We start from the raw sequence: 57671 nt of genomic DNA on the forward strand, positions 1-57671 counted from the left end.
CATCCCGACTGGAAATAGCCTCCCTTTGGATTCAAAAGGGCTATCCTGTTCGTACGGTGCTGCGTATCTGTAACGTTCCTCGTTCTACTTACTATTATCGTCTGTGTCATCCAGAACGTCAGCCATCTACAGGCAGTGGTCGCCCTATTCCAGGTTACTCCTTGGATCAGAATGGTGCTGTTGTTTTAGACGCACGCATTAAAGGGATTCTACGCCGTCTTATTAAAGGTCCTAACGCAGCTTTTGGTTACCGCAAGCTCACAATCTTATTACGCCGAAAATACCGCCTTGTCATTAATAAGAAGAAAGTATATCGGCTATGCAAAGAGCTGGGTGTACTGGCCCCACAACGTGAAATAACAAACGCTGTACCCAAAAAGGTAGCCAATAACCGCGTCGTTACTGGACCGAATCAAGTGTGGCAAATGGATATTAAATATGGATACGTAGCTGGTAAACGTCGGCATTTCTATTTAGCGAGCATCCTTGATGTATTCGATCGAAATATTGTTGCTCACCATCGGGGTAAGGCTTGTAGCACACAGGATATTCTGCAAATCGTACAGAAAGCCATTCTAAAACGAAATATTCACGGGCAAGAAACCAAGCTAGTTATACGTACAGATAACGGCCCACAGTTCGTGAGCAAGGCTTTCTACGCCTATTGTGAACTAGCTGGTATTGAGCATGAGCGCATTCCAGTTCACACGCCTAACAAAAACTCATTTATCGAGTCCTACCATAGTATCATCGAGAAAGAATGTTACCTACGTAACTGTTTTGAAACTTACGAAGAAGCCTTTAAGGAAGTGGATCGTTTTATTCGTTATTACAATAACGATCGCGTTCATGGCAGTCTTAAAGACTGGCCACCAAAGGACTATCTTCGGTTGGTGCATGAAGGGAAGATAATCCCTCAAAAAATCGCCCTATAGTGAGACAGACCAATTAAAACCTTGGTAAATGTCCAATTTTAGGGGGTTGAACCGCAAATTACCGAAAGAGCACCCCAAGTTGCCGCATTGCTTCAGGTAGCACGGTGGAGGTCGCTGGCAGAGTGCGAACGGTAAAGAATTACCGAAAAAGGGAAACAAATTACCGAAAAAGCACCCCAAGTTGCCGAATCGCGCTAGGTAGCACGGTGGAGGTCACTGGTAGAGTGAGATCGGTAAAGAATTACCGAAAAAGGGAAAACCATTGCCGAAAAAGCACCCCAAGTTGCCGCATTGCATCAACACAAATAGAAAAACAGTTGTTAGGAATTAGCCTAACAACTGTTCTTCTTTGATTATTTCGAGTATCTTCTTCGCTGATATTTTAGCCCAAATATCGTGGATCCGACTAATAATAGGATGAATGCGGAGGTGATAGCTACACTTTGCCAAGTATATTCACCGCTAGCAGTTGATGAAGCATTGTTGCCAGGTCGTTGCATTCCACCAGGGTTACGTCCATCGCCAAGGTTAGGTGGTTGCATCTGCCCAAGGTCCTGCCCATCGCCAAAGTTAGGTGGCTGCATTTGCCCACGGTCCTGCCCATCAACAAAGTTAGGTGGTTGCATCTGCCCAAGATCCTGGCCATCGCCAAGGTTAGGCGGTTGCATCTGCCCAAGGTCTTGCCCATCGCCAAAGTTAGGTGGTTGCATCTGTCCAGGGTCCTGACCATTACCAAAGTTAGGTGGCTGGAACTGACCTTGTCCTTGTTTATCTCCGTTTGCATTCTGACCGCCAAGCTCCCCTCGTGGACCACCCGTCGTTGTTGCTTCGACGACTAGCTCACCAGAGAGTTGCTTCTTGATCGATTCAGCCCTTTGAATGGCGAATTCAACTAAACTTTTATCACCTGAAACAGATTCATCGAATTGTTCCTTGGTGTAGAACTTGGTTGGATCTTTGTCGATATAGGAGGAGATTAAGTCTGAAATTTGCTTTGTCTTCGCTGACATCTGATCTTCTGAGAAAAAGTTATTTGCAATTTCGTCTAGGTAGCTATTAAACTTCTCTCGATACTCAGGAACGGAGAGAAGCGAATTGAGCAGCGGTCTGTCTTCCAAGCTGATACCCGAGACAGGTGTAGTGATACTGAAGTTAATGTTCGTTTCACTCAGGAAATTAGCTGCCATATCTCCACCAGGATTTCCACCCATCATACCCCGATTGCGGTTGTTCCCAGCTTGCTTGTTGTTAGGCTGAACTTGCTGGTTATTAGGTTCAGCTTGCTTATTGTTTTGTTCAACTTGCTTGTTGTTTTGTTCAGCTGGCAACTTATCGCCTATCCCATCAGCAGCATCCATCATTCCGCCAAAACCACCCATTCCGCCCATCCCACTAAAGCCGCCGAACGACATATTGTAATCCCACGGCAGGATGGAGAACACACCGTTCTCCTCGTACAAATAATAGTTATGCTTCAAATTACCTTGATAACTATCTAAGTTGACAAGTGCTGTGTTTGCGGCAAAATAGCGCAGTATTTCATCGACATCAAGAACTTTCTCAATATCACCACCATTGTTAATCGCATCAAGCATAGCGATTATCGCAGACTGATCCGATACGCCTTTGTTTGTTTTCAGATTCATACCAGAATAATCTTTAATATCATCGCTAATCCATTTCAAATCACTGCCTGTACCATCTGGTTTATATAAATCGCCTGTACCACTTACGTAATGCTGTGCTAAGAACGGTTCTTCAATGGCTTCAACGCCGAGGTACAGTCCCCATTCTTCACCATTAATTGTCACATACATATAAGAATTGGCTGGAGTAGGCACACCCATCGATTCCATTAGAGCATAGGACAAATATTCGCGCATCTGAGAAGGGTCCGTGTAATTATTGTTTAAATTCAGCTTCTTAAGGCCATATAAATTTAGATCGTCCTGATAATAATCAAAGTCAATCTTGAAGCTATAGCGGTCTGAATCGCTCATTTGTGCAACGGAGGTAAGCGTCATATTGCCTTTGACTCGCAGCCCAACTCCTTGTACCTTTTTACCATTAATCGTGACATCTGCTGGTACCATGGCTTCATCAAGCGGGTTTGCAAAAATAGACTTAAGGTCTTTATCATCCAGTGTAATATCAACTGATGTTACCCTACTTTGATCAAAAATTTGCTCTTCGTACGTATGATCCAGCTTAACAGGTTCAACTCCGATTCGTGGGAGCATGAACATAATCGTAATAAATAAGAAGATCAGTAAAGCAAATACAACTAAAACATATTTATTTTTCACAAGGAAATCACTCCTTTCCCCGAATTTCATTCACTTGCAGCATTAGGCCGTGAAATTTCCGTCATAGCTCAACATAATCGCAGAGTTCACACCATTCATGCCAGTGATCTTATTTATAAACTCAGTTGAATTCTCTTTAAGACGCAGTTCATAGGTAATCTCCATTCCTCCTGCATAAGGCGAGTTTGATTTGGATTTGACGGTATGTTTTCTTGATACAGTCGATACGATCTGCTCTAAAGTTCCTTCAACTGCAGCATCTGTATATTTTACAACGAGAAGATAAGGATTCTCCACAGTCAGACGATTGACGAAGAATAGCAGAACGATTCCAATAAGAATGGAGCCAATAATCACAAGAGGAATGAGTCCAGCACCGCATAGAATTCCAGATGCAACAGACCAGAAAATATAAACGAGATCCATTGGATCTTTAATAGGTGTTCGGAAGCGAACAATCGACAGCGCACCGACCATACCAAGTGAGAGTACAATGTTCGTTGATATCCCGATAATAATGAGCGCAGTTGCCATCGTCATCACAATAAGTGAAATATTGAAGCTGTGTGAATACATCACACCTGCGAATGTTTTTTTATAAATGACATAAATGAATAATCCTACTGCAAAAGCTACGACAATCCCGATCAATGAATCAATGATTGAGAAGCTGGTTGTTTTCTCGAGAAAGCTGGATTTAAGAATATCTTGAAAAGTAATCGTACCCATGTTGTTCTCCTCCATGTTCTATAGTTAGCCATACATGCGGCTTAGTTGGTATTTGGAAAAAGCGGTTTTGCTAGTATTGCTGGCAGATAGTAAATTCTTGATCAGATCAGGCAAATATTCATCGAATTTTACCTCTAGTATGACAATGTTAGGGTCCAGCGTTTCAACCATCATCAGATCAGGATTCAAAAAATCGGTATTCCGAAAGCTTGTCTTAACTGAACTGTCGAAGGTTACACGAACATTACCCTGCTCATAAATAAACACTTCCCGTACATAATCAACGACGGTTGTCGGTTTGAGCTGGAATAAATTCATATGGATATAGAGCTCTCGAATAAGTGATCTTGGGTCATGCTCCATCCAATCGATAGTTCCAGACCGAATGCGTTCATATTCTTCTGCTGTTATACGGCATTTGGTTTTGTAGCATAGATTGTTACGTTTGCTTTTTTTCTCAAGCTGAATGAATTCTGTGTTATAGTCGTACAACCTGACTCTGAATTTATCCCGATGGAATAAGCCTTCTTTTTTTTGGATTAGAACCTTATTATCAACGTTGTCAAAATAACAGCTGCGGATAAGATATCGACCGTCTTGCTTAGCGTGAGGGTCGGGCATCATTACATGCCTAAGATTATTGCGAAGCAAATGGCAATCCGCATGAGTGATTGCATGCTTTAGCTCTCTGCGGCCTTTGAACCCATTCATACTCATTGTGCTAACCTCCTATTCGTATGTTATTGATTGCTGCAAGATATAGAATAAGCGGATAGTCTTAAAGAAACCTTAAAAAAAGACTGCCCCTAGAAATCGGATATAGATTTCTAGAGACAGCTTCTGATGTATCGCTTTATTTAGGTAGTTTAATTCGAATAATGGTACCCTTGGGCTCATTCGGCAAAGCCCTAATTGTTCCATGATGACTTGTTACAATCCATTGCGCAATGGACAGCCCAAGACCTGAACCTCCTGATTCTCTTGATCTTGCTTTATCCTCACGATAGAAACGGTCAAATACATGCTCTCTATTGTCTTGATGAATACCAACACCTGTATCTCTTACCTCAATCAGAACTCTGTTATCTTGCGTGAAAGTTTTAATACCAATAAAATCATTCTCACCTGTGTATTTAATTGCATTATCTAGCAGAATGACGAGCAGCTGATGCATTCGATTATGATCGGCTTCGATCGTCTGATTACAATCAAGCTGAAGCCAGATCCTCTTGTCTTGCAGTTCAGCAATTTCGATATAGGGTACAGATACAGATTGAATGAATGCGTCGATGTTTAGCGGTTGTTTAGTTAGTTCAGTTTCCGTAGAATCGGCTCTTGCCAAAGTCAGCAAATCGGTAGTCAGTTTACTAAGCCTGCGTGTTTCAGATAGAGACAGTGCAATTTGTTCAAAAGAATCGATGATTTTCTTATCAGGTGTAGTTAGCAATAGCTCCATCTTATTCTGAATGATGGTCAAAGGTGTTCTTAGCTCATGCGATGCGTTCTCTACAAATTCTGCTTGCTTGTTCCAAGATCGCATAATCGGCTTCATCGTTTGTCTGGATAACAGGTAGCTAGCTGAAATTGACAGCAAGATGAATACAATCGTGCATAGAATGATGATATTTTGAAAATTTGCCAGTATGCTTTGCTCGCCATCTGTATTTATCAGGAGCTGTACATAGGCAACTTGATTGTCAGGCACATGTTCTTCTATCGTGATTGTTCTAAAATGATTCGAATTATTTAAAATGATAGACGAAATAACGCCTAAATTACGAGGATTAAACTGCAGCTCTGTAAAATAATTGTCGTAGAACAGCTTGCCGATTTCTTCAATATTTACAATCTGGCCTTCATCATTCCATTTGATCGGGATAATTCGTGGGCTAGGTCTGTTGATCGGTCTGTTATTTGGAGGCGGAGCCATAAAATCTTTACCAGGGAGTATGTCTGGCATTGTTACATATATCTCTTGATTGCGGGTTAACTCTTCATCAACCTTGGCAAGTAGCGTAGATTTCATCTGTGAAAATACGATAACACCGAATAAGGTGAAGATAATGCTGAATGCAATAAAGTTGTATAGCATGAAGCTTATCTGCTGTTTACGAATGACAGGTTGCTTACTCATGTTGCTCACCGCTTTCGGATAGCATGTAACCGATGCCGCGAATCGTTCGAATGAATTTGTCATATCCATGCTTTTTCATATTTTTGCGAAGATTGCTGATATAAACCTCAACGACCGTAGTCGAGGTACTGGACTCAAATCCCCATATCCGATCAAAAATTTGTTCTTTGGTGAGTAAGATGTTCTTATTGTTGATCAAATATTCAAGCAAGTCATATTGCTTGCCATTTAGTTTAATGACTTCGTCGTGAATCGTGACGCAATTGTTCCTCAGATTCATCTTGAGGTCTTTGAATTGAAGGATGCTTTCTTTGAATTCCCCAACCGATCGTCTGATTATCGCTTCTAATCGGAGAACAAGCTCTTCTCGATGGAATGGCTTTACTAAGTAATCATCTGCTCCTAGCTTAAAACCGCGAATTTTATCATCTATTCCATCTTTGGCTGTTAAAATGAGAAGGGGAGTCGTGACTCGTTGCTCTCTCAGTTTACTAAGAACCTCATACCCATTCATGGAAGGCAGCATCAGATCAAGTATGATGACGTCATAAATGTTGTGTTCTGCAAGATATAAGCCTTCAGCACCATCATAAGCTTGCTCAGTATCGAACATATGCTGAACGGTTTCACAAATCGTATCCGATAAATGTTTATCGTCCTCAATGACGAGAATTCGCATACCTATCACCTCAGTTCACATAATAGCAGTCTGGTCAGGTGAGGGCAAATGTTGTAGCTGTGCGATGTGAAAAGAGCTGTCCAGTGAAAATATCCACTTGGACAGCTCTTGTTTTATTTGTAGGCTGGCAACCAGTCGCCATGCGCTTCGATTAGATCATCGCACATTGATACGATATCATCCATCGATAGTTCGGCTGATGTATGAGGATCAAGCATCGCCGCATGATAGATATGTTCTTTCTTTTTCGTTATGGCGGCTTCTATTGTGAGCAGTTGTGTATTGATATTCGTCCGATTCAAGGCTGCAAGCTGAGGTGGCAGGTCACCTACATAAGTTGGTGTAACTCCGCTTCTATCCACCACGCATGCGACTTCCACACAAGCTTCCTTAGGCAGGTTCGTAATAAGCCCTGTGTTCATGACGTTGCCGCCAATTTTGTAAGGAATATCGGTTTCAATGGCTTCCAGGATGTAAGATGCATACTCATGAGAACGACTATGGGTAAGCGCAGTGTCGTTCACGAGCTCATCTCTCATTTTGTTCCAATTTGCGATTTGATTCACACAGCGGCGCGGATATTCGTCAAGCGGGATGTTGAACCGCTCGATCAGCTCTGGGTAATTTCTTTTAATAAAATAGGGGTGGTACTCTGCATTATGTTCAGATGATTCGGTTATGTAGTAGCCGAATTTCAGCATCATTTCGAATCGCACCATATCATAATGCAGCTCCTGCTGCTTCGCTGCAGCTTTGCGCTTGATCTCAGGATATAAGTCCACGCCATTCTTGGTAACCTCAAGCAACCATGCCATATGGTTGATGCCTGCGATTTTCCATTGTACGCCTGCTGCATCCATTCCTAGACTGCTGAAGAGATGAGGGACGCATACTTGGACGCTATGGCAGAGCCCAACCGTATTTACTTGTCCATAGGTGTTCATCACATTCGTAAGTACAGCCATCGGATTTGTATAGTTTATAAATAAAGCATTTGGACAAACCTCGCGAATATCCGCTGCAAAATCCAACATTACCGGGATCGTTCGCAGATTTCTAAAAATACCGCCAATCCCTACTGTATCTGCAATTGTTTGACGTAAGCCGTATTTCTTCGGAATCTCAAAATCCGTAATGGTACATGGATCATACCCTCCAACTTGAATCGCGTTGATGACATATTTGGCGCCTCGTAAAGCTTCTTTACGATCCATATAGCTGGTTATCGTACAATTGCTGTTTAGTGTCTTTTTGATATTGTTCAGCATTTGCAACGAATCTTGCAGTCGAACAGGATCAATATCGAATAAAGCAAGCTCGAATCCATCAAGCGCTGGTGTAGACATGATGTCTCCAAGTACATTTTTGGCAAAAACCGTGCTGCCAGCCCCTAGAAATGTAACTTTAGCCACAATATAACCTCCATTAAGTTCAAGTAATCTTTCTTTCTACTATACCGCTTTGCTATGATTTAGAGATATGGAGGGAAACGATACATATATGGAGAAATGTAGTTTGTAACTTAGTATTGGAGGTTGTTCCTATGTCACAAGCTTATTATGAGGTCGCAATTAATCCGATTCCGAGCAAAGGCGAATATATGATTCTATTTAGCGGTGAATCGCAGACAGAACCCAATCATCTTGTTGGTCCTTCCGTTCATGACTATCATTTAATTCATGTCGTGATTAGCGGTAAAGGCAGGTTTCGGATTCGTGGTAAGCAATATGAGCTTAGCGGGGGGGATAGCTTTATTATTTTTCCTGGCGAGCTATTTGAGTATGAGTCGGATTCTACTGAACCTTGGTTTTATCGCTGGTTTGCGACGAAGGGGCAGCAGATGGATGCGGCTTTAAGCATTATGGGCATTTCCGCCAGCTATCCGATTATTTGTACTTCTGATTGTGAACATATTTCTTCTCTTGTACGCGATATTACACAAGCATTAAGATCAGGAAACAGCAGTTGTGACATGCTTGCGAATGGTTATTTAAGACTGCTATTAGGTGCGTATATGCAGTATACCGAAGTGAATGTTCAAGTTGAGAAGGAGCCGCTAAGCGATATTGAATACCAGATTGAGCAAGGAATTCGTTTCTTAACCTTGCAATACACGCAGCCTATTTCTATTGAAAGGTTAGCACGTTCCGTAGGGTATCATCGTACGTATTATTCCAAAATGTTTAAGAAGCACACAGGCTTATCCCCGATGAATTTTTTGCTCAAAATTCGAATGGAACGCGCAAAATTGTTAATGGGCAGTCGTTTAACGATTGAGCAGATTTCTTCCTCTGTTGGTTTTGCAGACTCGCTTTATTTTTCGAAGCAATACAGAAAATGGTATGGCATGAGTCCGAGTGAATATCGCAGTAAGATGAAGAACAATCCTGATTAGAATGGATGAAATTACAAGCTGGAAATCGGATGATTTGTGAAAAACATTACATACTTGAAAGATGCTGCAGTGCATAGTTACACAGGGGAGCAAGAATCGAATCCGCTTTGAACGGTGGAACGGTTTCTCAAATCCTACTTGTAACATGGAGGGAGCTGCAACGTGTCTATCATTATTTCAAACGAAGAAATAGCTAAGGATATTTATCTCATGACCATAGAAGGTGAATATCAAGGAAAGATGGGCCAATTTTACATGCTCCGTTCATGGAATCGTTATCCTGTTCTTTCACGTCCGATTAGTATTCACAATATCGATAATGGATCGATTCAATTTCTGTACAAGGTGTTCGGTGAAGGTACTCGCATGTTTGCGGAACTGAAAAGCGGCGATTCCATTGGACTTGAGGGACCATTTGGCAATGGATTTCCTGAACCAGAAGGCAAGGTTGCCATGGTTGGCGGGGGAATCGGTATTGCGCCGTTCTACTTCGCGGCTAAACATATTCCTGAGGCAGATGTTTACTTAGGATTTGGTCAGGAAGCGTATTTAGTGGATGAATTTAAACAAGTTGCTCGTCAGGTTGTTACGAATGTAGGGCGAAGCATCATTGAAGATATAGAGCCTGATCAGTACGACATGGTTTATGTGTGCGGACCTCACGGAATGATGCATGCGGTCGCAGATAAAGCGAAGCATTCTTCCGCGAAGGTGTACGTATCGCTTGAGAAACGAATGGCATGCGGAATTGGGGCATGTCTTGTGTGCAGTGTAATCTGCCATGAAGGTAATAAGCGTGCATGTGTTGACGGTCCTGTATTTCTAGCGGAGGAGGTTAACTTTGATGCAGAGAATGGCTTGTAAGATTGCTGGGGTTCATTTTAACAATCCGGTTGTCATGGCTTCGGGAACATTCGGATTTGGCAAAGAATACGCTCAATTTTATGATATTAACAAGCTCGGCGGTATTTCTGGCAAAGGATTAACGCTTCAGCCTAAAGCGGGCAACCGCGGGATTCGGATCTGGGAGACACCATCAGGGATGATGAATAGTGTTGGCTTGGAGAATCCAGGCATTGAGATGTTTTTGGAAGAAGAAATGAACTTCTGGGAAACGATTGAACCTGCCAAGATTGTGAATCTGGGTGGAGGATCAATTGAAGATTATGTGCAAGGTGCTAGGCTCATTACGGAAGATACCTACAAGCGGAGAGAACAAGGCTTGCATGGTGTTGATTTGATTGAGCTTAATATATCTTGTCCGAATGTTAAGCAAGGCGGCATTGCTTATGGAATCAAAACTGAAATAGCTCGGGAGGTTATACGCGAGGTTCGCAAAGCTACGACTCTTCCGCTTGCGATCAAGCTGTCACCTAATGCAGAGAATATTGTAGAGATGGCTGTTATGTGTGAAGAAGAAGGTGCAGATGCAGTATCTCTCGTCAATACCTTCTCCGCCATGAAAATAGACATTAAGCGTAGGCGAAGCGTGTTTGATAATGGTTATGCAGGTCTATCTGGTCCAGCAATTAAGCCAATTGCGCTGCGCATGGTACATCAAGTTGCAAAGCATGCGCAAATCCCGATTATGGGGATGGGTGGCATTGCAAGTAGCGAAGATGCGATTGAGTTCATTATGGCAGGTGCTTCCGTTATCCAGATCGGTACTTATAACTTTATGAATCTTCGTGCGGGGGAAGAAATTATTGCGGGAATCGAAGCTTTTATGGAACAGGAGAATATTCAGAGTCTGGACGAAATTAGAGGCATTGTCTAACAGTAGCCGTATGCTTGTTGAATAGGCAAGGATGTTCTACAATAGAGGGAAACTAATGTGAGATGAATAGGTGATCGAATGACAATCCAAATTATTGATACGACAGTTTCACACTCTAAGGAAGACGGCTACATCGGACATGTTGTGTTCCAATATGCTGACCATACAGCCAAGTATGAAATTACGCTTCAAAGCAAAAACAAGAAAGAATGGAATTACAGCTTGAACTTTGCGCTTGAGTCCGGTAAGGAAGAGGACATCCTGTTCGTTGATGAACAGCTTGAAGAGGACGACGAATTGTTTGACTATCTGGTAGATGCAGTTGTCAGCAAATTATAAAATGTGGATGAAGTGGTCGAGCCATAGGGCTCGGTCGCTTTTTATTCGATTTATGTTTGGAATCGCTTACAGAGTATATTTACCTTATTATCCAAATAGTGTATTGTTATAAATAATCTGAATTTTCTAATTATAAAAAGGTGGCGAGTCTATGAAAAGAATATGGAGCATGGCAATTGTCATTTGTTTGGTACTAGTCGTTGCTGCATGCGGGAACACAGATAAGCAAGCTAGCGGAGGATCGGCCAAGAAATACAAATTTGGTACTGATGCGACTTGGGCACCGCAGGAGTATATGGAGAACGGTAAAATTGTAGGCTTTGACGTTGATTTCCTCGAAGCTGTTATGAAAGAAGCAAAGCTGGATTATGAATTAAGCAATGTGGAGTGGAATTCATTCCTAGCAGAAGTTCAAGAAGGCAAGAAGCTTGATGGGGGGATTTCTTCCGTTACGATCAATGATGAGCGAATTAAATCCTATGATTTCTCCATTCCTTATTTCGAATCGACTAACATGATTATCACTAAGCAAGATGGCATCAAGACCGCCCTGGATTTAAAAGATAAGAAGATTGGTGTACAGAATGCAACGACTGGGCAGACCGTAATAGAAGATCTTTTTGGAAAAGAATTAAAGGGTTTGAATAAGTATGAGAACATCACCATGGCGTTCATGGAGCTGGATAATGGAGGAATAGACGCTGTTGTCGCAGATAACATGATCGTTAATGAATATTTGAAGAACAACCCTAACAAGCAATATAAGGCGCTTTATGATAAGACGAACTTTGCATCCGAATTCTATGGCATCTTGTTACCGAAGGGTAGTGAGCTGAAGGCGAAGCTTGACCCAGCAGTTAAGGCCGTACTTGAGAATGGAAAATACGCTGAGATTTATAAAAAATGGTACGGCAGTGAACCAGATGTGAAGGTTCTGCTAGATAAGAAATAAGGGGTCTCTATTATGGATATCAGATGGGACATCATTGAGACTTACGCCCCTTTCTTCTTACAAGGAACGCTGCTGACAATTGGGATTTGTCTTGCTTCTATTTTCTTTGGAACGATATTGGGTCTTGGTATTGGCCTTGGCAGAATGTCGAAGCATAAGATTATTCGTACTCCATTTACAGTGTATGTTGATATTATTCGAGGGACTCCTTTACTTGTTCTAATCATGATTGTTCATTTTGGTATCTCAACACCTGTTTTTGGAATTTCGAATGGAATTTTTTCAGCTATTCTTTCTTTATCCCTTAACTCAGCAGCGTATTGTGCAGAGATTTTTAGAGCAGGTGTACAATCCATTGATCGAGGTCAGATGGAAGCTGCCCGCTCACTTGGTCTAAGTCATTATAAAGCGATGAGATTTGTTATATTACCGCAAGCGATTAAGCGGATGATTCCTCCTTTTGTCAATGAATTTATCGTCCTTATTAAAGATTCATCCCTTGCTTCAATAGTGGCGGCGAAGGAGCTTATGTATTGGGCAAAGGCTGCACAAGGACAGTACTTGCGCGTATGGGAATCTTATTTGACTATCGCCATCATTTATCTGATTTTGACACTTACTTTAAGCAAGGTACTGAATCGGCTCGAAAGGAAGTATCGAACAGAATGATCCGAATGACGAATCTGAAGAAGTCTTATGGGGAGACGGAAGTGATCAAAGGCGTCAGCCTGCATGTGCATCATAAAGAAGTTGTTGTGATCATCGGTCCGTCTGGTTCGGGGAAATCCACTTTACTGCGATGCATGAATCTGCTGGAATCTTATAACGAGGGTGAAATAGAGATTGAAGGCGTCCGTTTAACGGATAAACAAACCGATATTAATCTGGTTCGCAGGGAAGTGGGCATGGTATTCCAAAGGTTCAATCTCTTCCCGCATTTATCTGTTCTTCGGAATATTACACTTGCCCCTATGCAAGTACGGAAGCTAGATGAGACAGCAGCTAAGACGAAAGCGTATGAGCTACTAGAGAAAGTCGGCTTATCTGAAAAAGCGGATGTATATCCGCCATCTTTATCAGGTGGGCAGGCTCAGCGTGTTGCGATCGCTCGCGCGCTTGCGATGCAGCCGAAGATCATGCTGTTCGATGAACCGACCGCATCGCTTGATCCCGAAATGGTTGGCGAGGTTATTACAGTTATGAAGCAGCTTGCCCATGAAGGCATGACGATGGTCGTCGTTACGCATGAAATCGGCTTTGCGCGTGAAGTCGCTGATCGCGTTATTTTCATCGATGGCGGCTATATCGTCGAAGAGGGCAAGCCCAAGGAAATTTTCGATAATCCAAAGCATGAGCGAACGAAATCATTCTTATCGAAGGTTTTGTAGGGGGAATCTAAGGGGTATTTTTCTGATCATAGCCATATGTTTTGGACCGCATGCAGCGGTCCTTTTTCTTTATGACAAACACTACTTCGCACATGATCTTGCTATTTGCAAGATCTGATCAACTTTTTGCTTTAGCAAATCTTTGCTTTGGAGTCCCATTAGTTTTTCTATTACGTACCCATCCTTAAACAAAAGAATTGTAGGTGCACTCGTTACTTTGAACTCGGCAGCAAGCTCAGCTTCATCATCCATGTTCAAATGTGCAATCATTGCCTTCCTGCCGATCTCTGTTGCTAGTTCATCAACGATAGGCATCTGTTTTTGGCAAGCGTCGCACGAGGGTGTATAGAAATTTACTAACGCTACCCCATGATTAATTTGCTCGTTAAAAGAATGCTTATTTAAGGTAATTGTCGTCATGTGTGTACCTCCTAGGGAGTCGCCTCTTCATGCTTGATTATGGCATCAAATTCTAGCTGCTTACCTTCTTACAAATATAAATCATACTGTAGCTGTCATTGTCAATTGGTGTTTCGTCCCAATTTTTGTAAATTGAGATGATTGCAAATCCGTTGTATTGTAGGATGCGCTCCATCTCTTGCGGGTAAACATATCGGAGACTAATATGTGTCTTGTTTTCCTTGACCAGTTGCTTGTGTTCATCGATATACTTGCGGATCGTTGTATAATGTTGAATTTGACGAAGTGCATCGTACTCGCTGATTGTATAGACATCCACTTGGTGATGAGTTATTGGGTCCTGATAAGTTCTCCAATAGCTCTCTGTGGTTGGCTGCAAGAGCTCCTCCGCGCTTGGAAATCGGGTATCAAATATAAAAATGCCTTCTTCATTCATATGCTGATGAATCGAAGTGAGTAGGGCATTCTGGGATTCATTCGTATGAAAATGCTGAAAGGAGTTGCCAACCATATAGACAAAAGAACTCTTTGCAGGAAGATCCAGCTTTGTGCAATCTTGCTGTTTCCAATCGATGGCTAGATCTAGTTTGTCTGATTTGACCTTCGCTTGGTCTAGCATACCTTGGTGAAGATCAACTCCGACAGTTGGCCGTCCTAAGCGTGCTAACGGGATTGTAGCTCTGCCAGTTCCACAAGCTATATCCAGGATTGGACCCGTTGTCTGCTGTGCCCATTTGATTAATAGAGGGATGTCAGATTGGTGAGGATCATTCTCGGTATCGTATAGAATCGGATCATCGTATTCTTCTAAATTATCGTTAAACAAGTTGGTTGTACCTCCTATAAATAAACAAAGTGATGGCTCCTAAATAGGAACCATCACTAATAATGTAGTGATCACGCTTATTGTGAAGCTAAAAGTTGCGCACCAGCAATTCCAGGCTTGGTCATTTCGAACGGATCAAGAATAATATTGAGTTCTTCTTCGGTTAGAACGTTATAGAGCAGACATAGCTCGCGCAATGATTTGCCTGATACAATCGCTTCACGAGCAATTCGTGCAGACACCTCATAACCCAAATGTGGATTAAGCGCAGTCATGATGCCGACACTCTTCTCAACATATTGCTTGCAAATTTCAATATTCGCTTCAATACCTTCTATACAGTAGGTTCTGAATACCTTAAAGACTTGATTCATCATGCTGAGTGATTGCAACAAGTTGAACACGAGCACAGGTTCCATCACATTAAGTTCTAATTGACCCGCTTCCGATGCGAGACAGATCGTGTGGTCGTTGCCGATAACTTGGAATGCCACCTGATTAACGACTTCACACATAACGGGATTCACTTTACCAGGCATAATTGAAGATCCAGGCTGTCTAGCTGGCAGTGAAATTTCGGCAAGCCCTGCACGTGGTCCAGAGGCCATGAGACGAAGATCATTAGCCACTTTGGACATGTTGATCATACAGATCTTAAGTGCCGCAGATACCTCCGTATATGCATCTGTGTTCTGTGTAGCATCAATGAGATGCTCAGCAGATTGAAGTGGGAATCCGCTATTCTCTGCTAATAGTTCAGCACATTTTGCAATGTAGCGTGGATCAGCGTTAAGACCTGTCCCAACCGCAGTCGCACCCATATTTACTTCATATAAATGTTCCTTCGTTTTCTCTACACGCTTGATGTCTCTGCCTAGCACCTTGCTATAAGCGGCAAATTCTTGACCGAGTCGAATAGGCACTGCGTCCTGCAAGTGTGTGCGCCCCATTTTGATAACGCTGTCAAATTCAGATGCCTTGGTCTCAAATGTTTCTTTTAATTGCTTCATGGTTATTAATAATTGATCGATCATTGAAAGTGTTGCGATATGAATAGCTGTTGGAAAAGCATCATTTGTTGATTGTGCCATATTCACATGTGTATTAGGGCTTAATTTAAAATAATCGCCTTTGGTTTCACCCAACAGTTCTAATGCGCGATTGGCAATCACTTCGTTCGTATTCATATTGATGGAAGTGCCTGCACCGCCTTGAATGGGATCGACAATAAATTGATCATGCCATTTACCTGCTATAATTTCTTCTGCTGCTGTAACAATTGCTTCACCAAGTTTGGTATTCAATTGCTTCACTTCCATATTTGCGAGCGCAGCGGATTTCTTCACAATCGCCATAGCTTTGATGAGTTCTTCATGAATTCGATAACCTGTTATCGGAAAATTATCCACTGCACGCAAAGTTTGAATTCCATAATAGACATCGACTGGAACCTCTCGTGACCCTAGGAAATCTTTTTCAATCCGAACTTGTTCTTGTGACATTGTAATAGCCTCCTGTTCCATAGAAGAAACCTAATTTGTGAATTGATGATATAGAGATTATACCTTGTGTCCCTAAATACTAGGGTTCACCTGAAGAAACCCATTCCGCCGCAGCAATAGGGTGGAAACGGTTTCTATCAACAGACTTAATTATATTCTTCTTTAGAATAATGTAAACCTTCTTTATTGGAAAATTGCCATAATTGAGTGAATGAGGAAGTAAATTATAAAAAATGATGAACGGTGCAGGGTTTTGTAAAGTAAGCTCGTCTATTAAATAAAAAAACGAATTATCAGAAACTATTTATTGGTAATTAACGTTAATAATGTAGTAGGAATAGGAGAGGAGATTAACAAGTGCGGTTATTAGAAGGAATATTTCATTCTATAAGAAAAAGTTATAGCAAGTACATATCTATTGCTATCCAATTGACGCTGTGCTGTATGCTGCTCATGATGTTAGTGCCAGCAGAGGCGAAGGCAGCAGATCATAAGATAAGCATCAAGACGGAATTAGGACTAAATCCATATACCAACTCGAAATTGAATCGTATGAATCCTGTTCGAGTTGAACTTACAAGTGACACAGCAGACATTAGTGGGGACTTGGTTATTCAAATAGGTACGATGAATACCAAGGATGTTAGCTATGTGCAGCATGTTGAATTGCCGAAAGGCGTTACGAAAGAGCTCATATTCAATCTCCCTGGTGGAATTTACTCGAAGGATAATAATAGTGTACGCTTCTATCAAGATTCAGTAGAAAGCGGTAGAGTGATTCCCTTCGCAACTGGAGCGGAAAGTCTATTCTCTAGTTCATTCTCTGGCGGGACTGTAGCGGTTCTATCAGGCGATAAGGATACTTTCAATTTCTTATCTTTGCTTAATCAGCAACGATATAGCTTAGAAGTGTTCCCGATATCAATAGATCGACTTCCAGCTAGCGCCAATATGCTAGATGCGATTGATGTCTTAGCGATCAATCAGTTCCCATCCGAAACCTTATCTAATGCTCAGATTGAAGCGATTACGAATTGGGTAAATAACGGAGGCACACTTATTCTGTCAGGGGGAGCGGGTTTTGCCAAAACAGCATCGCCATTCCAAAAGCTGCTTCCTGTGGAATTTGAGGGTACTACCTCTATACAGAATCTATCAAGTTTAGCTGAATTTACAGGAAAAGAGCTTCAATTGACGGATCCCTTCACCTTGTCGCTTGCGAAGCCTCTTCCAGAGAGTGAAGTTATCTTGAAGCAGGATGAAATTCCACTTGTTGTGTCCAAATCGTTTGGTACAGGCAAAGTTATTTATGCTGCTTATGATGTTGCCTTGCAGCCTGTATCGAATTGGAACGGGCATTCACTGATGTGGGGAGACATCCTCCAAGATAAACTTAAAGAATATAATCAGCAAAATGGGATGTACTATCGTGGTGATCCCGATTGGATGCTCAATAATGCGCTTGATTATTTTCCATCTATTCAATCACCACCATTTGGCATGCTAGCCATTCTATTAGTTATATATGCGATTATTGTAGCACCTCTATTATATTTGATTCTCAAAAAATTCGATAAGCGCGAATGGTCATGGGTAATCATACCTTCGATTGCTGTCCTATCAAGTTTTGTTATTTATTTCGTAGGCGCGAAGGACAAAACAGCGATAGTCAGCCATACAATCAGCACAATAGAGCTGGATGGCAAAGGGCAAGGGAAACGAAGTGGAGGAACCGCTCTATTCGCTCCTGGAAGCGGGAATTACACGCTGTCCATTGATAAAATGACTACACCTTTACCGTTCTACTCTTTGAACAACAGTTTGCAGAATTTAAGAGGTGAGACTGAGCTATACATACGTTCTGAAGCAGATACAAATGTAATTGAATTTATGAAAGTTCCTTTCTGGTCTGTTCGTAAAACACTTCTTCAGGATACAGGAAGCAAACCGCTTGGTGCGCTGACTGGGGATTTATCGATTACAGCTGCAGGGACGTTGGAAGGAAAGATTACAAATAATACAGAATCCGATTTACAGGATGCTTTTGTCGTATATGGCAATCAATATATCAGTTTAGGTGAAATTAAGCGTAAGGACACCGTGTCCGTTTTGTTACAAGCAAATCAAGGGCCGACTAATTCCGTCTATAGTGATATAGGATATATGATCTATCCTTATACGAGCCAGAATGATGACAAAGAACGGCAAAGACAACTTGTTAATTATTATGCAAATAAAAACATGCTGTCCAATTATGATCCGATATTTCTGGCATGGAGCAATGATCAAGGGTTTGATTATCTAGTGGATGGTAAAACGATTCGGAATGATCAATTAACAATGTGGACACAAGAGCTTAAGCTAAGCGTTGTTCATGGTCAACAGATCACAATACCAATGGGCTATATTAAGCCAGAGGTAAGCGAAGTTAACTCTCAAGGCTATACTTCTGATGGTCGGATGCAGATGCTAAATATGAAAGATGGCTATGTTGTAGTTGATTATATGCTGCCCAAAGTAGAAGGCGCCAAATATTCAGAGCTGACCATTGATTATGTGCAAGGAAATGTTACGGCTGAAGCTTGGAATTACGAGGAGAATAAATGGGAACCCGTTTACTTAAATTCTCCGCTCAAACTGGATCGAGCAGCCTTAGTACCCTATATAGATAATGGTAAAAAAATACAATTAAAGCTAACAGTGGCTACTGGTGGAGATGTCGTTTTTCCAGGCATTGCGCTTAAGGGAGAGGTGACGCCATGATTGAGATCAAGAATTTAACCAAAACTTATGGATCATTTACAGCACTTCAATCCCTCGACATGCAAGTGGATAAAGGAACCGTATTCGGCTTTGTTGGACCGAACGGAGCAGGTAAATCAACGACAATGTCCATACTTGCCACGCTATTGTTGCCAACCTCAGGTACAGCAAGAGTTGGTGGATATGAAGTTACGCAGCATCCGAAGGAAGTACGTAAGCTGATTGGATACATGCCTGATTTCTTTGGGGTATATGACCAGTTTAAGACGGTGGAATACTTGCATTTCTATGGTGCAAGCTATGGGATTCCAAGAGCCGAGAGAGATAAGCTAATTCCACAGCTATTAGAGCTAGTGAATTTGACAGATAAGGCTGATTTCTATGTCGATACATTGTCACGGGGGATGAAACAACGTTTATGTCTCGCTAGAAGTTTAGTCCATGATCCGGAGCTGTTGATTCTTGATGAACCGGCATCTGGACTTGATCCTAGGGCTAGAATTGAAATGCGTGAGATTCTTAAGGAACTTAAAGCAATGGGTAAAACGATTATTATTTCCTCGCATATTCTACCTGAGCTTGCCGAAATGGTAGATGAAATCGGCGTTATTGAACATGGCCAATTGATTGCCAAGGGTAGAGTACAGGATATACAGAATCAGATCAAAGCGAACCGTATTTTACATGTAAGGCTGATGGAGCGTTCAGAAGAAGCAACTGAATTCTTGCGCGACGAACAACATGTATCCATGGTGCTGCATGATGCCCAAGGCGTACATATTCATTTTAGCGGTAACGATGAAGAACAGGTACACTTGCTGCGCAAGCTGATGGATAAGGGCTATCCCGTTATCTCATTCAATGAAGCACAAACGAACTTGGAAGATGTGTTCCTGGAGATTACGAGAGGAGGGATTCAGCCGTGAAACGTATCAATTTGCGTCAAATATTAACGAATCCAATGCTAGACAAGGAATTTCGTCTGCGCATGCGAACGCCAAGGTATACGTTCTCTTTGCTATTTTACATTCTAGCGCTGAGTTTAGTGGCGATGGGATATATTTATATGTCTAATGGTCTCTTTCAATCAGGTCAGAACCGATTCAATCCAGAATCTAGTCGAATAATGTTCTATATTCTATCCATCGGACAACTCATTCTTGTTGCTTTCATGACGCCAGGACTGACAGCAGGTGTCATAAGTGGCGAAAGAGAGAAGCAGACGCTAAACATTCTGCTTACGACGCAGCAAAGCTCGGCATCGATTATTCTAAGTAAGCTTGTCTCATCGCTAAGCTTTATGACACTGATCGTCATTGCAACATTGCCTATTTATAGCATTGTTTTCTTATATGGAGGAATTTCACCAAAACAGCTATTGCTCGTTTTCCTCTTCTATTTATTCATTATGCTATTGCTTGGATCACTAGGGGTGCTGTTCTCGACAGTATTCAAACGAACTGTTGTAGCCATTATCGTAACTTATGGCGTGGGTGGATTTATTTTCCTCGGGACGGGGCTGTTGTATATCTTCCTCATGGCGGTGTCGGATCGTGGATATTCATCAATCATAACAAATTCGACCTATTCGTGGGTGGGATATATCCTCGGATTGAATCCGGCAGGGGCGTTGATGAGTATTTTTGAAGAAGGCTTCTCCAAGCAGGTGTTTCTAATGAGAGGTGCTAATGTCGGTACAGCAAGCGCGCCAATCGAATTATGGCTGGAGTTCGTTCTGTTCTACTCTATCATTATCATTGGAGCATTATGGCTTAGTATTCGTAAGATTAGGCCAGTGGCTCGCAAGAGCAAAGAATTTCAAGTGGAACAAGTATAGGTCGAATTAAAATTAAGGGTGAAGAGAAGGGTGAATCAAATGAAAGCAGAATCTGAAGATCAGTTTCCAGCACAAGTAAATATGAAGTCTAAGGAACTGCTTCATTTGCTTGCTCCTGTGCAGCGGCGGCTTCGACTTTTTGAAATTTTGCGATGCCTATACTGGGGGATTATTGGAGGTTCAGCTGCTGCTCTGGTTTGGTTGATAATGGGTAGATTCATTCCGGTGCCCTATTTATATGAAGTCGCAGGTATCACAATTCTAGCAGGTGCTCTAAGTGGGGTGATAGGGGGAATTGCTCGTAGAATACCACATTCACAATCTGCCCATATCATAGATTCAGCAGATAAGAGCAATGCGGTGATCACTGCTTTGCATTATATACAGGATGAATCGCCAATTGTACAGCTACAGCGTGAACAGGCAATCGAGGTCGCCAATAGATTCGGAACGGACATTCGATCGAATATGCCTCTGCCTTCACAACGTAAGCCATTCATTGTTGGCTGCTTATGTTTAGCTATCGTTGTGGCGCTCGCCTTGATACCGAATCCAATGGACGAGATGCGTACTAAGCAGGAACAAATACGCAATCTGGTGCAAGAACAACAGATGAAGATCGAGGAGCTCAAGCAATTGTTAGAGGCTAAAGAGCTTCCAACAGCAACGAGGGAAGTAGCGAAGCAGTCCATCGAGCGGCTAGAGGAGAGATTGAAAGATTCCAAAAGTATCGATCAAGCTTTAGAGAATATGGAAAAGTCAATGAAAGAAATGCAAGCTCTTGCGAATGATTTAAAGAAAGAGCAAGCGAAGGCTGAGCAAATGCTTCGTGATTTGGAAAAGCAAAGTATGCTCGCGCAAGTAGCCAAATCGATGCGCCAAGGTGATCCGAATCAATTGCAGCAAGCGATGAATGAGCTTAAGCAGAATGTTAATAAACTTAGTCCTGAAGCGAAGGAAGCGCTAGCCAAGCAGCTTGAGCAGTTCGCTCAGCAGATGCCGCAGGATGGCAAAGCAGAGAGTGACGCGCTGCGCAAAGCACTCGAGGCCGCTGCGGCAGCTGCGAAGCAAGATGGCGATGCGAGTGAACTGCAAGACAAGCTGGCGGAGCTGGATAAGCAGCTCGCCGAAGCGCTGGCGAAGATGGGCGCATCGAAGCAAGCCCTAGCTGCGTTGCAAGCGCAGCAAGCACAGCTTGGCGAGCTAGGGGAACAGCTCGCTAAGCAAGGCTCGGCGGCAGGACTCGCCGTCGCTAAGGGATGGTCCGCCGCGCAGGCGTCGGCGGACGGTCTTGACGCGGCGGGAGGCGGGGACGCCGCGGATAATGCGGCGTGGGATGAAGCCGCCGCTAAAGCGCAAGGCGCTGGCAATGGCAATGCCAGCGGCAATGGCTCAGGTGCCGGTGCTGCTTCAGGCAACGGTGCTGGCAGTGGGCAAGGCACTGGCATAGGAGCAGGTCAAGGCGGCTCCGGGGCTGGTGTAGGTGTAGGAGACCGCAACCTAGTCATGACGCCGAGAAAGTATGAAGGTACGGGCGATATATATAAAGACAATGGTCCTAACTCCGGTAAAGGTGGGGAAGTCCAGAAGGGCGGTACATCTCCGATGGTTGACGGCGTAAGCAGACCTTATGAGGAAGTATACAATCAGTATGCTGCAGAAGCGAAGGATGCGCTGAATCGTGCACCATTGCCAGAGCGAATGCAAGGACTTGTAGAGCAATACTTTTTGGAGATTCAACCTAATCCATAGCGTCATATGCATAGAGGAGAGATTACGGATGGTAGATTTGAAGGTGCAATTGGAAGAATGGTCGGAGACGATCACATCTGTTAGAGAACAGGTGGAGCGAGTGATCGTTGGACAGCAGGATGTAGTGGAACAACTGCTCTGGTGTATTTTTGCTGGGGGACATGCGCTGCTTGAAGGGATTCCGGGTCTTGGCAAAACAAAGCTTGTCCAGACTGTAGCCGATGCGCTTAAGCTGTCCTTTTCGAGAATTCAGTTCACCCCCGATTTGATGCCGACGGATATTACAGGTACGAATATTATTCAATTTGGTGCACAAGGGGAAACTTCCTATCGTTTTCAATCGGGGCCGATTTTCAGTCATATTGTACTAGCGGATGAAATCAACCGAGCAACACCCAAAACGCAAAGTGCGCTGCTAGAAGCCATGCAGGAGAAGACCGTTACGATTGGTGGGGAAACGCATCGACTCCCATTGCCATTCTTTGTCCTGGCGACACAAAACCCGATAGAGAATGAAGGAACATACCCGCTTCCAGAAGCACAGTTAGACCGCTTTATGATCAAAATAAATGTATCTTATCCAACACGAGATGAGCTTAAAGAAATCGTTCGTCGCACAACGTCAGCCATTCACCTGCAGGCGGAGGCAGTAGCTACAGCTGAGCAAGTGCTGGACGTACAGCTTGGAGCTAAAGGCGTATTGGTTGCGGATGAAGTGCTGGATTATGCGGTTCGACTGATGATGATGTCACATCCTGATCAGGAATCTGTACCGGATTCTGTTCGTAAGTATGTCAGATTCGGTTCAGGACCTCGGGGCATACAATCGATTATTTCGATTAGTAAAGTACGTGCGCTAACTGCGGGTCGATTGCATGTCTCGGTGGGTGACATTCAGAAGGTCGCTGTGCCCGCGCTTAGACATCGACTGTTGCTGAATTATGAAGGACAAGCGATGAGAGTTTCGACAGATACGATCATCGAAGACATGATTGCTGCGATGGAGAAATCGCGATGACAGCTGGCAAACTTTTTTTGCCGAGTGGGCTTCTGCTTCAGTTAGAGCAGCTTACATTAGTAGCCAAGCGCCGTATAAGAGGAACGATGCAAGGGAAGAGGAGGTCCAAACAGCTTGGATCTTCCTTGGAGTTTGCTGATTATCGCGAATATGCGCCAGGTGATGATATACGTCGGTTTGATTGGAGTGTGTACGGTCGAACTGGCAAGCCATTTATTAAGCAATACATGGATGAACAAGAGCTGCAGGTTCATCTGTTCATTGATGCGTCGCGTTCGATGAATTTTGGTGAGGATTCAAGTGGTTTGCTTGTAGAAGGCGGCAAGTTGGCCAATAAACTTGAATATGCCAAGCAATTGGCAGCGAGTATCGGCTATATCGCACTAGCAGCCTATGATCGTGTGGATGCGGCTAGTTTTACAGATCAGATTGATAACCATACACCTCTTATGCGAGGTAGAGGATCGGCAGAGCGCCTGTTTCATTTTATACAGAAGATAGAAGGACAGCCGTTAAATAAAGGTGGGATTAACGCCGATAATCTGTATTTTGCACGACCATTTATGAATCCATATGCATTATCGCGTCAGCAAGGAATGACATGGGTATTCTCAGATTTTCTAGCGGAGCAGGGTGTGGAGGAAGCACTTTCTTATTTATTATCTGCCAAACAAGAGGTCGTTGTCGTTCAAGTGTTGCACCCGCAAGAGCTGGAGCCTAAGCTTGTCGGGGATTTGAGATTAATTGACAGCGAGCATAGTGGCGGTAAGGATGTGGCGATCTCTAATCGCGTGCTTCGTGATTATCAAGAAGTGATTGCTGAATATACGGATGGGTTAAAGCAATATTGCCATGAACGTGGACTAACTTATATTAGGGCGCGCACGGATATACCGCTTCATGATATGGTTTTGCAGGTCATGCGGTATACAGGTCTAGTGCAATAATAGAGAACAACTAAGGATCAAGAGAAAGCAGGTGAGGTACATGCGGTTTGGATCATTCGCGAGCATCGGATTTATCGTAGCGTTAGGCGCGATTATTGTGATGTATTTACTTAAACGTAAATATGTCGATACCGTAGTACCCAGCCATATGCTGTGGAATCGTGTGCTTCGTAATTTGGAAGCGAACAAGCCTTGGCAGAAGCTTCGTAATCAAATGTTATTTTGGATTCAAATGTTGATTGCTGCACTCCTCGTACTGGCGCTAATGGAGCCGGTTATTCCCTATGAGAAGGAGGTAAAATCACATCTCGTTCTTGTGGTTGATACCTCAGCTAGTATGAGTGCGACTGATATGCAGAATAATCGAGGTGACTCAAATGCTCGGATTGATCAGATGAAGTCGAAGCTCAGAGAATTCGTAAATGGACCAGCTAGCAAGAGTGAAATTACACTGATTCGAATCGCTGATCAGCCTGAACTCTTGGAGTCACGGCAAACGGATAAGAATCTGGTGCTTCAATCGATTGATCAATTAACTGTGAATTATGGCGTTAGTGCCTATCGCGAGACCATGTCATTAGCAAGCTCCCTAACTCGATTGGAGAAGGATGCAGAGATTGTTGTTTATACCGATGAACAGTGGCCTGAACAATCAGCAGGCATTACATATAACGTTCCTGTGCGTGTGGAATCCATTGTTGGAACAGGTGATAATATCGCGATTGCTCAGTTCGGTGTCAAATTGCCAGCATCTGGCGCTGCGGATAAGGTGCAAGGCGTGGCTGTAATCCGCAATTGGTCAAGCATCACTCGCACCATGGATGCTGTACTAACAATCGGTGAAGAAGCCCAAGTTGGTGAAGTGCATACCCTTACACTCGAACCAGGGAAACAACAAACACTTCAATTTACTAATTTGCCAGTCGCGTCGTATTATGGGTTGCAACTGGATGTAGAAGATAGCATACAGGCTGACAACAGGGCGTATGCCTTCTTGTCTGATCAAGGTCAAGCAAGAGTTTTGCTAGTAACGGAAGGTAATTTATTTTTGGAAAAGGCATTGCAGCTATCAGGAGCCCAAGTGGTGAAAATCCAAATTCCATCAGATGGCAATAGTGAAAATTTCGCTGATATGCCAAAAGATACGATTATCGTACCTGATACGAAATTGGATATGGTCATTTTGGATCATGTGGCCGATCCTTACATTGAATCAACAGAATGGAAGGAACTAATTGCGCAGCATCCTGTATGGCGAATTGGAAGTACAACTGCAAAGCAAATAGCTCCAATTACAAGTACATTTGAAATTGACGAACATCCAATAAACCGATACATACGGATGGCAGACACTCATATAGCTCAGCTGGATGATATTCAATCTGTCTCTTGGGGACAGCCCATTATCAAGCTTGGTGAGAATCCTGTCATATTTGCCGGAACAGAGCAAGGTCAGCCACGTTTAACATTTAATTTTGATTTGCATCAGTCGGATTTGCCGCTTCGATCGGAGTTTCCAATCTTGGTACGTAACAGCATCGATTGGTTAAGTGAATCCCGGATGACAACATTAGGACGTTTAACAGCAGGATCGACTAAAGAGATTCCATTATCTCCAAGAGCTGCGCGAGTGGAATGGAAGCAGCTAACCAGCAATATTGATGCTTCTAAACAAACAGTTTCAGCTTCCTCGGAGCAGTCTCAAACGTCTGGCGTGACGGCGTATCAGACAGTTCCTGCTATACCTGGTTTATATCAATTAGAGCAGTATGATGCTGCTGGAGTCCGTATTTCGTATGCACTTGCAGAAGTTGCAATGGATGCCGCAGAGTCCAATGTACTGCAGCAGGAGAAGTTAAGCTTTCAAATCAAGAATATGAATCAAGCAGAGGGGATTGCAGCTGACCAAATGCTTGCTGATGATTCAAATACCCCTTCTGGAATGCAGCTTACGACTTGGTTAGCGTTATTCATTATGGCATTGCTGCTGTTAGAGTGGGGGGTGTACCAGCGTGGGAATTCAATTTGATCATCCATGGGTGCTGTTGCTCTTATTGCTGATAGTTCCAATTATCGTGTTTTTCTATAAGAAAGATCAAAGATTGAATGGATTTCGGAAGAAGCTTGTCTTTACGCTCCGAACTTTGCTAATTGTTCTTTTGATTCTAGCCATTGCAGGTATGCAAACCTTTGTCCTGCATAAGGAAAAACAGATTGTATATGTTATTGACCGTTCCGATAGTATGCCAGAAGACGCAGGAATTAGAGATTGGTTAAAGCAATCCGTTCAGTATAAAAAAGAGAACGATCAGTTTGCTGTTATCTCCACTGGACTTGAAGCCGTCATCGAGCGAAGCATGACGAATCAGCCTTCTGACTTCAGTCCATCTGCTAAACTCAGTCCACAGTTCTCCAATTTGGAGCAAGGGTTGCAGGTAGCGAGTAGTCTGCTGTCCAATCCAGAAGCTTCAAGAATTGTACTTGTGACGGACGGGGAAGAGAATATTGGCAGTGCCCAAAGACAAGCTAGAATGCTCAAGGATCGTGGCGTGCCAATTGATGTACTGCAAGTTCCAAGACTAGTGACAAATGACGTAGCGATTGAGTCGCTAAAGCTTCCAGAGAAACTGTATCAAGCAGAGAAGTTTGCCTTTGAAGTAGCAATTCGAAGTACAATAGCTGGAACTGGCGAGCTGCGAATTTATGAAGATAATCGGGAACTTGCCGCCATGCCGGTTGAAGTCTCGCGTGGCGAGAATCAGTTCGTATTGCAAAGTTTAGCAAAAACAACGGGTCTGCATCAATATCGTGCAGAAATCTATATGGATGGCGACAAACAAGCCGTAAATAATGTGGGCTATGCTTTTAGCAAAGTGATTGGTTCACCCAAGGTGCTAATCGTAGAGGGTAAACCGAATCTATCTTCGAATATTACTGCAGCACTGGAGTCAGGAATCGTTGAGTATGAAATTATAGCACCAGAGGTTTTTCCTCATGAATTAGCTAAATTAACAGCTTATGACAGTATTATTCTGAATGATGTATCTGCCGATCGTTTTTCCGGCTTGCAGATGGAAATGATTGAGAAAGCGGTTAGTTCGTACGGAATCGGATTGATGATGGTTGGTGGAGAAGACAGCTTTGGAATGGGTGGCTACTATAAAACTCCGATTGAGAAGGCATTGCCTGTCCGAATGGAGCTTGAGGGGAAGCGGGAGATACCTTCTTTAGGTCTGATCCTAGTCATCGATCGTTCGGGCAGTATGTCGGGTGATAAAATAGAGCTTGCCAAAGAGTCCGCGATGCGTACGGTCGAATTAATGCGGGCTAAGGATACTGTTGGGGTGGTAGCCTTTGACTCGCAGCCTTGGTGGGTTGTAGAGCCACAGAAACTTACGGATAAAAATGAAGTCATAAATAAAATCAAGTCGATTCAGTCACAAGGCGGGACGGAGATTTATCCTGCGTTGAAAACTGGCTATGATCAGCTTAAGGAGCTGAGTGCGCAGCGTAAGCATATGATTCTGCTTACAGATGGCCAGTCTGGACCGGATCCTGGTTATCAAGATATGTTAAAGGATATGACTCAGCATCAGATTACACTTTCAACGGTTGGTATTGGACAAGATACCGATGTACAGTTCCTTGAATGGTTAGCGAAGGAAGCGAAGGGTCGCGCTTATCAAACGAATGATCAATCGACTCTTCCAGCGATATTCAGTCGAGAGGCGGTTATGATGGCAAGATCCTATATCGTTAATCAACCATTTATACCAGCGATTGCAACGATGAACGACTGGAGTCAGATGTTCGTGGATGGTGTTCCGTCAATTCAGGCTTATGTGGCAACGACTGCTAAGGAAGCAGCAGAGTCGATTTTGGTTAGTCCTGAGCCAGATCCATTGCTGGTTAGATGGCAATATGGTTCCGGACGATCGGTAGCTTGGACTAGTGATTTAACGGGAAAATGGTCGAAGGATTGGATCGAGTGGGGCAAATTTTCACAGGTCTTTACACAAATGGTTAAATGGACTTTTCCTCAATTCGTCGCTTCTCCTTATGATGTGAATACGGTTATGAATGGTAATGAAATTTCACTGCATGTGACTGCAACAGATTCTGATGCCGTGTGGGATGAATTGAAGGCTGTCGTTACAGATGACAAGCTGAATTCACAGGAGGTATTGCTGACGCAAACAACGCCAGGAGAATATAAGGGGAGTGTTCCGCTGAACCAATCTGGTGCTTATGTGATTAACTTGACCCCTATACAGAATGGCAGTTCGCTGACGGATGGTCTCGCAGGAAATATTGGCATTGTAGTTCCTTATTCTCCTGAGTACCGAATTCCAATATCGAGTGGAGTGATGACTGATCAAGCCATAGCCCAGTTAACGAAGACTACAGAAGGACGAATGCTGTCACTAGATCAGCCTGAGCAAGTTTTTGCGGGTGAGACAGTACCAAGTAAACAGTTGTATGATCTTGGACGTTTGCTGCTTATTCTAGCACTTATGTTATGGCTGCTGGACATTGCGGTTAGACGTTTATCCATTAGATGGGAATCTGTTTATTCATGGGCGCTTAATGGTTATCAGAAGCGACAAGCAGTACGAGAAGCACAGGCATTGCAGCAGCAATCCGCGCAAGCTAATCGAATCGAACGATTGCAGCAGCGCAAGCAGCAAACCGATCAATTCTATGGGGACCGTAGGAAGAAGAATGAAGGGGGACCAATTCCAAATCTGACAGATGAATCCCTTAATAAACAACGTCAAAGTCAAGAATTTCAACAATCAAAGCCAAGAGCAGCGGTTAAATCGCATCAAGGTGAGAAGTCGCCTCGAACAGAGGATAGATCGGACAATACAGTTAATCGATTACTTGCAGCCAAGCAGCGAAAAGGGCGGTAATTATAGCCTCTAATTGATTCATTCTGAAGCCTATTTTATTTCACCAAAGTTCAATAATGTTGATAAAAGTCATTTGCTTCGCATTGCTTGTACCCGTATAATATTGAAAAACATATAGCTTTAAAGGGGGATTTTAATTGTCTACCTCTGGTGGAAGTTACAGTGTAATCGTTCGTTTGGAAATTAGTAACGAAACCATGTTCTTCAATGTAGCTCAGTCTATACATAACGCAGGTGGAGATGTGATTGCCATCGATATGGTTAGCAATCGCAAAACATCCACCATACGGGACATTACCGTTGGAATTGCAAGTAAAAGTCTGGAACAGCAGTTGATTGATAGCATTGCAAAAGTACCTGGCGTCCAAGTGATAAACGTGTCGGATCGAACTTTCCTCATGCATCTAGGTGGCAAGCTAGAGGTTAAATCCAAGGTAACTGTTAAGAATCGAGAAGATTTATCTCATGTGTATACACCAGGCGTAGCACGTGTGTGTACAGCTATTGAGCAGGATCCTTCCAAGGCGTATTCGCTCACGATCAAACGAAACACAGTGGCAGTTATAACGGATGGAACGGCCGTATTGGGCTTGGGTGATATTGGGCCACTAGCTTCTATGCCAGTAATGGAAGGCAAGGCAATCCTTTTCAAAGAAATGGCGAATGTGGATTCATTCCCAATCTGTTTAGATACGAAGGATACGGAAGAAATAATTAAGATTGTAAAGGCAATCGCGCCTGTATTTGGCGGGATTAATCTGGAGGACATTTCATCTCCACGCTGCTTTGAAATTGAGCAAAGGTTGAAAGAGGAGTTAGACATACCTGTTTTCCATGATGATCAGCATGGAACGGCAGTTGTTATGCTAGCAGGGCTTATTAATGCGCTGAAGTTAGTTGGTAAGCAAATGTCTGACATCAAAGTTGTATTTAGCGGAGCGGGTGCTGCGGGTATCGCATGCACGAGAATTCTGCTGGCAGCTGGTGTTCAGAATGTGATTGGTGTCACAAGGTCAGTAGGTGTACTTCATAGAGATGGCGTTTATACGAATCCTATGCATCAATGGTATGCGAATCATACGAATCCGAATCACGTAACAGGTACGCTTAGCGATGCGATTGTTGGCGCGGATGTGTTTATTGGATTATCTGGTCCGGGCGTGCTATCAGTTGAAGATGTGAAGAAAATGGCACCAGATGCGATCGTATTTGCGATGGCGAATCCCGATCCTGAGATTAAACCAGAAGACGCTGAAGGTTATGTACGTATTATCGCGACTGGGCGCTCGGATTATCCGAACCAGTTGAACAATGTACTGTGCTTCCCGGGTATTTTTAGAGGAGCACTTGATTGTCAGGCGACCATGATCAATGAAGAGATGAAGCTCGCAGCAGCATATGCCATTGCTTCGATTGTCTCTGATGAAGAGTTGAATGAGCAAAATATTATTCCGAGCGTATTCAATCCTCAGGTTGTCCCTAGTGTTCGGAAAAATGTGATTCAAGCTGCCATTGAAACAGGTGTAGCTAAGAAAATTCCACGAGAGTTCAGATAATGAAAAGATAGATGAGTAAACAAATGGAGAGGCATCCTTTAGTTCATACTAACTAAAGAGATGCCTGCTTCAGCTCTGCGAGTTGATAAAATTTAAAACTCCTCATTCTTCATATTTCTATAAGTCCCTCCGATATATAGGAGGTTAGATGTTTTTTCTTATGTAATCCTAACGAGGTGGACTTTTCTACTTCATTTTGCTCATTCATTCTACTAAATCGCTGCTCACATCTTAGGAGGTTTTGTCATGAAATGGTTCTATAATCTTTCGGTAAAATTAAAAGTACTATTGCTTATTGGTTTGATTTCACTAACAACGTTAGTGATCGGGATTTCATCTATTTCAACGTTGTATAATTTAAACAATATATTCAAGAGTATGTATGAGGATAGACTCGTCCCTGTTAGGGATATTAATGTCCTTAAATCACAAAATCAGACGGTAGAACGCGATGTTCTGTTAATGCTGCTAAAACCCGATTCTATATTTCAAGAGGATATGCAGAACGACATCGATCAAAGATATGCAGAAATTGAAAAACTATTGAATAATTTAAAGCAGTATATGAGCAAGGAACAGTCCGATCAGCTAATGGGAACTCTAGAAACATTCGATGAACAGCAGAAGCAGATCATTAGCGTTCTAGATCAAGGGAAGCTGGAATCCGCAATTCAGCTGCATACTGCATATTCCTATTCATGGGATGAGATCAATAAGACTTTAGATCAGATTTCCAAGGATATTTCTAAGCAAGCAGAGGATGAGATTGGCGAGCTTAAAAAGGAAGCTGAATGGGCAACTATTATTACCATCATTATTCTTGTTGCTGGATTAGCTATATCGATTCCAATTGGGGCTTGGGTTGGTAATTTCATGTCCCGTGGTATTCGTAAAGCATCTGCTCATGCCAAACTGATTGCTGCAGGCGATCTGCGTATAGAGCGATTAGGAATTGAAGGCAAGGATGAAATTGCCGTGCTTGCACAGTCGGTTGATCTTATGGTCTCGAATCTGCAAGGCATTGTACATGAGGTGAAAGAATCCAGCAAACAAGTTGCAGACTCCTCTGAGGAACTGCTTGCCTCTTCTGAGCAGACTAGCCGTGCGAGTGAACTGTCTGCTAACGCTACAGCAGAGATTCATGATGGCTTGCAAACGCAATTTCATAGCATTCAAGAGCTCTCACGTGCAATGGAGGAAATGGCAGATGGCGCCCAACAGATTGCGACTAGCAGCGAAGATGTAACGAATTCAACAATGCTCGTAAGCTCCAAGGCAAAGTCCGGTAATGAAGTGGTTATGCAATCTGTTCATGCAATGGAGAACCTGACTGAACAAGTAACGAATACCTCTACTCGCATGAATCATCTAGGGATGCAAATGAAAGAAATTGATAAAGTCATGGAGCTCATCTCGTCGATTGCGCAACAAACGAACCTGCTAGCTCTTAATGCTACAATTGAAGCTGCGAGAGCAGGCGAGCATGGCAAGAGCTTTGCTGTTGTAGCAGATGAAATTCGTAAGCTTGCAGAAGAAACGAAGGATGCCTCTGTAAAAGTAAGTTCCATTATTGGGAACATCAGCAATGAAACTGCACAACTCGTGAAACAGAACATGCAAAGCACAGAATATGCACGGGGTGGGCTCAAAACAGTTCAAGAGGCAGGTCAAATGTTTGGCGATATTTCTGGACAAATTGAAGAAGTATCCAAGGGCATGCTATCTGTATCTGCCTTTGTTGAGCAGATATCCGCATCATCAGAAGAGGTGCTGGCAACAGCTCAATCTTTGCTTAACATCGCAGAGAAGTCAACTGACAACTCCCGTCAGGTTGCAGCATCAACTCAGCAATCATTAGCTTCGATGGAAGAAGTCAAGAGTTCTTCGATGATGCTAAGCCAATTATCTAGTGATTTGGATCGGGTTATTAATCAATTTAAGATTAATTAATGAAAATAAACACAGCGGTTCGGGTAAACGATCTACCTGATCCGCTGTGTTTTTGTATGATATATAAGTTTTATTTAAAAATCATTGTTGCTTGGATAGCCTTCTGCCAGCCAGTATACAGCTCAGCAATTTCCTTGTCAGGCATTACAGGCGTAAAGCAGTGATCGATTTGCAGCAGGGAAGTGATTTCTTCCTTGCTGTTCCAATATTGTGTGGCAAGACCTGCTAAATAGGCTGCTCCAAGTGCTGTAGTTTCACTGACCTTAGGTCTCTCTACAGGAACTCCCAGCATATCGCTCTGGAATTGCATTAGGAAGCGATTAGCTGTAGCGCCGCCATCAACCCGCAGCTTCTGCAGCTTGATGCCGCTGTCGGCTTCCATTGCCATCAGCACATCCTTGGTCTGGTAAGCGAGTGATTCCAAGGTCGCCCGGATAAAATGCTCCTTCGTAGTTCCACGTGTTAGACCGAAGACAGCACCTTTGACTTCGCTGTCCCAATAAGGTGTGCCGAGTCCGACGAATGCGGGAACGACATATACGCCATCAGTCGAATCTACACGTGCAGCATAGGCTTCGCTATCACCGGAATCCTTGAACATCCGCAGCCCATCTCGCAGCCATTGTATGGCTGAGCCAGCAACAAAAATACTGCCTTCAAGCGCATACTCCACTTTACCGTCTAATCCCCATGCAATCGTTGTAAGAAGTCCATGCTCAGACATCACAGCCTTGCTGCCAGTATTCATGAGCATGAAGCAGCCTGTTCCATATGTATTTTTGGCCATACCTTCTTCATAACAAGCCTGACCGAATAATGCAGCCTGCTGGTCGCCCGCAATCCCTGCAATCGGGACGCTCTGCCCAAAAAAGTTGGAAGGCACTGTATGTCCATATATTTCTGATGAGGAACGAACTTCCGGAAGCATGGATTTTGGAATCGTTAGAATCTCCAGCAATTCATCATCCCACTTAAGCTCGTGAATATTGTACATTAAAGTTCTCGAGGCGTTGGAATAATCCGTGACATGAATCTGCCCGCCTGTCAGCTTCCATACCAGCCAAGAATCTACAGTTCCGAACAGCAGATCACCGTTATTGGCCTTATCTCTAGCGCCCGGAACGTTATCTAGAATCCACTTGACCTTCGTTCCCGAGAAATAAGCATCGATGAGTAAACCAGTTTTATTTCTGAACAAAGTTTCATGACCTTGCGTTCGCAGTTCGTCAACTATGTTTTGAGTTTGTCTGGATTGCCAAACAATAGCATGATAGATAGGAATGCCCGTATGTCGATCCCATACAATCGTTGTTTCACGCTGGTTCGTTATTCCGATTGCCGTAATTTGGCTTGCCTCTACATTGGACTCGATCAAGCAGCTTGTAATAACTGAGGATACAGATGCCCATATTTCTTGCGCATCATGTTCTACCCAACCTGGATGTGGGAAATGCTGCGTAAATTCTAAACTGGATTTATGAATTATTTCGCTTTTCTGATTAAACAGGATAGCTCTAGAACTTGTCGTTCCTTGATCAATCGCTAAAATATACCTATTCATACGTCACATCCTTTACTAACTGCTTACTGCTCCGTTACGAATATATCATAATCAGCTCCGGAATGCCTATAGGTAAGCTTCCTTTGTTTCTTGTGTATATTCAGCTCGCGTTGCTTCATCCCAATTGAATTGATCGGCTAGGTAGCGAATAACTGGCTCCATCCAAAGGCGTGCACCTGGTCGATCAAAGTTCATAGCAGATGAGCGACGATTCAGGAAGTCTAACGGGCGGACTACCATTTCGGACTCAATGCCATATTGCAATGAGGCAAGTACGCTGGCATCTGTCCGATACTGTTGCGCTGCTTCTTGCATTGTTGGAATGAGACGGAATACCTCCTCCACATTGTTACCATAGCGCTGAACAAGTGCATCAGCTTGCGGTCTGGACAAACCAAGCTCAATTCCTCTGTTGGTCCATGCTTCCTTATAGGATTTATAATTAACTTTAAATTCCCCGCCTGACAGTTTGATCTTGTCTGTTGTGCAAGCTGGATATTGGTTGCCTGTCTCGTTGCTTAGTTGTTTACAGACAAGATCGACTATGCGTTCCGCCATTTTACGATAACCTGTTAACTTACCGCCTGCTATCGTAATTAGACCTGATTTGGAAACAAAAATTTCATCCTTACGCGAAAGCTCAGATGGAGATTTGCCATCCTCATGAATAAGTGGACGTAGACCAACCCAGCTGGATTCAATATCTTTGACAGTCAGTTTTAGACTAGGGAACATATCGTTAGCGCATTGGATTAAATACTCACTGTCTTCCTTCGTAAGCTCAGGATTCTTGATATCGCCTGTATAATTTGTATCTGTTGTCCCGATGTACGTCTTACCGTCCCTTGGTATGGCAAATACCATTCGCTTATCATTTGTATCAAAATAGATCGCTTGACGAAGAGGGAATCTGCTTTGATCTACGACGATATGTACGCCCTTAGTCAAATGAAGACTCTTGCCTTGCTTGGAATGATCAAGCTCACGCAAAGTGTCTACCCATGGTCCTGTTGCATTGATGATTTTGGTTGCGGTGATTTGGAATGGTTCACCTGTATTCAGATCCTTGGCACGTATGCTCGTTAATTTTCCTTCTGTATATTCAAGAGATTCCGCATGCACATAATTGATGGCCGTTACACCTTTTGCAACAGCAGTCTTCATCGTTTCAATGGTTAATCGCGCATCATCCGTACGATATTCTACATAATATCCACCCCCGATCAATCCATTCTGACGCAAGAGGGGTTCTTTGGATAACGTTTCCGCTTTATTCAGCATCTGACGTCTTTCTTCCTTCTTAACGCCAGCTAACCAGTCGTAAATGAGAATACCGATTGAGGACGAAAATTTACCGTAAGTGCCTCCACGGATAATTGGCATCAGCATCCATTCAGGCTTAACCAGATGTTTGGCATTTTCAAAAAGAATCGCACGTTCTCTGCCTACTTCACGTACTAAAGCAACATCACCTTGCTTCAGATAGCGTAGCCCCCCATGAATCAATTTAGTTGAGCGACTGCTAGTGCCTGCAGCAAAATCCTGCATCTCGATCAGAGCAACCTTCAGACCGCGAACAGCACCGTCGAGTGCGATACCTGCGCCTGTAATACCGCCTCCGATTACGAGCATATCATAAGTGGTGTTCTGTAAATCCTGAATAATCGACTGCCGATTCAAGCTTGAGAATGTGTGTGTCATTACCGTTTCCCCCCATACGAAAAATACAAAAAAAGACCGAGTAAGCCCAAGATTCATGCTTCCATGAACGGCTTAAACGGTCTCTCATATTCTCCGACCTGAAATATGTACTTGTGATATTAATCATATGTCACTTATCTAGTATTTACAAGGGGGCATGCCGACCTTTGATGCAAAAAAGTTTTGATTTGTCCTAAAAGCGCCATAGGTGATTAATCATGATGCTTAAGAATGAAGAATATGAATGATAATATTCAGTTCTTTATGGACTAGGTGGTGGAATGCAATGGCTCTGCTCATGCAAACCTATCAGTATTTTCTGGAGCATATGGATCGCTTTGTGGAAGAACTCCGGGTGCATTTAGCCTTGAGCTTATGTGCACTAGTCATTAGTCTGCTTGTTTGCATTCCGATTGGCATCTGGTGTGCAAAGCATAAGGGAATTGCCACTTCCATTATGAATACGATGAATGCCATTCGAGTCATACCCAGCTTAGCTATTCTGATTCTTATGCTGCCATTAATTGGAACTGGCTTCCAACCAGCCTTGATCGCACTGACGATTCTGGCTTGTCCGCCTGTCCTCATTAATACTTTTCTTGGATTTCGAGGAATCGATCCGGCCCTTATTGAATCAGCGGAGGGCATGGGGATGAGCAAGCGAACGGTATGGACCAGAATTGAATTACCTCTTGCGATGCCAGTGATGCTAGCTGGGGTCAAAACCTCAAGCATTGAGGTGATCGCAAGCGCATCGCTTGCAGCTTTTATCGGGGGAGGGGGGCTAGGTACATTTATCATCAATGGCCTTGGAATGAATAAGTTCCACGTGCTGCTGGTAGGCGCAATTCCGATTGCTCTGCTCACGATTGTATCTGAGGTTGTATTCTCCGGGGTTGAGAGTCTTATGACTCGGCATGTGAAGTAAATCGAATGGGGTTTTAAGGGGGGAGTAAAATTGAGAAAACAGACTTGGCTAATTGTTAGTATCATTGCCATTTTATCCAGTCTATTAATGGGTTGCAGCAGCAATTCATCTCAGCTTTCGATCAAAATTGGTTCGAAAAATTTTACCGAGAATCTGATTTTAGGCGAAATGTATGCACTGGCACTAGAGGATAATGGATATAAAGTGGAGCGTAAACTCAATCTGGCTGGAACACTTGTCGCTCATGAAGCTTTGAAGAAGGGTGAGATTGATTTATATCCTGAATACACAGGTACTGGGCTCATCAATATTATGCAGGAAAAGCCCCTATCAGATGCCAAGGAAGTATACGATAAGGTGGCTAAATTCTATAAAGAGCAATTTCATCTGGTCTGGTTGACACCTTCGAATGCGAACAATACGCAAGCACTTGCTGTATCGAAGAAAATTTCTGATGCGTATGGCATTAAGACGATATCTGATTTACAGAAGAATGCTGCGAATATCCGATTAGCTGCTGTCCCGGAGTTTGAAGAACGTGAGGACGGATTGCTTGGGTTAAAGCGTGTTTATGGCGATTTTCCATTCAAGACGATGAAGCTGTTCGATTATGGCGTTAAATATCGAGTGGTGCTTAATGATGAAGCCGATTTGACGGTGGCGTTCGCAACGGATGGGGAATTAACAAATCCTGAGCTTGTCGTTCTGCAGGATGATAAGAAGTTATGGCCACCTTATTATCTAGCGCCTGTCATCAGGCAAGAAATTCTTGACAAAGATCCGAATGTACGCCAAGTGCTTGATGAAATTTCAAGTAAAATCAATGACCAAACGATGCAGCAATTGAATGCGGAAGTGGATATTAAGAAACGTGAGTATGCGGAAGTAGCCAAAGAATTCCTTGAGAAGCAGATGCTGCTCAAGAAAGTGAAATGATCAATAAGTGATGGAGGTGCTAGCCATGCTGAACTCGGACGCGATTGTTTTTGATAAGGTCATGAAGCAGTTTCCCCGTGCTGCCAATCCGTCCGTGCAGGAAACGACCTTGCATATACCAGAAGGAAGCTTTATTACAATCCTAGGGGCATCGGGATGCGGTAAAACAACCCTGCTCAAAATGGTCAATCGACTGTACGAACCCACTTCAGGTCGAATTCTGGTCCATGGTCAGGATATTAACCGAATTTCCGTAAATGAGCTGCGCAGGGACATCGGTTATGTCATTCAACAAATCGGCTTATTTCCCCATATGACCATTGAAGAGAATATCGCAACAGTTCCTAGAATTCTAGGTTGGAATAAACAGAAGATCGCCGATCGAGTCAATGAATTATTGGAGCTTGTTCATTTGAATCCGTCTGATTATCGCAAGCGTTATCCCAGACAGTTATCTGGAGGTCAGCAGCAGAGAGTTGGACTGGCAAGAGCGATGGCAGGCAATCCTTCGATTTTGTTAATGGATGAACCATTTGGATCGATTGATGCGATTACGAGGAGCAGCTTGCAGGAAGAACTCACCGGTATCCAGAAGATGCTTCGCACTACAATCCTATTCGTTACGCATGATATCGAAGAAGCGCTTAAGCTAGGGGATCGGATCGTGATTATGAAAGATGGCGTGATTCAGCAGTACGACACTCCGCTGCAGATTATGACCCGTCCTGCTAACCGATTTGTAAGTCAGCTCGTGCAATCAGAGGATGTTGTGCAGCAGCTCAGTCTAATGAGTGCGGACAAAGTGATGATCCCAATCGAAGAGCCGAGCCATCCCGATGAGTCAATGGTACAAAGCAGTGATAGCCTAAGGCTCGTATTAAATGAAATATTGAATAGCTCCTATCCTTCGGTAGTCGTGACCGATAGCAGTGATCATCCAATTGGACGCATTACCTTCGAACAGTTAAAGGCTTATATTGCCATAAGCAAAGTGATGCCTGCTACCTAATAGGGGATGGTGAACGACTTGCTTGAATATATGGTTCATAATTATGCTCGAATTTGGACGCTTCTTATCCAGCATCTCCTTCTGACGCTTAGTACACTTGGGATTGCACTCGTAATCGCAGTGCCTGTTGGTTTGTTTTTAAATCGATACAAATGGATATCCGTACCTGTGCTGTCGCTGTTAGGGATCCTATATTCCATTCCGAGCTTAGCTATGTATGCTTTTCTTATTCCTTTGATTGGGCTAGGTGCGAAGACAGCGATTGTTGCGCTTGTTGCTTATAGCCAGCTCATTCTCGTTCGTAATGTAATGGTCGGATTTCAATCGATCGATTCGGCAATTATCGAAGCGGGAAGGGGAATGGGGCTTGACGCGAAGGCTTTATTTGTGTACATACAATTGCCACTGGCACTTCCTCTTATTCTGGGCGGGCTTCGACTTGCAACTGTTTCGACAATTGGGATCGCTACGATTGCCGCTTGGATTAATGCGGGTGGACTTGGTGTCATTCTTTTTGAAGGGCTGTATCAGAACCATATGGCCAAAATGCTATGGGGAACAATTATGGTGTCTGTTTTAGCGATAGCTGCGAATCAATTGCTAATGGCTCTGGAGCGCAGAATGTCCCGCAGAGCGAGAGGGGAACTTGTGTAAAACTAAGATACATATAACAAAACCACTCCTTATAGGTAATGTCGACTAACCCAACATTACTGTGGAGTGGTTTTATGCGTTATGACCTTATTGACGTTTTTAGCAGCGTTAGTTTAGGGGGGATTAACCTACGCTTTTACCCTACCTTTGATTCTACGCCCAGAGGAATAGTTGTCTAAATCCTCATCAACATTGTTGCTGTTGAACGCATGACGGTCGAATTCCTTCTCGGAAACACCGACAACGAGAGCGGATACGGTTGTGCCTGAAGCGTTCACAGCTGTTCTAGCCATATCGAGAATCGCATCAATCCCGAGAACAAGAGCCATACCTTCGATTGGCAGCCCTGCCGCACCCAATACCACTGTTGTTGAGATAGAAGCGGGACCTGGAACGCCTGCAGTACCTACAGATGAAATAGCTGCTGCACCAATAATGATCAGGTAATCAACAAATCCTAGCTGAACCCCATACACATTCGCGACAAAGATGGCCACGATGGCAGGATAGAGTCCTCCGCAACCATTCATATTAATCGTCGCACCAAGTGGGGCAACGAAGGAAGCCACACGCTCAGACACTTTGACACGTTTGGTAATCGTCTCCAGATTGACAGGTAGCGTCGCATAGGAGCTTCGTGTTGTGAAGGCGACGGCAATAACCGGATATATTTTGCGTAGGAATCGCAGTGGATTCACTTTCGCAACAAAAGTAACGAGACTGCCGTATGTGAGCAGCATGTGAAGCAAGGATGCTGCATAGACTGCGATGGCTACACTGACCAGTCCTTTGAGTGAATCGAATCCATACTTGGATGCCATTACGGCCATAAGTCCAAATACGCCATATGGGGTTAGCTTAATAATGAACTTGGTAACTCGGAACATGATTTGGACGAAGGATTGGATGAAATCCTTGACTGGCTTAACTGCTTCTGGTCTTCTAGCACCTTCCACGATAATGGCGACAGCGATAAAGATGGCAAATATAATAACAGGAATAACTTTGCCGTTAGCCATTTCGGAGATTGGATTAGAAGGAATATTATCCGTAATAATTTTGGCGAAAATCGGCACTTCACGCTTCTCAAACCCTTCTGTTGAGCCCTTCGGAAAATCACCTCCGACATTAAGCAAGAGCGCAATAATTAGTCCGATCGTTGCTGCAATTGCGGTTGTGCCAATAAAAATCGCAACCGTTTTGCCCCCGATACTTCTTAGCTGCTTAGGATCCGTAAGAGTTGTCATAGAGGAGATGATGCTCGCAAATACAAGCGGGATTACAATCATTTTGATCAGACTGATATAGATGGTGCCGAATAAACCGATGTCAGCCGCATCTTTGCCAAAGAATGAACCGACCGCTACCCCTAGTATCATCGCTAGCAGGACGCGCCATCCGAAGCCAATCTTGGTTCTTCCTAAAAAGTACAAGAGAGCAACAATGATAATGGATACAGCCCAAGTCACATAAATCATGCGAATGCCTCCTCAATCCAATAAGTTTAGTTGGAATAAATTTAGTGCTTCGATACATGATTATGTCGTGAGTTAAACGAATAGAAGCTGTCACTCGCAGTACATAAGGTACTTGGGAATGAACAGCTTCTATTCTTAACAAGTTGTTAGTTTATTTTGCCGCTTGCAAATATTCTTTAAATTCGCCGTAGTCAATGCCTTCTTTATCAAGAAACTTCATTAAGAAGTTATGGTCACGTTTGGGAGTAGCTAGAATATAGCCTCGAATGCAGTGCGCCGTTGTGACGGATGTCGCTTGATCCTCAAGTGCTACTTGCCCAATCTTGGCTGCGATCGAATGACGTGCAATATCGCGAAAGGCATTGGGTACGGGTGAAACTAGCTTATCTAACATAGCTTTGGATTCATCGGTCCATAAATGACGAGAAGCCTCGACATAATGATTCTGCCAATCAAGCTTGGATTTCCCGTCAGCCTTCGGCAATACTTTCAGAAATTTGCGAAACATGAAGAAGCCGCCAATCGACATAAAGAATAGCAGTACGAATCCCCAAAAGACTGTCATCCAACCTACACCAACACTAAACTCTGGTACCATTAAAGTTCTCACCTCACTTGGTATATTATACTAGATACGAGCGCAAAACCCAATCCCTAACTAAGCTTAATTCTGGCATTCTTGCGACATTCCATGTACAATTGGGAATATTGAATCGGATGTAAAGGGGTAGTGTTTAATATGATTAAAATCGGTTCACATGTATCGTTTTCTGACAAAGGCTTGCTTAATGCAGCTGGGGAAGCGGTATCCTATGGTTCATCCACCTTCATGATTTATACAGGAGCACCTCAGAATACAAGACGCAAACCTATTGAAGAGCAATATATAGAAGAAGGCAAGAAACTGATGAATGAGAATCAGATTGGTGAGATCGTCGTTCATGCTCCGTATATTATCAATCTGGGTTCTTATAAAGACAATACGTATGAGCTGGCAGTATCTTTCCTTCAGCAAGAAATTCGTCGTACAGACTATTTGGGCGTACGTAACATCGTTCTGCATCCAGGCGCTTATACCGATAAAGATGCTGAATATGGCGTCAATCGAATCGCTGAGGGATTAAATGAAGTTTTGGAAGCATGCAAAGATACGAATGTGAACATTGCCCTTGAGACAATGGCGGGCAAAGGCTCAGAGGTTGGTCGCAGCTTTGAGGAAATTGCTGCTATTATGGATAAAGTGAAATACAATGATAAATTAACGGTAACTTTCGATACTTGTCACGTGCATGATGCAGGATATGATCTTGTAAACAATTTGGAAGGTGTACTGGATAATTTTGATCGTGTCGTTGGTTTGGACAAGATTGCTGTTCTCCATTTGAACGATTCCAAGAATCCGTGTGGAGCTGGAAAGGACAGGCATACACCAGTCGGTTCAGGTTATCTTGGTTATGAAGCGATGCAAGCAATCGTTAATTACGAAAGATTCCAACATCTGCCTATGATTCTCGAAACACCGTGGATCGGCAAGAATGATAAAACGCAGCGTCCAATGTACGAAGTTGAGATTGCCTTGCTGAGTGATCGCCTGCAAGATCGTTTAGGCGGACAATTCCTGGAGGATGTTGAGAAGATCGCATTCTTCGCCAATAAAGAAGACATTCATCATCGTGATTATGTACTCAATACTTGGAATTTGCTCAAGAATGATGCAAAAGCGAAGAAAGCGGATGGCCGCGAGCCGTTAGAGCGTTTATATGACTGGGTGATGGAGCAAAGAATGTTCCCTGAGCTAACGGAGGAGCAAGTTAACCAACGTTTAACGGTATGGCTAGCTGGACCTACAGCACTTAAGCAAGCATAAATAGAGAATTTATTGGATGGGATTGGAGAGACTGGAGATGGAAAATAAGTTAGGCAGCAGACCACAAGTAACTGGTCATTTGAGTCGGGCGCGTATGTTGATTTCGTGTCCTGATCAGCCAGGTATTGTGGCGGGGGTGTCACAATTCTTGTATGAGCATGATGCGAATATCGTTCAATCGGATCAATACACGATGGATCCAGAAGGCGGTATGTTCTTTATCCGTATTGAATTCGACTTGCCGCATCTTGATGCAAGGATTGATGCTTTCGAGCGAGATTTTCAACAATTAGCAACGAAGTTTAACATGAGTTGGAATCTGTCACCAGTTAGCCATAAGAAGCGTTTAGCGATTTTTGTATCCAAAGAAGATCATTGTTTGCTAGAGCTGTTATGGCACTGGCGGGCAGGAGATCTGGATGCAGATATTGCAATGGTGATTTCGAATCACGACGATATGCGCGGTCTTGTCGAGCCTTTTGGAATTCCGTATTACCACGTTCCAGTTACGCCAGATACGAAGAAAGAAGCTGAACGTCGTCATTTGGAGCTATTGGAAGGCCAAGTTGATCTGATTATCTTAGCACGTTATATGCAGATCATTCCGCAGACATTTATTGAACACTACAATAATCGGATTATTAATATCCATCACTCCTTCCTTCCAGCGTTTGTAGGCGGCAAGCCTTATGCACAAGCGCATAACCGCGGGGTCAAAATTATTGGCGCAACCGCTCACTATGTAACAGAGGAATTAGATGGAGGCCCGATCATTGAACAGGATGTGCAGCGTGTCAGCCATCGTGACTCTGTCGATGATCTTAAGCGAATTGGACGGACAATTGAGCGTACAGTGCTTGCTAGAGCGGTGTCCTGGCATGTAGAGGATCGTATTCTCGTCCATGAGAACAAGACGGTTGTATTTAAGTGATATAGAATTTATAACTCTCAGCTCATAAATTCTAAGTATCACCTCAAGAAACGCCTCCGTCTTATAAAGACGGTGAAACAGTTTCTTCTTGTTCCGGGCTTTATGGTAGCAAAGTGTGAAAGTAAATGTTAAAATGACGAATAAGCCATAAAAATAGTTACAAACTTATCTTAGTAGGAGGTAGTTTTACTATGACAGCTATGAACAGATCTATTCAAGAAAAAGCAGTAAATGCGATCCGAACACTTGGGATTGATGCAATTGAAAAATCGAATTCAGGACATCCAGGTATTGTAATGGGGGCTGCCCCAATGTCGTACGTACTATGGACTCAGCATATGAAGCATAATCCTGTTAATCCGAGCTGGATTAATAGAGATCGTTTTGTTCTATCGGCAGGTCACGGTTCCATGCTGCTGTATGGATTATTGCATTTATGTGGTTATGATGTAACGATAGATGATATTAAGAATTTCCGTCAATGGGGATCCCGTACACCAGGACACCCTGAATATGGTCATACTGCTGGGGTAGATGCAACAACAGGTCCGCTTGGACAAGGCGTTGGTATGGCAGTTGGTATGGCAATGGCTGAAGCGCATTTAAGCGCTGTATATAATCGTGATGACTATTCGGTAATCGATCATAATACTTATGTTATCTGTGGCGATGGTGACATGATGGAAGGTGTTGCTTCAGAAGCAGCTTCCATGGCAGGACATTTGAAGCTCGGCAAGTTAATCATGCTCTATGATTCCAACAATATCTCTCTGGATGGAAAGCTTGATATGGCATTCACAGAGAATGTTGCGAAGCGTTATGAAGCATATGGCTGGCAAGTGCTTCGCGTTGAAGGAGAGAATGATCTTGAAGCGATCTCCAAGGCGCTTGCTGAGGCAAAGGCAGATCCAACTCGCCCAACTCTAATCGAAGTGAAGACAACCATCGGTTATGGTTCACCTAATAAAGCGGGTGTAGGTGGTCATGGCGGAACACATGGTTCACCACTAGGTAAGGATGAGGCGAAGCTAACGAAGGAATTCTACGGTTGGCCGCTTGAACCTGATTTCTTTGTTCCAGAAGACGTTCGTGAACACTATGCCCAAGTGAAAGTTAATGGAGCTAAGGCAGAAGAAGCTTGGACAGCAATGTTTGTTAAATATGAAGCAGCTTATCCAGAGCTTGCTAAGCAGTTTAATCAAGCAACAAGCAATAAGCTTCCGGAAGGTTGGGACGCAGATCTCCCAACATACTCACCAAGTGATAAGGGCATTGCGACTCGTGCGGCTTCAGGTAATGCAATTAACGCGATTGCAAGCAAGCTGCCATTGTTAATTGGAGGATCGGCTGACCTGGCTTCTTCCAATAACACAGAAATCAAAGGCGAAGGCCCATTCCATGCGGAAGATTATTCTGGTCGCAACCTGTGGTTCGGTGTACGTGAATTTGCAATGGGCGCGGCAATGAACGGGATGAGCTTACACGGTGGTCTTCGTGTCTATGGTGCAACCTTCTTCGTGTTCTCTGACTACTTGCGTGCATCCATTCGTCTTGCAGCGCTTATGAAGCAGCCTGTAATCTATGTATTAACGCATGATTCCATCGGTGTTGGTGAAGATGGTCCAACGCATGAGCCGATTGAACAACTGCCTGCGCTTCGTATTATTCCAGGTATGACCGTGCTTCGCCCTGCGGATGCAACGGAAACAAGCGAAGCTTGGCGCTATGCAGTTAGCCAGAATGATGGTCCAGTAGCACTTGTGCTGACACGTCAGGCGCTGCCTAACCTTGAGGGTTCAGTTAAATCTGCACGCGAGCTATTACAGAAGGGTGCTTATGTAGTAGCAGACGCTCCTGAAGGAACTCGTCCAGATGCGATGATCCTCGCAACTGGTTCAGAAGTTCAGCACGGTGTAGCAGCTCAGAAACTGCTTGCTGAAGAAGGCATTCATGTACGTGTTGTATCCATGCCTAGCTGGGAGCTTTTCGAAAAACAATCACAGGAATATAAAGATTCTGTCTTATTGCCTGAGGTTAAAAAGCGTCTAGCTGTTGAAATGGCATATCCGCTCGGCTGGGAGAAATATACTGGCGATCAAGGAGATATCTTAGGTATCAGTACGTTTGGTGCTTCTGCTCCTGGTGATATTCTCATTCGTGAGTTCGGCTTCACGGCAGAGAACGTAGCAGCTAAAGTAAAAGCTTTGTTGAAATAAACTTAGTCTAAATTAGTATTATAGAATTTATCACTTTCGTGTCATAAATTCTAAGTAATACCTTAAGAAACGCACCCGTCTTAAATGACGGTGAAACCGTTTCTTCTTGTGGGGTGCCTCGAATCGTCATGAATAGTGACACGGGGCACCCCTTGTTGTGATAGCCCCATGCACATCCAGGCACTATTTTATGGTATGCTTTTAAGTAGGTTTTTTAATTGATAAAAGAAAGGTGACACCAATGAATATTTTGACAGCAGAAGGTTTAAGTAAAAGCTATGGTGTAAAAATGCTATTCGATGATGTCTCCTTTAGCATGGATGAATCGGATCGTGTCGGTTTGATCGGAATTAATGGATCTGGTAAATCAACCTTTTTGAAAGTGATTGCAGGTCTCGAATCGACAGAATCGGGTACGATCGCAATCGGCAATCGAATCGTCGTTGAATATTTGCCGCAGAATCCGGCATTCGAACCGAATGCGACTGTTTTAGAGTATATTTATAGCGGTACATCGCCAGTCATGAAGGTGTTAAGAGAGTATGAAGCTGCTCTTGCCATTCTAAATCTCGGTGGATCAGATAAACAGCTTGAGCAGCGTTTTATGGAACTAACCGCCCAAATGGATGCCCTTGACGCATGGCAAATCGAGAGTGATGCCAAGAAGGTGCTGTCCATGCTGGGTGTCGATAATTTTGATGCTAAGCTTGATACTTTATCAGGTGGTCAACGCAAGCGCGTTGCACTTGCAGGGGCGCTCATTCGTCCTGCGGATTTGCTCATTCTCGATGAGCCAACGAACCATATTGATACGGAAACCGTTGATTGGCTTGAATCATTCCTAGCTAAGCGTAAAAGTGCTTTGCTCATGATTACACATGATCGGTATTTCCTTGATCGAGTTGCGAATCGGATTGTAGAGCTGGATCAAGCTAAGCTTTACAATTACACAGGAAATTATAGTACGTTCTTGGAACTGAAAGCCGAGCGACTCAAAATAGAGCAGGCATCAGAAGAGAAACGGCAGAACCTGTATCGCAGAGAGCTTGCCTGGATTCGCCGCGGTGCCAAAGCACGTACAACAAAGCAGAAGGCACGTATTGATCGATTTGAAGATATTCAAGCAGCTAAGCCTGATAGCAGACCTGGAGATGTAGACATCGCTTTATCGGCTAGCAGACTGGGTAAGAAGGTTATTGAGCTAAGTCATATAACCAAAAGCTTTGACGAGCGTACGGTTATTCGGGACTTTAATTATATTGTTCAACGGGATGATCGGATCGGGATCGTTGGTGAGAATGGACAGGGCAAATCTACTTTGCTCAAAATGATCGCGGGCTGGATCACACCTGATTCGGGAACAGTTGATATCGGACCGACAGTGAAAATCGGATTCTTTTCACAGGAAAATGAACAAATGGATGATAACTTACGTGTCATTGAATATATTAAAGAAGCTGCAGAGAATGTGCGTACGTCAGACGGATCATTGATTAGTGCGGCTCAGATGCTAGAGAGATTCTTGTTCCCATCTGGCATGCAAGGGACGCGGATAGCGAAATTATCAGGTGGAGAGAAGCGCAGACTATATTTGTTGCGTATTTTAGTTGAAGCTCCGAATGTTCTTCTACTCGATGAGCCTACCAATGATCTAGATATTCAGACATTGACGATTCTGGAGGACTACTTGGAGGATTACTCTGGCGCTGTCATTACCGTATCGCACGATCGCTTCTTCCTTGATCGGACAGCAGAAACGATATTCGCATTCGAAGGTGAAGGAAAGATCGTATATCACGTCGGAAATTATGCAGAATATAGTGAGGTTCGCCAGAAGCGAATTACAGAAGCGCAAGCTGAAGAGAAGTTAGAGGTCAAGGAGAATAAGGCAAAGGGCGGGGCAAACGAGCCAAATTCCGCATCGGGCAATGAAAGTAGCACGAGTAGACCGCTTAAGCTTTCCTTCAAAGAGCAGAAGGAATATGAAACCATTGATGACCGAATTGCCGAGACTGAGCAGCAGTTAGCAGAAGTGAATGAAGGCATTAATCAGGCTGGCAGCGATTACGGGTTATTGCAATCTTTAACTGCTAAGCAGCAGGAGCTCGAAGCTCAACTGGGTGAACTGCTGGAGCGCTGGACGTATTTGAACGAGCTTGTTGAATTAATCGAACAGAATAAGGGCAGAAAATAGGTTATGTGAATTACGGTACTTGCAAACCACATACAGACGAAGTATGCTATAAAGCATAAAAAGAGATTACAAAGGAGAGAAGGATCCATGAAGAAGCTTAAATTTGATTACACACCGGCACTTGCATTTCTTTCTCAGCATGAAGTCGATTATTTATCTGAACAGGTGCGTGCAGCACATGATCAGTTACATAACAAAACAGGGGCAGGATCTGACTATTTAGGATGGGTAGACTTGCCTGTTGATTATGATAAAGAAGAGTTTGCCCGTATTCAGCAAGCGGCTAAAAAGATTCAATCCGATTCTGATGCACTTGTTGTCATTGGTATTGGCGGTTCTTATCTTGGCGCGAGAGCAGCTATCGAAAGCTTGTCACATTCATTCTATAATTTAATGCCGAAGGATAAGCGCAAGACGCCTGAGGTATATTTTGTTGGGCAGAACATTTCGTCCACATATGTTACACATCTTCTACAGTTACTTGAAGGCAAGAACTTCTCCGTGAATGTCATTTCCAAGTCAGGAACAACGACTGAACCAGCGATTGCGTTCCGTATTTTCCGTGAAGTGCTTGAGAAGAAGTATGGAAAAGAAGAAGCTCGCAAACGCATCTACGCAACTACAGATGCTGCACAAGGCGCGCTTAAGAAGCTAGCGAACACGGAAGGCTATGAATCCTTCGTCATTCCAGATGATGTAGGCGGACGTTATTCTGTCCTTACTGCAGTAGGTCTTTTGCCAATTGCCGTTGCTGGAATCGATATCGATGCGATGATGCAAGGTGCAGCAGATGCGCGTGAAGTGTACGCCAATCCGAACTTAAGCGAGAACGAAAGCTATCAATACGCAGCAGTGCGCAATGCGTTATATCGTAAGGGCAAGGCAATTGAGATCCTAGTGAACTATGAGCCATCCTTACATTATGTATCCGAGTGGTGGAAGCAGCTATTCGGTGAAAGCGAAGGTAAAGATCACAAAGGAATTTACCCGGCATCTGTTGATTTTTCAACTGATTTGCATTCCATGGGCCAATTCATTCAAGAAGGCTCTCGAAATATGTTCGAAACGGTTATTTCCGTTGATAAGGTTGCTGAAGAAATCGTTATTGGCGAAGACAAGGACAACTTGGACGGACTTAACTTCTTGAGCGGCAAAACGATGGATTTTGTTAACAAGAAAGCGGCTCAAGGCACTATGCTTGCCCATACAGACGGTCAAGTGCCGAACCTGAGTGTAACCTTGCCAGAGTTAACGCCATACACATTCGGTTATATGGTGTATTTCTTCGAGAAGGCTTGCGGTATTTCAGGTTACTTGCTTGGTGTTAACCCATTCGATCAGCCTGGAGTTGAAGCGTACAAGAAGAATATGTTCGCACTTCTAGGTAAGCCTGGCTTTGAGAAGGAAAAAGCAGAGCTTGAAGCTCGTCTAAAATAAGAATCAAACGATTATCGGGGCAGCTCATCTAATAAAGACGAGCTGCTCATTCATTATTTATTCATTATTTTTTCTCGTTGCAATAATAATCTGATTTATGTAAAATATATAAAATAGTCAGCGAGAAGAATCATTTTCCATTTAGAAAGGTGTACAATGATTCCACAATATCGAACACTTAAACAACAAGATTCAGCTGAGATCGTTATCAAGAAGTCTCGATTTATTGGCCATGCCAGACCTGTTGATTCAGAAGAAGAGGCTATTCGGTTTATTGAAAGCATTAAGAAGGAACACTGGTCAGCAACACATAATTGCTCTGCTTATATGATTGGAGAACGCGACGAGATTCAGAAGCAATCCGATGATGGCGAGCCTAGCGGTACAGCAGGTAAACCGATTCTGGAAGTCATTAAGAATAAAGGGCTAAAGAATGTTGTCGTTGTTGTAACCCGTTATTTTGGCGGAATTATGCTGGGTGCTGGCGGATTGATTAGGGCTTATACGGATGGTGCAGTAATTGGAATTGAAGCAGCTAAGCCGATATTACAAGTACTTCATCAAGAAGTTAGGCTTGAGGTTGAATATACATGGTTAGGTAAGCTTGAGAATGAACTTCGTAATAGACAGACAGTGATGGGTGACACCCAATTTGCGGACAAAGTAACGCTGATTTGTTACCCAACAGCTCAGGAAGCAGAGGATTTTATTTTGTGGCTAACAGATTTGACGCAAGGTCAAGGTGTGATAGCGAAAGGCAGCCAGCTATACCTAACACACGAGGATCTGTAAGTACACAATACAGAAGAGAATAGAAGATCGGAGGTCATTCTATGGCAAGGAAAGTAGTTGCTGAAGAACTTAGCCGCGATCGCATTGTGTCAAGTGCCAAGGAATTGTTCGGCACTTGCGGCTATCGCGCTTTAACAATGAGAAGCATCGCCAAGTCACTTGGCTACAGTCATGGCGCTCTCTATTATCATTTTAAAGAAAAATCAGAATTATTGTACGAATTAATCGTTAGTGATCTTGATAATCTCTATAACGAGCTTCGTCGTATTATGAAGGAAGCGATCTACATCAATTGCGCGCTACTTAAGAAAATGATGATGATGTTTATTAAATTCGGCCTCGAGTATCCACGTCACTATGAAATGATCTTTATGATGGATGAAGAAGAACTTCGTAACTATTCTAATCGTGAGCAATCACGCTGTTTTGAGCTTTTTTCATTGGTTATTAAGCAGCTTGATGGAAGTAAAGGAAATATAGATGAAGGGCAGAGTAATCTGGTATGGACTTTATTTATGAGTATGCATGGTTTTATTTCTTATAATATATACTATGGTTATAAATTTGCAGATATAGAGAATAGTGTACAGGATCATATTGATTTCCTATCCGAAATGATGGAGAAGAAATATATGGAGCAGACCTCCACCTCTCTAATACGCAATCATATAATTGCTTAAAGTCATTTCTTTGCGTGCTGCTCCATGTTACAATAGAGTGCATGTACGTGAGAGGGTGAGAATAAGTGGATCTATCTAAATGGTCGGAAGAGAACGTAACGTTCATGTTCGATGAAATTAAGAAAAAGCTAAGAATGGCTACTGGTGGATCAATATCAGGTGCTCATTTTGATCAAGAAATGTATGAGGATTTCAAGGATTTATACGAAATGGTGTGCAGCAAAAGCTCATTTTCGATTTCGGAGATTGATGCGATTACATCAGAGCTTGGCAAATTGCGCAAGTCATAAATTAGAACGTATACGATAAAGAAGCTGTCCGTATGTAGATTTCTCTACGAGGGCCAGCTTCTTTTTTTGTAGTTTTGTGTCACAATATGGAAAATATTGTTTTGACTCTATCGGATTGCTCTACTAATATTAAATAGTGCAGTAAATATTTCTAATATTTGGAGGTAACTGATGAAAAAATCGCTCAAAATGATCGTAGCAACAATGGCTCTATCTCTTAGCATATCTGGATTTGCAAGCGCACAGACGACACAATTTTCCGATATTAGTAAGCACTGGGCTAAAGACACAATTGAATGGGGCGTAACACAAGGCGCTGTCACAGGATATGAGGATGGGACATTCAAGCCAGAAGCAACGATTAGCGAAGCTGAATTTTTGTCCATGTTCTTGCGTGCATTTGGTGGAGAAATTGCCAAGGCAGAGGGCAACTGGTCTGATCCTGTTTATGCAGCAGCGAAAGCTTTGAATTACCCAGTTCTAGGTGAGAAGGATAACGCGATCCGTAATACCCCTATTCTTCGTTCACAGGTAGCTGAAATTATTGCTGGCGCTAATGGCCAGAACTATACAGGTGATGCAGCGATTTCCTATTTATTAGATAAAGGATATACAGCTGGTAAAACAGCGGCGACAGTAGAAGGCTATGCAGGAGCAGATTCACTTAGCCGTGCTGAAGCTATCCAATTTATTAAGACGCTAACGACCAGAGGATTTACTAAGCTTGAAGCGCGTCCAGAAGCAGCTAAACAGCCTGAAACTGCAAAGCCTGCAGCGAAATTGAAATTCGATAAGGATTCCATCCTGAAGGCAGTTAATGAAGCACTCAAAGATTCTCCTGCCTACAAGATTGATCCTGAAAGCGGTGATGGCCGTGTAACGATCAAGAATGGTGATGAGTATGTTACCACATGGGTATGGGAAGCTTACAATACGGAATGGAACGAAATCGGCATACTAGATGCGAACAACAAGGATTATGTGGCTTTCATTATCAAGATGATGCAAAAAGCTGGCGTTCCTGTAGACGGGACGTTTGCTGATACGATTGCCAAGGTCAATAAAGAAGTGGACGACATGAAATTTGAGGTAGGGAACTTCACCTATTCATTTATTTATGGCGATGTTCTAAACCAAATGTCTCTCTTCATTAATGAGAAGTAATCCATAGGCAAAAAGGGCTGCACAGAGGTCAATTGACTTTATGTGCGGCCCTTTTTTTCTTCTATTTTATTATTCTTGGCTTGTTTGTTTACTGCGGAAAGTAAACAATTTATGACCAAAGTAGTTAAGGATGGTATAGATACCATTTCCAAATAAGATGGCGATATTCTGAGTTGCTTTGACCGAAACATCTGGGAAGATATGTAGAATTAATGGCGATAACCATAACGATATTCCATAGGAGATGAAGTAGCAGGCGACAATTACCAGCATGAATTTCCACCAGGATGAGGCTACGGATACATTCGATCGGAAAGTAAACTTACGATTCAGGAAGTAGCTGACGATTGCACCTATCGTATTCCCACCGAAGGTTGCTGCCCAGTAGTTCATTTCAAATAAGTTAAATAGAATGAAGCTTGCCGATAACCCGATGATCGTGTTAAGGACACCAACAAGCAGAAAGCGCACGAACGAACGGTTAAGAACGGAATTGACTGTTCCCATCATTATACCTGTGAGTGCTGCAGCTCAGCTTCATGGCTTGAAGCAGCGCGTGGTGTTACAACTTCTTTATCATCTGCTGACAGAAAGCTTTCGATAATATACAAAGGGCGATGTTTAACTTCACGGTAAATTTTGCCGATATACTCCCCAATAAGACCGATAGCTAGCAATTGTACGCCTCCAATGAACCATACCGAAATAATGAGTGAAGTCCAACCCGAAACGGTGTTGCCCATAAACTTGCTGATCAGTCCGTAAATCGTTGCGATTACGCTGACTAGAAAGAGAATGAACCCGAGTACGGTCACAAGACGTATTGGCTTTATACTAAATGATGTAATACCATCTAGGGCAAAGGATAACATTTTCTTAAGCGGGTACTTGGACTCGCCAGCAAAGCGCTCGTGCCGATCATAATACACCTCAGTGGAACGAAAGCCGATTAACGGCACAATTCCACGAAGGAATAAATTGACTTCTCGATATTGTGCGAGATGGTCAAGCGTTCGTTTGCTCATCAAGCGATAATCTGCGTGGTTATACCGAATTTGCACACCAAGCTTCGTCATCAGCTTATAGAAACCTTGTGCGGTTCCGCGCTTAAACATCGTATCGGTTGTCCGTGTTCTTCGTATGCCATAAACAACATCATAACCTTCATGATATTTGATTATAAATTCACGAATTGCTTCCACGTCATCCTGCAAGTCAGCGTCAATCGAAATGACGCAATCCGAGTATTCTTTGGCTGTCATTAAGCCTGATAACAGCGCGCTTTGATGTCCACTGTTGCGAGAAAGTTTAAGCCCTGTAATCAAATGATGCGTAAGATGATATTGTTCAATTAGTTCCCATGTCCGATCCTTGCTGCCATCATCTACGAATAATACCGTGCTATGTTCGGATACCAGCTTGTTCGACATTAATTGCTCTAGTATATGCTCAAGTCGTTTTACTGTTTCAGGCAAAACTTCTTCTTCGTTATAACAGGGTACAACGATAGTAAGGACTGGTGAATTCTTACTTGTGATCATGAACTTATGGCTCCGTTCTTATTTTAAAGTTATGGTTGAATACTATAATTATATCCTAAATGGTGGAATGATGGCAGTCTTCCTATATTATTTACTGAATCCGATCAACAACATTACGGATTTGTATGATGAATCCTTTTTCAATTATAATAAACCTACTATTACCTATACCAAGGAGGGATTCGATTCATGAGTCAAGTCACCGTAGAAACAGTAGTAACCGAAGTTTGGGGCCGTTGTGTTCAAATAACGAATGAGCATTACAAGCTAATCGCATCTTTGGAATTCGGACCTCGCATCTTGCATTTTGGTTTGAAGGACGGCAGTAATGTACTGATGGTTGATGAACATCAAGCGATTCGGAATGAATCAAAGGAAATGGATGTGTTTGGCAAGGGAGCATGGAAGTTATACGGCGGCCACCGCTTATGGACAAGCCCTGAAGAATTGCCTCGTACATACTATCCTGACCATGATGATGTTATAATGGAAACTATTGCAGACGGCGTTATTCTGAGAGCGCCTATTGAGAACTGGACGAATGTACAAAAAGAAATCAAGATTGTCATGATAGATGATAAAGTGCATGTTAATCATGGCGTCCGGAATCAGGGGGCTTGGCCTATTGAGCTTGCCGCATGGGCGCTATCTGTCATGAAGCCTGGAGGAGAAGCGATCATTCCTCACGTACGCCGCGAAACTGGATTGCTGCCTAACCGCACGATCTCCTTATGGCCGTATTGCAACATGGCAGATTCGAGAGTAACTTGGGGTGACAAATATATAACAGTGAAACAATGTACGGATGCAGAAGGTGCATTTAAGCTAGGAACGAATAATGAGGAAGGATGGGCAGGCTATTATGTAGACGGCGTACTATTCCGTAAACAGCATCATCATGATGTATGCGCTGCTTATCCAGATAACAACTCATCGCTTGAGGTTTATTCCTGTACGGAATTCCTTGAACTTGAGACACTCGGACCGTTAGTAACACTTAAGCGTGGTGAAGAGACTCGCCATCATGAGGTGTGGGAACTAATCCCTATTGCAAACATGCAATCTTATCTGGCTGCATTGTAAGAAAGGAACTTGTATGTCTTTTATTCGATCAAAACGCGGGATCCTATGGACGATTCTCATCGTATCCTGCGTACTCAAAATCATGGTCATTCTCTTTAATGGCCATACCTATAACTTGGATTCGGACGACATGTCGTACCTGCGTACGGCAAGAATCTGGCTAGATACGGGTGAATTTACTTATAATGACCCTGAACGGCCAACGGTGTTTATCACACCAGCTTTTCCAGCCTTTATTGCGGTTCTGATGAAATTCATTGGAGAGGGATATGTCCTCGAGCAGACGATTCGAATCATCCAAACGCTCATTATGACATTCTGCTTATATATGCTATATGTCATTGGAAAACGTATTTGGAATGAGCGTGTTGGACTCTGGGCAGCTGGAATTAGCGCATTTTATTTGCCATTATGGCTTGTTTCTAATTTCATTCTTACGGAAGCGTTATTTGTGTTATCCCTCATGCTGCTCGTCTATTGCGCACTGCGGGCCAAGGAACAGCCGACGATTGGATGGGCAGTTGCTTTTGGCTTGGCTTGGGTGTTTGCGACTTATGTAAGGCCAACCATTGCGCTATGGCCAGGAATCTTCTTGCTGCTCCTGCTCGTTTGGCGGCAAATTCCTTGGCGTAAGGTTATGATGTGCGGAGTAGTAGCCGCAATTGTGTTCGTAGGCTGTCTTGCACCTTGGTGGGTAAGAAACTATGAAGTATCGGGCGGTCAGTTTATACCGTTAACCAAATCAAGCGGGAATCCACTTCTATTAGGCACATTCCCATATGGCCTTCCTTCACTAGAAGAACAGCGTACATGGCATAAGACGAATAATCTATGGGAGAATGATGAATTCGATACCAAGTGGGCGAAGGAGCGAATCAGAACGGGTTTTATCGAGTCACCAAAAGTATTTATTTCTTGGTATACCATCGGCAAATTCAGTATGTTCTGGGGTGATGTCTATTACTGGAGATCAATTCCAGGTATGCCGCTCACCGTTCCAATTGTAATGCATTATGTCATCTTAATTAGCGGTGTTATCGGTATTTGGCTCTCACGGCGCAATCAATCAGGTGTTATGCTTGTGACACTGCTGGCTTACTTTACCATCTTGCATATGATTTATTTAGCCCATTCACGCTACTCTGTTGTTCTCATCCCAATATTAGCGTTGTTCTCGGCTGTAGCCATCACGCAAATGATAAATAAATTCAAGAGAATCAAGGACCAGACATCCATTTAAGGATTGTCTGGTTTTTTCTTGAAAGGTGCCTGTATAAGTATACGTATTACACTTTTCCCCCAAACATATATATGGATGTAGACAAACATTCTACTATTATTTCTTACAGTTTTGACACTTGGGTATACAAAATCTTTGTTATATGATGTTCATAGACCAGAATTAATCTGCAAAGCAGGATATTTGAACTTGGAGAAAGAATAATATATGCGAGCCATATTATGGTAAAAAGTTTAAGTTAACCAACCGTAACTATAAAAACTAGACTAAAGTAGGGTATTTGTCCGGCCGTCAGTCTGTTATGCTTTTGATTCAACAGGAATACAATAGAAACAAAGAGTTAGACAAGAAGGGATGCAGGATACGATATGAATGAGAAAATTTTGATCCTGACAGGTAACTTTGGAGACGGACATTTACAAGCCGCTAATGCTGTAAGCAAATTTTTAACGAACCGCAATCCAAATGCAGAAGTGACTATTATAGATTTTATGGAATTGGCGCACCCGCTCATACACTCCATATCGAGATACTTTTTTATACAAAGTCTAAAGAGATTTCCTTCCATATATGGATTCATCTATAACAAAACAAGGGAATCTAACAACCTGTCATTAATGCTCAAGAAAACGAACAAATTAGGAATGGGTCGGCTATTCAAGCTTCTCCAGGATGAACAACCTACGGTTGTCGTATCGACCTTCCCATTAGCATCTGGTGCGATGTCAGCGATTAAATCGGTTGGACTAACGAACGTACCTACAATGACGGTTATTACGGATCATACGGATCATAGCTACTGGCTATATCCACACACGGATAAGTATTTTGTTGGATCAGAAGTGGTGAAA

At 43.1% G+C, this 57671-nt stretch carries 49 protein-coding genes (1 of these 49 running past the window's edge); 34 read left to right on the forward strand and 15 right to left on the reverse strand.

The genetic code is table 11. The annotated features are described in order from the left end of the window. On the forward strand, nucleotides 1–935 hold a 935-nt coding region (locus E0485_RS20725; RefSeq protein ID WP_132419710.1), incomplete at its 5' end, for an IS3 family transposase. Between the two features lie 353 nt (nucleotides 936–1288). On the opposite strand, the gene E0485_RS20730 is transcribed toward E0485_RS20725, so the two are convergent. The 6 genes from E0485_RS20730 to melA form a co-directional block, all read right to left on the reverse strand. Continuing rightward, on the reverse strand, nucleotides 1289–3241 hold the full coding sequence (locus E0485_RS20730) for a CotH kinase family protein (RefSeq protein ID WP_132419988.1): 1953 nt from the start codon (nucleotides 3239–3241) through the stop codon (nucleotides 1289–1291). 42 nt (nucleotides 3242–3283) lie between these two features. Beyond that, nucleotides 3284–3970 carry a DUF4956 domain-containing protein gene (locus tag E0485_RS20735; protein ID WP_132419989.1) on the reverse strand — a complete coding sequence of 229 codons (687 nt, stop codon included), beginning with the start codon at nucleotides 3968–3970 and terminating at the stop codon, nucleotides 3284–3286. Between the two features lie 24 nt (nucleotides 3971–3994). Beyond that, on the reverse strand, nucleotides 3995–4687 hold the full coding sequence (locus tag E0485_RS20740; protein WP_132419990.1) for a polyphosphate polymerase domain-containing protein: 693 nt from the start codon (nucleotides 4685–4687) through the stop codon (nucleotides 3995–3997). Between the two features lie 136 nt (nucleotides 4688–4823). After that, nucleotides 4824–6104, reverse strand: a complete 1281-nt coding sequence (locus E0485_RS20745; RefSeq protein ID WP_132419991.1) for a sensor histidine kinase — start codon at nucleotides 6102–6104, stop codon at nucleotides 4824–4826. Then, nucleotides 6097–6783 (reverse strand): response regulator transcription factor, encoded by a 687-nt coding sequence (locus E0485_RS20750; RefSeq protein WP_132419992.1) that lies wholly within the window; start codon nucleotides 6781–6783, stop codon nucleotides 6097–6099. Before E0485_RS20750 ends, E0485_RS20745 begins: the two co-directional genes overlap by 8 nt. 113 nt (nucleotides 6784–6896) lie before the next feature. Then, a complete protein-coding gene (gene melA / locus E0485_RS20755) occupies nucleotides 6897–8195 on the reverse strand; it encodes an alpha-glucosidase/alpha-galactosidase (protein WP_132419993.1) in 1299 nt (432 codons plus the stop codon). A gap of 131 nt (nucleotides 8196–8326) precedes the next feature. Between melA and E0485_RS20760 the strand changes: the two genes are divergently transcribed. From E0485_RS20760 to E0485_RS20790, 7 genes are all read left to right on the forward strand, one after another. Further along, entirely contained in the window at nucleotides 8327–9178 is an 852-nt protein-coding gene (locus tag E0485_RS20760; RefSeq protein ID WP_132419994.1) for an AraC family transcriptional regulator, read from the forward strand. 162 nt (nucleotides 9179–9340) lie between these two features. Next, the gene (locus E0485_RS20765; protein ID WP_132419995.1) at nucleotides 9341–10042 is read left to right on the forward strand and encodes a dihydroorotate dehydrogenase electron transfer subunit; all 702 of its coding nucleotides are present in this window, start codon (nucleotides 9341–9343) and stop codon (nucleotides 10040–10042) included. Then, a complete protein-coding gene (locus E0485_RS20770; RefSeq protein ID WP_132419996.1) occupies nucleotides 10023–10955 on the forward strand; it encodes a dihydroorotate dehydrogenase in 933 nt (310 codons plus the stop codon). Before E0485_RS20765 ends, E0485_RS20770 begins: the two co-directional genes overlap by 20 nt. 78 nt (nucleotides 10956–11033) lie before the next feature. After that, entirely contained in the window at nucleotides 11034–11294 is a 261-nt protein-coding gene (locus E0485_RS20775; RefSeq protein ID WP_132419997.1) for a hypothetical protein, read from the forward strand. A gap of 151 nt (nucleotides 11295–11445) precedes the next feature. Then, the gene (locus E0485_RS20780) at nucleotides 11446–12246 is read left to right on the forward strand and encodes a transporter substrate-binding domain-containing protein (RefSeq protein WP_132419998.1); all 801 of its coding nucleotides are present in this window, start codon (nucleotides 11446–11448) and stop codon (nucleotides 12244–12246) included. A gap of 12 nt (nucleotides 12247–12258) precedes the next feature. Next, on the forward strand, nucleotides 12259–12915 hold the full coding sequence (locus E0485_RS20785; RefSeq protein ID WP_132419999.1) for an amino acid ABC transporter permease: 657 nt from the start codon (nucleotides 12259–12261) through the stop codon (nucleotides 12913–12915). After that, nucleotides 12912–13634 carry an amino acid ABC transporter ATP-binding protein gene (locus E0485_RS20790; RefSeq protein ID WP_132420000.1) on the forward strand — a complete coding sequence of 241 codons (723 nt, stop codon included), beginning with the start codon at nucleotides 12912–12914 and terminating at the stop codon, nucleotides 13632–13634. The genes E0485_RS20785 and E0485_RS20790 overlap by 4 nt, the downstream gene beginning before the upstream one ends. A gap of 81 nt (nucleotides 13635–13715) precedes the next feature. On the opposite strand, the gene E0485_RS20795 is transcribed toward E0485_RS20790, so the two are convergent. The 3 genes from E0485_RS20795 to aspA form a co-directional block, all read right to left on the reverse strand. Beyond that, the gene (locus E0485_RS20795) at nucleotides 13716–14054 is read right to left on the reverse strand and encodes a thioredoxin family protein (protein WP_132420001.1); all 339 of its coding nucleotides are present in this window, start codon (nucleotides 14052–14054) and stop codon (nucleotides 13716–13718) included. A 52-nt stretch (nucleotides 14055–14106) separates the two neighbouring features. After that, nucleotides 14107–14880, reverse strand: coding sequence for a class I SAM-dependent methyltransferase (locus E0485_RS20800; RefSeq protein WP_132420002.1), 774 nt, complete (start codon nucleotides 14878–14880; stop codon nucleotides 14107–14109). Between the two features lie 77 nt (nucleotides 14881–14957). After that, nucleotides 14958–16382 (reverse strand): aspartate ammonia-lyase, encoded by a 1425-nt coding sequence (gene aspA, locus E0485_RS20805; RefSeq protein ID WP_132420003.1) that lies wholly within the window; start codon nucleotides 16380–16382, stop codon nucleotides 14958–14960. Between the two features lie 357 nt (nucleotides 16383–16739). Here aspA and E0485_RS20810 point away from each other — a divergent pair, with 357 nt between their 5' ends. The 10 genes from E0485_RS20810 (at nucleotide 16740) to E0485_RS20855 (ending at nucleotide 33118) form a co-directional block, all read left to right on the forward strand. After that, on the forward strand, nucleotides 16740–19145 hold the full coding sequence (locus tag E0485_RS20810) for a DUF7408 domain-containing protein (protein WP_132420004.1): 2406 nt from the start codon (nucleotides 16740–16742) through the stop codon (nucleotides 19143–19145). Further along, nucleotides 19142–20071 (forward strand): ABC transporter ATP-binding protein, encoded by a 930-nt coding sequence (locus E0485_RS20815; protein WP_132420005.1) that lies wholly within the window; start codon nucleotides 19142–19144, stop codon nucleotides 20069–20071. Before E0485_RS20810 ends, E0485_RS20815 begins: the two co-directional genes overlap by 4 nt. Before the next feature lie 5 nt (nucleotides 20072–20076). Further along, entirely contained in the window at nucleotides 20077–20982 is a 906-nt protein-coding gene (locus E0485_RS20820) for an ABC transporter permease (protein ID WP_132420041.1), read from the forward strand. Between the two features lie 39 nt (nucleotides 20983–21021). Continuing rightward, a complete protein-coding gene (locus E0485_RS20825; protein WP_132420006.1) occupies nucleotides 21022–22734 on the forward strand; it encodes a hypothetical protein in 1713 nt (570 codons plus the stop codon). 28 nt (nucleotides 22735–22762) lie between these two features. Further along, a complete protein-coding gene (locus tag E0485_RS20830) occupies nucleotides 22763–23752 on the forward strand; it encodes an AAA family ATPase (protein ID WP_132420007.1) in 990 nt (329 codons plus the stop codon). After that, nucleotides 23749–24699: a DUF58 domain-containing protein gene (locus tag E0485_RS20835; RefSeq protein WP_132420008.1), complete on the forward strand. Its 951-nt coding sequence runs from the start codon at nucleotides 23749–23751 to the stop codon at nucleotides 24697–24699. The genes E0485_RS20830 and E0485_RS20835 overlap by 4 nt, the downstream gene beginning before the upstream one ends. A gap of 40 nt (nucleotides 24700–24739) precedes the next feature. Continuing rightward, a complete protein-coding gene (locus E0485_RS20840) occupies nucleotides 24740–26728 on the forward strand; it encodes a vWA domain-containing protein (protein ID WP_132420009.1) in 1989 nt (662 codons plus the stop codon). After that, nucleotides 26712–29612: a VWA domain-containing protein gene (locus tag E0485_RS20845; RefSeq protein WP_132420010.1), complete on the forward strand. Its 2901-nt coding sequence runs from the start codon at nucleotides 26712–26714 to the stop codon at nucleotides 29610–29612. Before E0485_RS20840 ends, E0485_RS20845 begins: the two co-directional genes overlap by 17 nt. A 197-nt stretch (nucleotides 29613–29809) precedes the next feature. Next, on the forward strand, nucleotides 29810–31168 hold the full coding sequence (locus tag E0485_RS20850) for an NAD-dependent malic enzyme (RefSeq protein WP_407944867.1): 1359 nt from the start codon (nucleotides 29810–29812) through the stop codon (nucleotides 31166–31168). Between the two features lie 246 nt (nucleotides 31169–31414). Beyond that, nucleotides 31415–33118 (forward strand): methyl-accepting chemotaxis protein, encoded by a 1704-nt coding sequence (locus E0485_RS20855; RefSeq protein ID WP_132420012.1) that lies wholly within the window; start codon nucleotides 31415–31417, stop codon nucleotides 33116–33118. Between the two features lie 70 nt (nucleotides 33119–33188). Here E0485_RS20855 and glpK read toward each other — a convergent pair whose 3' ends face one another. Together glpK and E0485_RS20865 are read right to left on the reverse strand one after the other, a co-directional pair. Next, a complete protein-coding gene (gene glpK, locus E0485_RS20860) occupies nucleotides 33189–34679 on the reverse strand; it encodes a glycerol kinase GlpK (protein ID WP_132420013.1) in 1491 nt (496 codons plus the stop codon). 66 nt (nucleotides 34680–34745) lie between these two features. Continuing rightward, the gene (locus tag E0485_RS20865; protein ID WP_132420014.1) at nucleotides 34746–36380 is read right to left on the reverse strand and encodes a glycerol-3-phosphate dehydrogenase/oxidase; all 1635 of its coding nucleotides are present in this window, start codon (nucleotides 36378–36380) and stop codon (nucleotides 34746–34748) included. A gap of 286 nt (nucleotides 36381–36666) precedes the next feature. Between E0485_RS20865 and E0485_RS20870 the strand changes: the two genes are divergently transcribed. Genes E0485_RS20870 through E0485_RS20885 form a run of 4 tightly spaced genes read left to right on the forward strand, consistent with a single transcriptional unit; the run spans nucleotide 36667 to nucleotide 39907 of the window. Continuing rightward, the gene (locus tag E0485_RS20870; protein WP_132420015.1) at nucleotides 36667–37308 is read left to right on the forward strand and encodes an ABC transporter permease; all 642 of its coding nucleotides are present in this window, start codon (nucleotides 36667–36669) and stop codon (nucleotides 37306–37308) included. Nucleotides 37309–37338: 30 nt separating this feature from the next. Then, a complete protein-coding gene (locus E0485_RS20875) occupies nucleotides 37339–38244 on the forward strand; it encodes a glycine betaine ABC transporter substrate-binding protein (protein ID WP_235857661.1) in 906 nt (301 codons plus the stop codon). A gap of 25 nt (nucleotides 38245–38269) precedes the next feature. After that, a complete protein-coding gene (locus tag E0485_RS20880; protein ID WP_132420016.1) occupies nucleotides 38270–39253 on the forward strand; it encodes an ABC transporter ATP-binding protein in 984 nt (327 codons plus the stop codon). A gap of 18 nt (nucleotides 39254–39271) precedes the next feature. Beyond that, nucleotides 39272–39907, forward strand: coding sequence for an ABC transporter permease (locus E0485_RS20885; protein WP_132420017.1), 636 nt, complete (start codon nucleotides 39272–39274; stop codon nucleotides 39905–39907). 128 nt (nucleotides 39908–40035) lie between these two features. Here the strand turns inward: E0485_RS20885 and E0485_RS20890 are convergent, their stop codons facing one another. Both E0485_RS20890 and E0485_RS20895 read right to left on the reverse strand, forming a co-directional pair. Further along, the gene (locus E0485_RS20890) at nucleotides 40036–41385 is read right to left on the reverse strand and encodes a dicarboxylate/amino acid:cation symporter (RefSeq protein ID WP_132420018.1); all 1350 of its coding nucleotides are present in this window, start codon (nucleotides 41383–41385) and stop codon (nucleotides 40036–40038) included. Between the two features lie 151 nt (nucleotides 41386–41536). Beyond that, nucleotides 41537–41983, reverse strand: a complete 447-nt coding sequence (locus E0485_RS20895; protein ID WP_132420019.1) for a DUF2621 family protein — start codon at nucleotides 41981–41983, stop codon at nucleotides 41537–41539. A gap of 141 nt (nucleotides 41984–42124) precedes the next feature. Between E0485_RS20895 and E0485_RS20900 the strand changes: the two genes are divergently transcribed. From E0485_RS20900 to E0485_RS20940, 9 genes are all read left to right on the forward strand, one after another. Beyond that, nucleotides 42125–43252: a deoxyribonuclease IV gene (locus E0485_RS20900; RefSeq protein WP_132420020.1), complete on the forward strand. Its 1128-nt coding sequence runs from the start codon at nucleotides 42125–42127 to the stop codon at nucleotides 43250–43252. Between the two features lie 37 nt (nucleotides 43253–43289). Further along, nucleotides 43290–44183, forward strand: coding sequence for a formyltetrahydrofolate deformylase (purU, locus tag E0485_RS20905; protein WP_132420021.1), 894 nt, complete (start codon nucleotides 43290–43292; stop codon nucleotides 44181–44183). 191 nt (nucleotides 44184–44374) lie between these two features. Next, entirely contained in the window at nucleotides 44375–46399 is a 2025-nt protein-coding gene (tkt, locus tag E0485_RS20910; protein ID WP_132420022.1) for a transketolase, read from the forward strand. Between the two features lie 241 nt (nucleotides 46400–46640). Continuing rightward, nucleotides 46641–48593 carry an ABC-F family ATP-binding cassette domain-containing protein gene (locus E0485_RS20915; RefSeq protein WP_132420023.1) on the forward strand — a complete coding sequence of 651 codons (1953 nt, stop codon included), beginning with the start codon at nucleotides 46641–46643 and terminating at the stop codon, nucleotides 48591–48593. An 87-nt stretch (nucleotides 48594–48680) separates the two neighbouring features. Next, nucleotides 48681–50030 (forward strand): glucose-6-phosphate isomerase, encoded by a 1350-nt coding sequence (locus E0485_RS20920; protein WP_132420024.1) that lies wholly within the window; start codon nucleotides 48681–48683, stop codon nucleotides 50028–50030. 156 nt (nucleotides 50031–50186) lie between these two features. Continuing rightward, the gene (locus E0485_RS20925; RefSeq protein WP_132420025.1) at nucleotides 50187–50822 is read left to right on the forward strand and encodes a YigZ family protein; all 636 of its coding nucleotides are present in this window, start codon (nucleotides 50187–50189) and stop codon (nucleotides 50820–50822) included. 41 nt (nucleotides 50823–50863) lie between these two features. After that, a complete protein-coding gene (locus tag E0485_RS20930) occupies nucleotides 50864–51502 on the forward strand; it encodes a TetR/AcrR family transcriptional regulator (protein ID WP_132420026.1) in 639 nt (212 codons plus the stop codon). Nucleotides 51503–51567: 65 nt separating this feature from the next. Then, on the forward strand, nucleotides 51568–51792 hold the full coding sequence (locus E0485_RS20935) for a DUF1128 domain-containing protein (RefSeq protein ID WP_132420027.1): 225 nt from the start codon (nucleotides 51568–51570) through the stop codon (nucleotides 51790–51792). 171 nt (nucleotides 51793–51963) lie between these two features. Continuing rightward, nucleotides 51964–52956, forward strand: coding sequence for an S-layer homology domain-containing protein (locus tag E0485_RS20940; protein ID WP_132420028.1), 993 nt, complete (start codon nucleotides 51964–51966; stop codon nucleotides 52954–52956). A gap of 69 nt (nucleotides 52957–53025) precedes the next feature. Here E0485_RS20940 and E0485_RS20945 read toward each other — a convergent pair whose 3' ends face one another. Both E0485_RS20945 and E0485_RS20950 read right to left on the reverse strand, forming a co-directional pair. Further along, the gene (locus E0485_RS20945) at nucleotides 53026–53466 is read right to left on the reverse strand and encodes a GtrA family protein (protein WP_235857662.1); all 441 of its coding nucleotides are present in this window, start codon (nucleotides 53464–53466) and stop codon (nucleotides 53026–53028) included. Then, a complete protein-coding gene (locus E0485_RS20950) occupies nucleotides 53466–54497 on the reverse strand; it encodes a glycosyltransferase family 2 protein (RefSeq protein WP_132420029.1) in 1032 nt (343 codons plus the stop codon). The genes E0485_RS20945 and E0485_RS20950 overlap by 1 nt, the downstream gene beginning before the upstream one ends. Before the next feature lie 189 nt (nucleotides 54498–54686). On the opposite strand from E0485_RS20950, the gene E0485_RS20955 reads away from it, so the two are divergent. The 3 genes from E0485_RS20955 to E0485_RS20965 all read left to right on the forward strand — a co-directional run. Next, nucleotides 54687–55580: a hypothetical protein gene (locus E0485_RS20955; protein WP_132420030.1), complete on the forward strand. Its 894-nt coding sequence runs from the start codon at nucleotides 54687–54689 to the stop codon at nucleotides 55578–55580. 13 nt (nucleotides 55581–55593) lie between these two features. Then, entirely contained in the window at nucleotides 55594–56820 is a 1227-nt protein-coding gene (locus E0485_RS20960) for an ArnT family glycosyltransferase (protein WP_132420031.1), read from the forward strand. A gap of 368 nt (nucleotides 56821–57188) precedes the next feature. Next, nucleotides 57189–57671 carry the 5' end (the start) of an MGDG synthase family glycosyltransferase gene (locus E0485_RS20965; protein ID WP_132420032.1) on the forward strand. It continues 672 nt past the right edge of the window, so only the first 483 of its 1155 coding nucleotides appear in the window; its start codon is at nucleotides 57189–57191; its stop codon lies beyond the right edge, outside the window.

The sequence above is a fragment of the Paenibacillus albiflavus genome, assembly GCF_004344915.1.
GTDB classification, from domain to species: Bacteria; Bacillota; Bacilli; order Paenibacillales; family NBRC-103111; genus Paenibacillus_AM; species Paenibacillus_AM albiflavus.

Excerpts from the sequence above, each read along its gene's own strand:
- E0485_RS20735 (WP_132419989.1), bottom strand. The coding sequence starts at position 3,970 with ATGGGTACGATTACTTTTCAAGATATTCTTAAATCCAGCTTTCTCGAG.
- E0485_RS20740 (WP_132419990.1), bottom strand. The coding sequence starts at position 4,687 with ATGAGTATGAATGGGTTCAAAGGCCGCAGAGAGCTAAAGCATGCAATC.
- E0485_RS20745 (WP_132419991.1), bottom strand. The coding sequence starts at position 6,104 with ATGAGTAAGCAACCTGTCATTCGTAAACAGCAGATAAGCTTCATGCTA.
- E0485_RS20750 (WP_132419992.1), bottom strand. The coding sequence starts at position 6,783 with ATGCGAATTCTCGTCATTGAGGACGATAAACATTTATCGGATACGATT.
- E0485_RS20760 (WP_132419994.1), top strand. The coding sequence starts at position 8,327 with ATGTCACAAGCTTATTATGAGGTCGCAATTAATCCGATTCCGAGCAAA.
- E0485_RS20770 (WP_132419996.1), top strand. The coding sequence starts at position 10,023 with ATGCAGAGAATGGCTTGTAAGATTGCTGGGGTTCATTTTAACAATCCG.
- E0485_RS20775 (WP_132419997.1), top strand. The coding sequence starts at position 11,034 with ATGACAATCCAAATTATTGATACGACAGTTTCACACTCTAAGGAAGAC.
- E0485_RS20780 (WP_132419998.1), top strand. The coding sequence starts at position 11,446 with ATGAAAAGAATATGGAGCATGGCAATTGTCATTTGTTTGGTACTAGTC.
- E0485_RS20785 (WP_132419999.1), top strand. The coding sequence starts at position 12,259 with ATGGATATCAGATGGGACATCATTGAGACTTACGCCCCTTTCTTCTTA.
- E0485_RS20790 (WP_132420000.1), top strand. The coding sequence starts at position 12,912 with ATGATCCGAATGACGAATCTGAAGAAGTCTTATGGGGAGACGGAAGTG.
- E0485_RS20795 (WP_132420001.1), bottom strand. The coding sequence starts at position 14,054 with ATGACGACAATTACCTTAAATAAGCATTCTTTTAACGAGCAAATTAAT.
- aspA (WP_132420003.1), bottom strand. The coding sequence starts at position 16,382 with ATGTCACAAGAACAAGTTCGGATTGAAAAAGATTTCCTAGGGTCACGA.
- E0485_RS20815 (WP_132420005.1), top strand. The coding sequence starts at position 19,142 with ATGATTGAGATCAAGAATTTAACCAAAACTTATGGATCATTTACAGCA.
- E0485_RS20825 (WP_132420006.1), top strand. The coding sequence starts at position 21,022 with ATGAAAGCAGAATCTGAAGATCAGTTTCCAGCACAAGTAAATATGAAG.
- E0485_RS20830 (WP_132420007.1), top strand. The coding sequence starts at position 22,763 with ATGGTAGATTTGAAGGTGCAATTGGAAGAATGGTCGGAGACGATCACA.
- E0485_RS20835 (WP_132420008.1), top strand. The coding sequence starts at position 23,749 with ATGACAGCTGGCAAACTTTTTTTGCCGAGTGGGCTTCTGCTTCAGTTA.
- E0485_RS20840 (WP_132420009.1), top strand. The coding sequence starts at position 24,740 with ATGCGGTTTGGATCATTCGCGAGCATCGGATTTATCGTAGCGTTAGGC.
- E0485_RS20850 (WP_407944867.1), top strand. The coding sequence starts at position 29,810 with ATGTTCTTCAATGTAGCTCAGTCTATACATAACGCAGGTGGAGATGTG.
- E0485_RS20855 (WP_132420012.1), top strand. The coding sequence starts at position 31,415 with ATGAAATGGTTCTATAATCTTTCGGTAAAATTAAAAGTACTATTGCTT.
- glpK (WP_132420013.1), bottom strand. The coding sequence starts at position 34,679 with ATGAATAGGTATATTTTAGCGATTGATCAAGGAACGACAAGTTCTAGA.
- E0485_RS20865 (WP_132420014.1), bottom strand. The coding sequence starts at position 36,380 with ATGACACACACATTCTCAAGCTTGAATCGGCAGTCGATTATTCAGGAT.
- E0485_RS20870 (WP_132420015.1), top strand. The coding sequence starts at position 36,667 with ATGGCTCTGCTCATGCAAACCTATCAGTATTTTCTGGAGCATATGGAT.
- E0485_RS20880 (WP_132420016.1), top strand. The coding sequence starts at position 38,270 with ATGCTGAACTCGGACGCGATTGTTTTTGATAAGGTCATGAAGCAGTTT.
- E0485_RS20890 (WP_132420018.1), bottom strand. The coding sequence starts at position 41,385 with ATGATTTATGTGACTTGGGCTGTATCCATTATCATTGTTGCTCTCTTG.
- E0485_RS20895 (WP_132420019.1), bottom strand. The coding sequence starts at position 41,983 with ATGGTACCAGAGTTTAGTGTTGGTGTAGGTTGGATGACAGTCTTTTGG.
- E0485_RS20900 (WP_132420020.1), top strand. The coding sequence starts at position 42,125 with ATGATTAAAATCGGTTCACATGTATCGTTTTCTGACAAAGGCTTGCTT.
- purU (WP_132420021.1), top strand. The coding sequence starts at position 43,290 with ATGGAAAATAAGTTAGGCAGCAGACCACAAGTAACTGGTCATTTGAGT.
- tkt (WP_132420022.1), top strand. The coding sequence starts at position 44,375 with ATGACAGCTATGAACAGATCTATTCAAGAAAAAGCAGTAAATGCGATC.
- E0485_RS20915 (WP_132420023.1), top strand. The coding sequence starts at position 46,641 with ATGAATATTTTGACAGCAGAAGGTTTAAGTAAAAGCTATGGTGTAAAA.
- E0485_RS20920 (WP_132420024.1), top strand. The coding sequence starts at position 48,681 with ATGAAGAAGCTTAAATTTGATTACACACCGGCACTTGCATTTCTTTCT.
- E0485_RS20925 (WP_132420025.1), top strand. The coding sequence starts at position 50,187 with ATGATTCCACAATATCGAACACTTAAACAACAAGATTCAGCTGAGATC.
- E0485_RS20930 (WP_132420026.1), top strand. The coding sequence starts at position 50,864 with ATGGCAAGGAAAGTAGTTGCTGAAGAACTTAGCCGCGATCGCATTGTG.
- E0485_RS20940 (WP_132420028.1), top strand. The coding sequence starts at position 51,964 with ATGAAAAAATCGCTCAAAATGATCGTAGCAACAATGGCTCTATCTCTT.
- E0485_RS20945 (WP_235857662.1), bottom strand. The coding sequence starts at position 53,466 with ATGATGGGAACAGTCAATTCCGTTCTTAACCGTTCGTTCGTGCGCTTT.
- E0485_RS20950 (WP_132420029.1), bottom strand. The coding sequence starts at position 54,497 with ATGATCACAAGTAAGAATTCACCAGTCCTTACTATCGTTGTACCCTGT.
- E0485_RS20955 (WP_132420030.1), top strand. The coding sequence starts at position 54,687 with ATGAGTCAAGTCACCGTAGAAACAGTAGTAACCGAAGTTTGGGGCCGT.
- E0485_RS20960 (WP_132420031.1), top strand. The coding sequence starts at position 55,594 with ATGTCTTTTATTCGATCAAAACGCGGGATCCTATGGACGATTCTCATC.